This window comes from Janibacter melonis (assembly GCF_003721155.3).
Lineage (GTDB): Bacteria > Actinomycetota > Actinomycetes > Actinomycetales > Dermatophilaceae > Marihabitans > Marihabitans melonis.
On record NZ_CP044548.2, the window covers coordinates 2,422,116 to 2,478,878 of the forward strand.

56 protein-coding genes (2 of these 56 running past the window's edge) are annotated in these 56,763 nt (G+C 72.5%); 31 read left to right on the plus strand and 25 right to left on the minus strand.

Annotated elements, in window-relative coordinates; all coding sequences use genetic code 11:
- From EEW87_RS11550 to EEW87_RS11620, 15 genes are all read right to left on the minus strand, one after another.
- A protein-coding gene (locus EEW87_RS11550; protein WP_123093602.1) for a DUF58 domain-containing protein crosses the window boundary here: on the minus strand, nt 1-697 show its 5' portion. It extends 824 nt beyond the left edge of the window; only the first 697 of its 1,521 coding nucleotides appear in the window; its start codon is at nt 695-697; the stop codon falls past the left edge of the window.
- 4 nt (nt 698-701) lie between these two features.
- Nucleotides 702-1,670: an AAA family ATPase gene (locus tag EEW87_RS11555; RefSeq protein ID WP_068270808.1), complete on the minus strand. Its 969-nt coding sequence runs from the start codon at nt 1,668-1,670 to the stop codon at nt 702-704.
- A 2-nt stretch (nt 1,671-1,672) separates the two neighbouring features.
- Entirely contained in the window at nt 1,673-2,932 is a 1,260-nt protein-coding gene (locus tag EEW87_RS11560; RefSeq protein ID WP_123093603.1) for an NHL repeat-containing protein, read from the minus strand.
- 7 nt (nt 2,933-2,939) lie between these two features.
- Nucleotides 2,940-3,662 carry an FHA domain-containing protein gene (locus EEW87_RS11565; protein WP_372456509.1) on the minus strand — a complete coding sequence of 241 codons (723 nt, stop codon included), beginning with the start codon at nt 3,660-3,662 and terminating at the stop codon, nt 2,940-2,942.
- Nucleotides 3,659-4,207: a hypothetical protein gene (locus EEW87_RS11570; protein ID WP_123093604.1), complete on the minus strand. Its 549-nt coding sequence runs from the start codon at nt 4,205-4,207 to the stop codon at nt 3,659-3,661. The genes EEW87_RS11565 and EEW87_RS11570 overlap by 4 nt, the downstream gene beginning before the upstream one ends.
- A 1-nt stretch (nt 4,208) precedes the next feature.
- The gene (locus EEW87_RS11575) at nt 4,209-5,891 is read right to left on the minus strand and encodes a serine/threonine-protein kinase (protein WP_240341588.1); all 1,683 of its coding nucleotides are present in this window, start codon (nt 5,889-5,891) and stop codon (nt 4,209-4,211) included.
- Nucleotides 5,892-5,898: 7 nt separating this feature from the next.
- Nucleotides 5,899-8,049, minus strand: a complete 2,151-nt coding sequence (locus tag EEW87_RS11580; protein WP_123093605.1) for an FHA domain-containing protein — start codon at nt 8,047-8,049, stop codon at nt 5,899-5,901.
- A gap of 1 nt (nt 8,050) precedes the next feature.
- Nucleotides 8,051-8,881, minus strand: a complete 831-nt coding sequence (locus EEW87_RS11585; RefSeq protein WP_240341589.1) for a PP2C family protein-serine/threonine phosphatase — start codon at nt 8,879-8,881, stop codon at nt 8,051-8,053.
- Nucleotides 8,878-9,351 (minus strand): hypothetical protein, encoded by a 474-nt coding sequence (locus EEW87_RS11590; protein ID WP_068270822.1) that lies wholly within the window; start codon nt 9,349-9,351, stop codon nt 8,878-8,880. Before EEW87_RS11590 ends, EEW87_RS11585 begins: the two co-directional genes overlap by 4 nt.
- Before the next feature lie 82 nt (nt 9,352-9,433).
- Complete coding sequence (locus EEW87_RS11595) at nt 9,434-9,907, minus strand: hypothetical protein (protein ID WP_123093606.1); 474 nt, start codon at nt 9,905-9,907, stop codon at nt 9,434-9,436.
- Nucleotides 9,908-10,000: 93 nt separating this feature from the next.
- The gene (locus tag EEW87_RS11600) at nt 10,001-11,290 is read right to left on the minus strand and encodes a hypothetical protein (protein ID WP_163562440.1); all 1,290 of its coding nucleotides are present in this window, start codon (nt 11,288-11,290) and stop codon (nt 10,001-10,003) included.
- Between the two features lie 124 nt (nt 11,291-11,414).
- Nucleotides 11,415-12,857, minus strand: a complete 1,443-nt coding sequence (locus tag EEW87_RS11605; protein ID WP_420810350.1) for a CCA tRNA nucleotidyltransferase — start codon at nt 12,855-12,857, stop codon at nt 11,415-11,417.
- A 100-nt stretch (nt 12,858-12,957) separates the two neighbouring features.
- Nucleotides 12,958-14,523: a serine/threonine-protein kinase gene (locus tag EEW87_RS16835; protein WP_192826143.1), complete on the minus strand. Its 1,566-nt coding sequence runs from the start codon at nt 14,521-14,523 to the stop codon at nt 12,958-12,960.
- Nucleotides 14,524-14,623: 100 nt separating this feature from the next.
- Nucleotides 14,624-15,631: a CNNM domain-containing protein gene (locus EEW87_RS11615; RefSeq protein WP_123093609.1), complete on the minus strand. Its 1,008-nt coding sequence runs from the start codon at nt 15,629-15,631 to the stop codon at nt 14,624-14,626.
- On the minus strand, nt 15,628-17,040 hold the full coding sequence (locus EEW87_RS11620; protein ID WP_205473717.1) for a hemolysin family protein: 1,413 nt from the start codon (nt 17,038-17,040) through the stop codon (nt 15,628-15,630). Before EEW87_RS11620 ends, EEW87_RS11615 begins: the two co-directional genes overlap by 4 nt.
- Nucleotides 17,041-17,286: 246 nt before the next feature.
- Between EEW87_RS11620 and EEW87_RS11625 the strand changes: the two genes are divergently transcribed.
- The 8 genes from EEW87_RS11625 to trxA all read left to right on the plus strand — a co-directional run bounded on the left by EEW87_RS11625 (nt 17,287) and on the right by trxA (nt 26,393).
- Nucleotides 17,287-17,769, plus strand: a complete 483-nt coding sequence (locus EEW87_RS11625; RefSeq protein ID WP_123093611.1) for an NUDIX hydrolase — start codon at nt 17,287-17,289, stop codon at nt 17,767-17,769.
- On the plus strand, nt 17,742-19,766 hold the full coding sequence (locus EEW87_RS11630; protein WP_163562441.1) for a DUF6049 family protein: 2,025 nt from the start codon (nt 17,742-17,744) through the stop codon (nt 19,764-19,766). Before EEW87_RS11625 ends, EEW87_RS11630 begins: the two co-directional genes overlap by 28 nt.
- Entirely contained in the window at nt 19,763-21,409 is a 1,647-nt protein-coding gene (gene murJ, locus EEW87_RS11635; protein ID WP_123093612.1) for a murein biosynthesis integral membrane protein MurJ, read from the plus strand. Before EEW87_RS11630 ends, murJ begins: the two co-directional genes overlap by 4 nt.
- Before the next feature lie 66 nt (nt 21,410-21,475).
- The gene (locus EEW87_RS11640) at nt 21,476-23,410 is read left to right on the plus strand and encodes a protein kinase family protein (RefSeq protein WP_148041629.1); all 1,935 of its coding nucleotides are present in this window, start codon (nt 21,476-21,478) and stop codon (nt 23,408-23,410) included.
- 6 nt (nt 23,411-23,416) lie between these two features.
- Nucleotides 23,417-24,058 carry an RNA polymerase sigma factor SigM gene (gene sigM / locus EEW87_RS11645; protein ID WP_123093614.1) on the plus strand — a complete coding sequence of 214 codons (642 nt, stop codon included), beginning with the start codon at nt 23,417-23,419 and terminating at the stop codon, nt 24,056-24,058.
- Entirely contained in the window at nt 24,055-24,870 is an 816-nt protein-coding gene (locus tag EEW87_RS11650; protein ID WP_123093615.1) for a hypothetical protein, read from the plus strand. The genes sigM and EEW87_RS11650 overlap by 4 nt, the downstream gene beginning before the upstream one ends.
- Nucleotides 24,871-24,981: 111 nt before the next feature.
- Nucleotides 24,982-26,007 (plus strand): thioredoxin-disulfide reductase, encoded by a 1,026-nt coding sequence (gene trxB / locus EEW87_RS11655; RefSeq protein ID WP_068270864.1) that lies wholly within the window; start codon nt 24,982-24,984, stop codon nt 26,005-26,007.
- Between the two features lie 59 nt (nt 26,008-26,066).
- A complete protein-coding gene (gene trxA, locus EEW87_RS11660; protein ID WP_068270866.1) occupies nt 26,067-26,393 on the plus strand; it encodes a thioredoxin in 327 nt (108 codons plus the stop codon).
- 92 nt (nt 26,394-26,485) lie between these two features.
- Here the strand turns inward: trxA and EEW87_RS11665 are convergent, their stop codons facing one another.
- The 8 genes from EEW87_RS11665 to rpmH form a co-directional block, all read right to left on the minus strand.
- Complete coding sequence (locus tag EEW87_RS11665) at nt 26,486-27,592, minus strand: ParB/RepB/Spo0J family partition protein (RefSeq protein WP_123093616.1); 1,107 nt, start codon at nt 27,590-27,592, stop codon at nt 26,486-26,488.
- Nucleotides 27,589-28,509, minus strand: a complete 921-nt coding sequence (locus EEW87_RS11670; protein WP_307785250.1) for a ParA family protein — start codon at nt 28,507-28,509, stop codon at nt 27,589-27,591. Before EEW87_RS11670 ends, EEW87_RS11665 begins: the two co-directional genes overlap by 4 nt.
- A gap of 1,237 nt (nt 28,510-29,746) precedes the next feature.
- On the minus strand, nt 29,747-30,412 hold the full coding sequence (rsmG, locus tag EEW87_RS11675) for a 16S rRNA (guanine(527)-N(7))-methyltransferase RsmG (protein ID WP_123093618.1): 666 nt from the start codon (nt 30,410-30,412) through the stop codon (nt 29,747-29,749).
- A gap of 7 nt (nt 30,413-30,419) precedes the next feature.
- The gene (locus EEW87_RS11680; RefSeq protein WP_123093619.1) at nt 30,420-31,025 is read right to left on the minus strand and encodes a Jag family protein; all 606 of its coding nucleotides are present in this window, start codon (nt 31,023-31,025) and stop codon (nt 30,420-30,422) included.
- 56 nt (nt 31,026-31,081) lie between these two features.
- Nucleotides 31,082-32,131 (minus strand): membrane protein insertase YidC, encoded by a 1,050-nt coding sequence (gene yidC / locus EEW87_RS11685; RefSeq protein ID WP_068270880.1) that lies wholly within the window; start codon nt 32,129-32,131, stop codon nt 31,082-31,084.
- Entirely contained in the window at nt 32,128-32,490 is a 363-nt protein-coding gene (yidD, locus tag EEW87_RS11690) for a membrane protein insertion efficiency factor YidD (protein WP_123093620.1), read from the minus strand. Before yidD ends, yidC begins: the two co-directional genes overlap by 4 nt.
- On the minus strand, nt 32,487-32,864 hold the full coding sequence (gene rnpA / locus EEW87_RS11695) for a ribonuclease P protein component (protein ID WP_123093621.1): 378 nt from the start codon (nt 32,862-32,864) through the stop codon (nt 32,487-32,489). The genes yidD and rnpA overlap by 4 nt, the downstream gene beginning before the upstream one ends.
- Nucleotides 32,865-32,876: 12 nt before the next feature.
- Nucleotides 32,877-33,014, minus strand: coding sequence for a 50S ribosomal protein L34 (rpmH, locus tag EEW87_RS11700; RefSeq protein ID WP_068270888.1), 138 nt, complete (start codon nt 33,012-33,014; stop codon nt 32,877-32,879).
- A gap of 443 nt (nt 33,015-33,457) precedes the next feature.
- On the opposite strand from rpmH, the gene dnaA reads away from it, so the two are divergent.
- The 8 genes from dnaA to EEW87_RS11740 all read left to right on the plus strand — a co-directional run bounded on the left by dnaA (nt 33,458) and on the right by EEW87_RS11740 (nt 41,662).
- On the plus strand, nt 33,458-34,954 hold the full coding sequence (dnaA, locus tag EEW87_RS11705) for a chromosomal replication initiator protein DnaA (RefSeq protein ID WP_396326597.1): 1,497 nt from the start codon (nt 33,458-33,460) through the stop codon (nt 34,952-34,954).
- Between the two features lie 692 nt (nt 34,955-35,646).
- Nucleotides 35,647-36,780, plus strand: a complete 1,134-nt coding sequence (gene dnaN, locus EEW87_RS11710) for a DNA polymerase III subunit beta (protein ID WP_068270893.1) — start codon at nt 35,647-35,649, stop codon at nt 36,778-36,780.
- An 81-nt stretch (nt 36,781-36,861) separates the two neighbouring features.
- Nucleotides 36,862-37,962, plus strand: a complete 1,101-nt coding sequence (gene gnd, locus EEW87_RS11715) for a phosphogluconate dehydrogenase (NAD(+)-dependent, decarboxylating) (RefSeq protein WP_123093623.1) — start codon at nt 36,862-36,864, stop codon at nt 37,960-37,962.
- Nucleotide 37,963: 1 nt separating this feature from the next.
- Nucleotides 37,964-39,172 carry a DNA replication/repair protein RecF gene (gene recF, locus EEW87_RS11720; RefSeq protein ID WP_123093624.1) on the plus strand — a complete coding sequence of 403 codons (1,209 nt, stop codon included), beginning with the start codon at nt 37,964-37,966 and terminating at the stop codon, nt 39,170-39,172.
- Nucleotides 39,169-39,774, plus strand: a complete 606-nt coding sequence (locus tag EEW87_RS11725; protein ID WP_225985103.1) for a DciA family protein — start codon at nt 39,169-39,171, stop codon at nt 39,772-39,774. The genes recF and EEW87_RS11725 overlap by 4 nt, the downstream gene beginning before the upstream one ends.
- A gap of 152 nt (nt 39,775-39,926) precedes the next feature.
- The gene (locus EEW87_RS11730) at nt 39,927-40,295 is read left to right on the plus strand and encodes a 2Fe-2S iron-sulfur cluster-binding protein (RefSeq protein WP_123093625.1); all 369 of its coding nucleotides are present in this window, start codon (nt 39,927-39,929) and stop codon (nt 40,293-40,295) included.
- Between the two features lie 3 nt (nt 40,296-40,298).
- On the plus strand, nt 40,299-41,228 hold the full coding sequence (locus EEW87_RS11735) for a catechol 2,3-dioxygenase (protein WP_123093626.1): 930 nt from the start codon (nt 40,299-40,301) through the stop codon (nt 41,226-41,228).
- Entirely contained in the window at nt 41,225-41,662 is a 438-nt protein-coding gene (locus EEW87_RS11740; RefSeq protein ID WP_123093627.1) for a GlcG/HbpS family heme-binding protein, read from the plus strand. Before EEW87_RS11735 ends, EEW87_RS11740 begins: the two co-directional genes overlap by 4 nt.
- A 190-nt stretch (nt 41,663-41,852) precedes the next feature.
- On the opposite strand, the gene EEW87_RS11745 is transcribed toward EEW87_RS11740, so the two are convergent.
- Nucleotides 41,853-42,791 (minus strand): AraC family transcriptional regulator, encoded by a 939-nt coding sequence (locus EEW87_RS11745; RefSeq protein ID WP_123093628.1) that lies wholly within the window; start codon nt 42,789-42,791, stop codon nt 41,853-41,855.
- A gap of 345 nt (nt 42,792-43,136) precedes the next feature.
- Here EEW87_RS11745 and EEW87_RS11750 point away from each other — a divergent pair, with 345 nt between their 5' ends.
- From EEW87_RS11750 to EEW87_RS11780, 7 genes are read left to right on the plus strand one after another with little or no spacing between them, the layout of a single operon-like run.
- Nucleotides 43,137-43,538, plus strand: coding sequence for a hypothetical protein (locus tag EEW87_RS11750; protein WP_123093629.1), 402 nt, complete (start codon nt 43,137-43,139; stop codon nt 43,536-43,538).
- Between the two features lie 24 nt (nt 43,539-43,562).
- Nucleotides 43,563-44,570: a ferritin family protein gene (locus tag EEW87_RS11755; protein WP_123093630.1), complete on the plus strand. Its 1,008-nt coding sequence runs from the start codon at nt 43,563-43,565 to the stop codon at nt 44,568-44,570.
- Nucleotides 44,571-44,581: 11 nt separating this feature from the next.
- A complete protein-coding gene (locus tag EEW87_RS11760; RefSeq protein WP_068270921.1) occupies nt 44,582-44,872 on the plus strand; it encodes an MmoB/DmpM family protein in 291 nt (96 codons plus the stop codon).
- A gap of 14 nt (nt 44,873-44,886) precedes the next feature.
- Nucleotides 44,887-46,485: a YHS domain-containing protein gene (locus tag EEW87_RS11765; RefSeq protein WP_123093631.1), complete on the plus strand. Its 1,599-nt coding sequence runs from the start codon at nt 44,887-44,889 to the stop codon at nt 46,483-46,485.
- Between the two features lies 1 nt (nt 46,486).
- The gene (locus EEW87_RS11770; protein WP_123093632.1) at nt 46,487-46,825 is read left to right on the plus strand and encodes a phenol hydroxylase subunit P4; all 339 of its coding nucleotides are present in this window, start codon (nt 46,487-46,489) and stop codon (nt 46,823-46,825) included.
- A 42-nt stretch (nt 46,826-46,867) separates the two neighbouring features.
- A complete protein-coding gene (locus tag EEW87_RS11775) occupies nt 46,868-47,962 on the plus strand; it encodes an NADH:ubiquinone reductase (Na(+)-transporting) subunit F (RefSeq protein ID WP_123093633.1) in 1,095 nt (364 codons plus the stop codon).
- An 8-nt stretch (nt 47,963-47,970) separates the two neighbouring features.
- On the plus strand, nt 47,971-48,846 hold the full coding sequence (locus EEW87_RS11780; protein ID WP_163562442.1) for an alpha/beta fold hydrolase: 876 nt from the start codon (nt 47,971-47,973) through the stop codon (nt 48,844-48,846).
- Here EEW87_RS11780 and EEW87_RS11785 read toward each other — a convergent pair.
- Nucleotides 48,843-49,595: an IclR family transcriptional regulator gene (locus tag EEW87_RS11785; RefSeq protein WP_123093810.1), complete on the minus strand. Its 753-nt coding sequence runs from the start codon at nt 49,593-49,595 to the stop codon at nt 48,843-48,845. The two genes, EEW87_RS11780 and EEW87_RS11785, sit on opposite strands and share 4 nt — an antisense overlap.
- A 78-nt stretch (nt 49,596-49,673) precedes the next feature.
- Here EEW87_RS11785 and EEW87_RS11790 point away from each other — a divergent pair, with 78 nt between their 5' ends.
- The 8 genes from EEW87_RS11790 to EEW87_RS11825 form a co-directional block, all read left to right on the plus strand.
- Nucleotides 49,674-50,486 (plus strand): IclR family transcriptional regulator, encoded by an 813-nt coding sequence (locus EEW87_RS11790; RefSeq protein WP_163562443.1) that lies wholly within the window; start codon nt 49,674-49,676, stop codon nt 50,484-50,486.
- A gap of 503 nt (nt 50,487-50,989) precedes the next feature.
- Entirely contained in the window at nt 50,990-51,784 is a 795-nt protein-coding gene (locus tag EEW87_RS11795; RefSeq protein ID WP_123093237.1) for a 2-keto-4-pentenoate hydratase, read from the plus strand.
- Between the two features lie 14 nt (nt 51,785-51,798).
- Entirely contained in the window at nt 51,799-52,794 is a 996-nt protein-coding gene (locus EEW87_RS11800; RefSeq protein ID WP_123093236.1) for an acetaldehyde dehydrogenase (acetylating), read from the plus strand.
- Nucleotides 52,791-53,879, plus strand: coding sequence for a 4-hydroxy-2-oxovalerate aldolase (dmpG, locus tag EEW87_RS11805; RefSeq protein WP_205473719.1), 1,089 nt, complete (start codon nt 52,791-52,793; stop codon nt 53,877-53,879). Before EEW87_RS11800 ends, dmpG begins: the two co-directional genes overlap by 4 nt.
- Nucleotides 53,879-54,682, plus strand: coding sequence for a 2-keto-4-pentenoate hydratase (locus tag EEW87_RS11810; protein ID WP_068270942.1), 804 nt, complete (start codon nt 53,879-53,881; stop codon nt 54,680-54,682). Before dmpG ends, EEW87_RS11810 begins: the two co-directional genes overlap by 1 nt.
- The gene (locus tag EEW87_RS11815; RefSeq protein WP_123093235.1) at nt 54,682-54,906 is read left to right on the plus strand and encodes a tautomerase family protein; all 225 of its coding nucleotides are present in this window, start codon (nt 54,682-54,684) and stop codon (nt 54,904-54,906) included. The genes EEW87_RS11810 and EEW87_RS11815 overlap by 1 nt, the downstream gene beginning before the upstream one ends.
- A complete protein-coding gene (locus EEW87_RS11820) occupies nt 54,903-56,351 on the plus strand; it encodes an aldehyde dehydrogenase (RefSeq protein WP_123093234.1) in 1,449 nt (482 codons plus the stop codon). Before EEW87_RS11815 ends, EEW87_RS11820 begins: the two co-directional genes overlap by 4 nt.
- Before the next feature lie 124 nt (nt 56,352-56,475).
- A protein-coding gene (locus EEW87_RS11825; RefSeq protein ID WP_123093233.1) for a hypothetical protein crosses the window boundary here: on the plus strand, nt 56,476-56,763 show its start. The gene runs 660 nt beyond the window's last position; only the first 288 of its 948 coding nucleotides appear in the window; the start codon lies at nt 56,476-56,478; its stop codon lies off the right edge, out of view.

A 56,763-nucleotide genomic window follows, 5' to 3' on the forward strand; every position in this document is an offset into this window, starting at 1 on the left:
GCAGCGCGGGCAGGTCGATGGTGCGCACGTCCTCGCCGACGGCGATCTCGACGCGCGAGGGCAAGATCCGACGGTGCCCGGGGTTGTGCAGGACGACCTCGGCCGCCGCGCGCTCCCCGACCCGCACCCGTGAGGGACGGGCGGTGAGCTCGACGCGGGGGTGGGTGCGCCCGACGGCGAGCGCGAAGCACAGGGCGCAGGCGACGAGCAGGGCGACCCCGAGGGTGACGACCTCGACCCACGCGAGCAGGAGGCCGACGACGACGGCCGCCGTCCCGAGGGCGAGGACGGACCAGCCGAGCGGCGAGACCCACGACAGCAGCCCGCCGAACCACGTCGTGCGGACCCGCTCGCCCCCGCGGGCCGAGGCGCGCAGGGCGGCGGCCGCGCCCCCCTTCGTGCTCCGGACCGCCTGGACGGGCACCGGGAGGGTGACCGTGCGGCGCTGGCCGGTCGCGCGCAGCCGCTGACCCTCCGCCATCCGCTCCTGACGCACCTCCATCGGCGTCGGGGCGGCACGCTGCTCAGGACGGGCCGGGGCGGGGGCGGGCGGGACCTGGCCCGGCCCGCCCGACCGGTCGAGCTGCCCCGGGCGAAGGGTGGGCGCGTCCTCCTCGACGGGCTGCGGGCGCACCCGACCGCGGCCGCGCGACGGCTCGGGGCCGCGCCGGCTCGGACCGGACGGGGGCGTCGTCATCGGCTCAGCGGCTCCGCTCGGTCGGCGGGGCGACCTCGCCGAGGACCTGGCCGACGACGTCGCCGACCTGGACGCCGGCGAACTCCGCCTCGGAGGTGAGCAGGAGGCGGTGGGCCATGATCGGCTCCGCGATGATCTTGATGTCGTCCGGGACGACGTGGGTGCGGCCCTGGCTGACCGCCCAGGTCTTCGCGCAGCGCACGAAGGCCAGGCACCCGCGCACCGACAGCCCGAGCCGCACGTTGCGGTGACGCCGGGTCTCCTCGGCGATGCGGGCGACGTAGGCGAGGATCGCCGCGTCGACGTGCACCTGGTCGGCCAGCCCGGCCATGTCGGAGACGACCTGCGCGGCGAGGACCGGGCGCAGACCGGCGGTGCGGTCGCGGCGGGCCGCGTCGGCCAGGACCGCCACGGTGGCCTCGTGATCGGGGTAGCCCAACGACGTCTTCATGAGGAAGCGGTCGAGCTGGGCCTCGGGCAGGCGGTAGGTGCCGGCCTGCTCGATGGGGTTCTGCGTCGCGATGACCATGAAGGGGCGGCCGACCTCGTGGGTCGTGCCGTCGGCCGTGACCCGGCCCTCCTCCATGACCTCCAGCAGGGCGGACTGCGTCTTCGGCGAGGCGCGGTTGATCTCGTCGGCGAGGACGATCGTCGCGAAGACCGGGCCCTTGTGGAAGTCGAAGCGCTTCGTGCTCTGGTCGTAGATCGTCACGCCGGTGACGTCGCTCGGCAGCAGGTCGGGGGTGAACTGGATCCGGCTGTTGCTGCCCTGGACGGTGGCCGCGATGGCGCGGGCGAGCTGGGTCTTGCCCGTGCCCGGGTAGTCCTCGAGGAGCAGGTGGCCCTCGGAGAGCAGGCAGGTGAGCGCGAGCCGCACGACGTGCTGCTTGCCGAGCACGGCCCGGTCGACGTTGCCGACCATCTGCGCGAAGGTCTGGGCGAACCAGCCGGCCTGCTCCTGGGTCACGCTCATGGTCACGAACTCCTGCTCTTGAGGGTGGTCAGCTGATCGGCCGTGGGCCAGGTGTCGATGCGCAGCTCGCGGTCGAGCGAGAGGTCGAGAACGCGCCCCGTGTCGAGGTCGTTGACGAGGACCTGCCCGCGGTTGAGCCGCAGGACGACCGGGGTGGAGCGGGCGAGGTTGCCCGGGAGCACGACCTCGGTGGCGGGGAGGGTCTCGTCGCTGCAGACCACCTGGTAGCGCACCCGGGTGCCCTGCGAGCGCACGCCGAGCAGGCACGGGCCGTTGACGACCGGGCGGGCGACGAAGTGGCTGCGGATCGACACCGCCTGGGTGCTCTCGCCGAAGTCGATGCCGCGACGGCTCGTGCCCGAGCCCTGGGTGCCGACGAGGACCGTCTTGAGGTCGGTCGTCACCGCGACGGAGTCGGCCTCGACCCCCGGCACCTGGAGCGCGGCGTAGAGCGGCGGGCCGTCACCGCCGCTCGGCGCTCCGTCGACGTGCTGCGGGTCGTCCTGCCCCTCGACCCACACCCGGCCGTTCGTCGGGTCGAGGACGACCCACCGGTCGCCGACGGCGGTGATGTCGACGCCGTTGCCGCCGAGCTCGAGGGTCTCCCGCTCCGGCTCGCCGAAGCCGTCGCCCTCGGCCGGGATGTCGAGCACCGTCCCGGTGGTCGCCGAGACGACCTTGACGTTGCCGTCGACGTCGACCGCGACGGCGGCGTCGCCCTGGTCGACGGTTGCGAGCGGGGGCGACGAGGTCGTCATCGCGGAGAGGTCACCGACGCCGTCGGCGTCGAGGCGCTGCGCCCAGACCCGACCGGTACCGGGCTCGACCATCGCGATCGTCCGGCCGCGCAGGTCGACGAGCGGCGGGCGGTAGAGGCGGTCGCCGCTGCTGTAGGTGGCCTTCGGGAGCTGGCCGCGACCCTCTCCTGCCTGGCCCGTCGCCGCGTCGACGGGCACGAGCGCTCCGTCGGCGCTCACCCCGACGACGAGCCGGCCGTCCTGGAGCACGTCGGCGCGCCGGGTCGAGGACGTCTCCTGCGAGGCGCCGCCCGGCACGACGGTGCCGAGCTGGTTCGCGCCTCGGTCGACCCGCCCCCACATGCCGCTCTCGCCCGAGGTGACCCACACGCCGCCGTCGCCGAGCGCGATCTCGTGCACGGGCTCGCCGGTGCTGCGCGCGGCGAAGACGGCGCTCACCCCCACGGCGAGGGTGAAGAGGGTCCCCGAGACGACGGCGAGCCCACGACGGCGCGTGCGCGGCATGGTCAGGTCACTCGGTCGGGTGGTCGAGCAGCGCGAGGTCCTGGACGGTCACCAGACGCGTCGACAGCGCGTGCTCGACGAGCCGCGTCTTGCGGTTGCTCGCGAGCTTGCCCGGTCCGCCGTGCAGCCCCCGGGTGCCGGCGTCGGCGAGCTTCGAGCAGACGTTGTCGAGCTTGCGGTTGAACTTCGTCACGGTCCACCCGAGGCGTCGGGCGGCGTCGGCCGAGCTGGGGATCGAGCCGGTGCCCGCGGTGTCCCGGCGCAGGAAGTCCTCGCACAGCGCGATGACGAGGAGCTTCTGGTCCGGGGTGAAGGACACCCGCCCGACCGTCGTCTCGCCGGTCGCGTCGGGCTCGAGGGCCTCGTTGTCGACCATCTGGAAGGACGGGGTGTCGGCGACGACGTCGAAGTCGTAGGTCGTGGGGCCCGCGGTGAACCACACCGTGACGCGCTCGAAGGCGAGCGGGATCCGCGCGCCGGGGCTCAGCCAGGCCTGGAGCAGGCCCTTCTTGTCGGCCACCGTCGCCGTGAGCGTCGAGCCGACGTTGGTGAGCCACCAGAAGCCGCCCTCGTGGGTGATCTGGAGGAAGGAGCGGTGCAAGAAGGGGTTGTCGTCGATCTCGACGTCGCCCTCGCGCCCGATGGTCAACGGCCGCGTCGGGTCGGCCGGGTAGATCTCGCCGCAGAAGTCGACGCTCACGCCGCCTGCCGGCTGCCCCTGCTCGCTCACCTCTGCACCTCGCACTTCGTCGACGACCACGCGGACTCGGCGGCTCCCCGCACGACGCGTGCCTGAGCGCACAGCCGCACACCGGACGCGATGCTGACCCGGTACTGGGACACCCCTGGCGCGAGGGTAACGCCTCGGGAGAGGTCGAACTCCGTCGCGTCGGGGTCGCCCTGCGGCGCGCCGCTCATGACGACCACCCGGTACCGGTCGTCTTCTGCCGCACCGTCGTACGCGATCTCGACGGTCATCACGTGCCCAGACGAGGCGGGGGTGAGGGTCACCGTCGGGGCACCGGTGATCGCGTCGACGTCCGTCGCGGCCGAGGTGTACGTCGCCGCGGGCTCGGGCTCGTCACGCCCGGAGAGGTAGACGAGGAGCACGACGAGGCTGACGAGGACGAGCCCGAGCACGCCGAGCACGAAGGGGAGCAGACCGACGGTGAGCCCGCGGCGCGGGGCCTCGGGCTCGGCAGACGGGGCGGGGGCCGGCTGGTCGTCGCGACGGACGCGGCCACGGCTCGGCGGCGCGGGGGGCGGGGTGGTCACGTCACTCCACGTCCACGCACTCGGGCGCGCTCCACTGCGTCGTCTGCTCGCCACGGGCGACGCGCGCGATCGCGCAGACCCGGGTGCCCGGTGACGCGTTCGTCGGGAAGGTCGCCTTGCCCACCTCGGTGCTCGGGGCGCTCACCTCGACGGAGGACTCGAACTCCGAGGGCTGGGGGTCCTGCGACTCGGTCTGCACGGCCTTGACCTGGAAGGTGTCGCCCTCCTGGGCGCCGTCCATCGTCATGTCGATCGTCACCTTGTCGCCCTCGCCGTTGGCGATCGACGCGATGACGGGCGTGCCCGCGAGCTCGCCCCCGGCCTCGGTCGTCCCGGGCCCGGGCTCGTCGCCGCCACGACTCGAGAGGTAGATGCCGCCCCCGACGAGGAGCAGCAGGGCGAGGGCACCGGCGGCGATCGCCGGCACGAGGAGACGACGGTCGGGCCCGCCGCTGCCGTGCCGACCGGACGTCTGCCCCGGTCCGGACCCACCGGTCGTCGCAGGGCGCGGTCCGGAGGTGACCGGCGCGAAGGGGGACGGACCGGACGCGTGGTCCGGACGGGCACCGCTCGGACCCGACTGGTACCCGGGCTGGGGCCCGGTGACGGTGCTCGAGGCGGGGCCCTGGGCACCCGTGGTGAAGGAGACGGCCGGGCTGCCGGGGATCCCCCGGCCGCCGCTCAGCTCGCCGCCGATGACGGGCTGGCCGAGGGGCGGGGGCGGCAGGGTGCGCCCGGAGCCCGGAGCGGGGGTGGCGTGCCGCAGCCGGGTCGGGTCGGGTGCCTGGGCGGCCGGTCGGCTCGCCGTGTGGCCCTCCTCGTCGAGGACGACGATCGCGGTGCGCGAGAAGCGCTCCTGCTGCTCGATGTGCTGCAGCGATCGGGCGAGCTCGAGGGCCGTCGCGGGCCGCGCGAGGGGGTTCTTGCTCATCGCCTGGGCGAGGAGCCGCTCGAGCGAGGCCGGGACGTCGGCCCGCTCGGTCTCGGGCGGCGGGTTGGACCGGATGCGGGGCATGAGGGCGTACGCGGAGTTGTCGCCGCCCGGCACCTCGAAGGGGGACCGCCCGACGAGCAGCTGCCACAGGGTGGCCGCGAGCGCGTAGACGTCGGCTCGCGCGTCACCGTTGCTCTGCCCGTAGAGCACCTCGGGGGGTGCCCACGGCACGGAGACGCCGATGTCGTCGTCGAGGTCCTCGAGAGCCCCGCCGATGCCGGCGATGCCGAAGTCGGTCAGGCCCGGCGAGCCGTACTGGCTGACGAGGACGTTCGCCGGCTTGATGTCGCGGTGGATGACGCCGGCGCGGTGGGCGGTCTCGACGGCAGAGGCGAGCTGGATGCCGGTGCGCAGCACCTCCTCGACGGAGAAGCGCTCTCGCCGGGCCCGCTGCGCGAGATTCGGCGGCGGGTAGTACTTCATGACGAGGAAGGGTCGGCCGTCCTCGCTCGTGCCGGCCCGGAAGACCTGGACGATGTAGGGGTGGTCGGCGAGCTGGGCCATCGTGTTGGCCTCGTCGATGAACTGCTGCTTGATGCCGACCGTGAGGCCCTCGCTCTTGAGCACCTTGACAGCGACCTTCATCCGCGGCATCTGCTGCTCGTACAGGTACACGTCGGCATAGCCGCCGGAGCCCAGCGGCTGGATGTAGTCCAGCCCGTCGAGGACGGGGGGGACGGCCTGACTCACCGACGCATCACCCGGTCACCTCGAAGACCGCGCTCACCTGGTCGGCGAGGGTGATCGTCGTGCCGGGCTCGATGCTCTGCTGGTCGCCGGGGCGCAGCCGCACGGGGTGGTCCTGCGGCAGCGTGATGGTCGTGCCGTTCGTCGAGCCGAGGTCGCGCACGAGCACGTGCCAGCCGTCGAGGATGACCTCGACGTGGTTGCGCGAGATCTCGTTGTCCGGGCTCGGCACCCGCACGAGGTGCGGTGCCTGCGCGGCGGGCAGCTCGGGCGCCGACTTCGGCGCGCGGCCGATGAGCACCCCGCGGTCGAGGGTGACGACGTCGCCGGTCGACAGCCGCAGCAGACCCAGGGCCGGGCGGGGCGTCGGCTCGGGCTGCTGCGAGGGCAGCGCCGCACCGCACACGCGGCAGCTCACGGCGTGGGGGGCGCTCGCGTGGCCGCTCGGGCAGCGCACGGCGAGGACCATCGGGCCGGTCGACTCGGGCACGGCGTAGGGGTCGTGCTCCTGGGCCGGCTCGAGCGGACGCGGCCCGGACTCGGTGGGGGTGCCGAAGCTCGGCATGGCACTGGGCAGACCGATGCCGAAGGGAGCGACCGGGGGCGGCGGGACCGCTCCCGGGGCCACCGGCTCGGGTGCCTGGGCCGCGGGGGCCTCGTGCTCGGCGGGCGCCGACGGCTCGGGATCCACCGGCTCGGGCGCGGGCGGCTCCTGCCCGGCCGGCTCCGGCGTGGTGGGCTCGGGTGCGGTGGGCTGGGGTGCGGCGGGCGCGGCACCTGCTCCCCACGGGACCGCGGAGATCAGGCCGTCCTCGCCGGCAGGAGGCGGCGGGGGCGGCGTGCCCTCGGGGGTGGCCGGCGGCGGGTCGAAGGGGCTACCGACCGGCGCGGGAGGTGCCGGCGGCGCCGGCTCGGCGGGCGTCTCGACGACCGGCTCGGGCTCGTCGTGCTCCTCCTCCGGGGGAGCGAGCGTCGCGTGGGCGGCGTCCTCGGGGGCCTGGTAGCCACCGGCCGCGGCGACCGGACCGGAGTCGATCTGGTCCTCCTCCTCGGCCTGGGCGACGAGCGAGCTGCGGTGGTGGCTCGTCGCGCCGAAGAGGAAGTCGAAGGAGGGCAGCTCGTCCTCCTCCTCGTCGGTCGGGGCGGACCCGGCGGCCAGGGCCGCGTCCTGCTGCTGGTCCCCGGTCTGCGGTCGCGGCTCGTGCGCGGGCTCGGTGACGACCGGCTGCTCGGAGACGGGCTCGGGCTCCGGCTCGGGGACGACGGTGAGGGTGGGTCGGGCGACGTCGCCGTCCTGCGGGGGCACCGGCGACGGCGGGGCGGGCGGCGGCGGGCTCGCGGCGCCGAAGACCGACGGCATGGCCCAGCCGGACGGCGGGGGCGGGGGTGCGGCGGCCGACTCGGTCTCCGGGGCGGCGGCCGAGACGTCGGCCGGCGGACCGGAGGGCTCCTCGGTCGAGGGGTCAGCGGGCTCCTCGACGGGACCGTCGGGAGCCGGCTGGTCCTGCTCGACCTGCTGGTCCTGCTCCACGAGCTCGTCACCGGCGACGGGCTCGACGGGCTGGTCATCGGCGACGGGCTGCTCCTGGGCGAGCTGGTCGGCGACCGGCTCGTCCGGGGCCTGCACGAGCACGCTGTCGTCGTCTGCGCTGTCGTCGGTCGCGCCGGGCACGGGGGCGAGCTGGTCGGCGACCGGGGACCCTGCGGGCCCGTCCTGCTCGGGGCCAGCGGGCTCTGCGGGAGCAGGGCTCTCCTCGCCCGCCGGCGCGTCAGCACCCGACGCCTCGAGCGCCGGGGCGGCCTCGACGCCGACGACGGCGAGCGTGACCTCGCCCACCCCGTCGGGGGCGTCCTCGTCGCGCCACGGCATGCGAGGGCCGGCGACGACCGACCGGTCGTCGCCGAGCCGCACCTCGCCGGCACCCCGGGCGACGAGACGCCCGTCGGGGGTGGCGAGGGCGAAGTCGGGGGTGGAGCGGAAGCCGTCCGCGGTGAGCGTGTCGACGACGACGTCGACGACGTCCTCGCCGCGGCGCTCGTCGAGAGCGGCCGCGACCCGTGCGGTGATCTCGTCGGCCCCGCGCAGGAGCAGGCTCACCTCAGGGCGACGCAGGACGCTCCAGCCCGGCACGTCGTCCAGGGCCGCGATCCGCAGCTCCATGTCAGCTCCCTTCGTGGCTCGACCGGGGCGCCGTGTCGACGTGCGCCCGGGGCGAGGTGACTGTCTGGGACGAGTCTGCCCCGGCTTCGCCCAGATCGACGACAACGACGGTGACGTTGTCCCGACCGCCCGCCTCGACCGCCGCGCGTACGAGAGCCTCGGCCGCCAGCTGCGGGTCGGCGTGGCGCACGAGCAGGTCGCGGACCTGGTCGTCGGTGAGCTCTCCGGTAAGCCCGTCGGAGCACACGAGGAAGCGCTCGCCGGCGTGCGGAGGCACGACACGGACGTCGGGCGTCGCCGCGTAGGTCGTGCCGAGCGAGCGGGTCACGACGTTGCGCTTGGGGTGCGTGCGGGCCTCCTCGGCCGTGATGACACCGGCGTCGACGAGCTCTCGGACCTCGGAGTGGTCGACGGTCATCGCCATGAGCGCGCCGTCGATGAGCCGGTAGACACGGGAGTCGCCGACGTTGAAGACCGCCCAGTGGTCGGTCCCCCCGGTGACGACGAGAGCGATGCCGCTGACCGTCGTGCCCATGCCCTGCTTGTCGGGGTCGGCCGCCATCTCGTCGAGGATGCGGCGGTTGGCCAGCCCGATCTGCTCGCCCACCGCCTCCGCCGTGAGGTCGTGCCGACCGACGAGCTCGCGCATCGTGTCGACCGCGATGCCGCTGGCCACCTCGCCCGCGGCGTGCCCGCCCATGCCGTCGGCGACGAGGAAGAGCCCGCCCTCGGCCAGCCCGGAGTCCTCGTTGTGCGTGCGCACCCGCCCGACGTCGGTCGCCGCCCCGGCGGTGAGGACGAGGCGGCTCCCGGGCAGGTCGGAGGGGCTCACGCCGTGACCCGCACGGACTGCAGGATGCCCTGGACCTCTCCGTAGGAGCGCTCCATGTCGTCGCCGCCGACCGAGCCCGTGGCCTGGACGATGTCGACGATGCGCCCCCGACGGGACCCGGCGAAGAGGTGGATCTGCACGACGGTGCCGATCTCGTCGTCGGTCCACGAGACGTTGACCCCGAGGAAGGGCACGCCCCCCAGCTCGAGCTCGAAGGGCTCGTCGACCCTCCCTTCGCCACGCTCGGCGACGAAGGCCCGCAGCTCGGCCAGGGCCGCGCGGATCGTGAAGTCGGCGGTGCGCTGGAAGCCGCGGACGACGACGTTGGGCGCGAAGCCGTGGTCGCTGTCGATCTTGCGGCACGCCATGAGCGTGCCGCCGACGCGGACCGGCGCCCACGTCTGCGGCACGTCGAGGGTCACCCCCGGCGGCCCCGGGAAGGTGTCGCTCGGGTAGCTCAGCTGCGGCATCTCGTCTCTCCCCTGGTCCTCGTGATGTCGGGGGCCATCATGACCGACGCGCGGCCGGTCCGGGCCCTCGGGGTGATGGGTGTCAGGGGTTGACCCGGATCGAGTCGACGAGGGCGTCGAGGACGGGGTAGTCGCTCTCCTTGCGCGAGGCCGCGAAGGACGCGGTCGCCTGGAGCACGTCGACGACGTCGTTCTGCTGCTGCGCGGTGAACCAGTGCAGCTGCGCGATGGTGCCCGCCTGCTCGTCGACGAAGGCGACGTCGATGCCGATCCACTCGCGGCCGTTGATGGTCTGGCTCTTCACCGGGCCGACCTCGCCGTCGCGCTGGCGCCCGGCGTACTCGCGCATCTCGCGCTCGATGTCGTCGGGGCCGAAGGTGCCGACCCGCTGGAAGAAGCGCACGACGGCGTTGGGCGCGAAGTGGTCGGTGACCCCGGCCTCGCGGACCGCGACGAGGGTCTCGGGGGTCCACACCTGCTCCCAGCCCTCGGGGATCTCCAGGGCGATCCGCGGGGGACCGGGGACGACGTCGCTGGGGTAGGTCACGGTGGGCATCGGAGGTGCTCCTTCACGTCGCTGCTGCGGTGGTCTGGTGCCCACCCTGGCAGGTGCCGGGGCAGGTGGTGCTCGGGGCCGGTCGCGACCGGGTCAGTCGAAGGGGTTGAGCGAGCCGATGATCTCCTTCGGGGAGATCGAGACGTCGAAGTCGAGCGAGGCGCCCAGACCCAGGGTCAGCCCGACCTCGCCGCTGAAGCCGATGCGGTCCCAGGAGGCCTCGGCGTCGACGTTGGCCTCGGCGCCGATGCCGTACGAGACGGACCCGCCGACCCCGACCGAGCCGTAGTCGCCGATGTCCTGGCTGATGCCGGCCTCGGCCTTGCCGCCGACGAAGGCGTCGGCGCCGGCGCTGATCGACGCGCCGCCCGGCCCGATCTGGGCCTGGGCCTCGGCGTTGGCCTCACCGCCGAGGTAGGCGGAGACCTCGCCGGCGGTGCCGCTGTCGGTCGCGAAGTGGGCCTCGCCCTTGCCGAGATAGGCACCGGCGTGGGCGTTGGCCTCGGCGTACGCGCCCCGGGTGGCGTCGATGCCGGCCGCGGCGTCCGCGCCCGCCTCGGCGGACAGCAGCTCGCCGCTCGCGCCGAGGCTCTCGTCGCCCGCCTCGCCGCGCAGGACGGCAGCGCTCACCTCGGTCTCGGCCTTCGACTCGACGAAGGGCTCGCTCTGCACCTGGTCGAGGACGTCCTTGGCGCGCGAGCCGACGTTCTCGTCGAAGTCGCGCTCGGTGCTCCAGGACTCGCCGTACTCCCGACGCCCGCCGCCCTCGCCGCGGGTCGACTCGCGCTCGCTCTCCCAGCCGTTGCCCCGGTCGGTCGTCTCGGTCTCGGTGAAGGACGTGTGCCCGCGGCCGTCCGTCTCGTTAGTCCACCGGCCCTCGGCGTCCTCGACCCAGCGCTTGCCGGTGAGGGGGTCGTAGTGGTGGAGGTTGCCGTCCTCGTCCTTGTTCGTGCGGATGAAGGGCGAGTCCTGGTCCCGGTCGAAGGGGGACCACGTGCCCTTCATGTCACCCGGCTGGGAGCCGTCGCCGCCGCCCCCGGGTCCCTGGCCGCCGGGCCCCCCGCCCGGGCCGCCACCCGGGCCGCCGGCGCCGGGGCCGCTGCCGCCGCCCAGGCTGCTCGTGTCGTCCTGGTCGGTGGCCTGCTGGACCATGAGGTCCGCGGCCGCGCCGATCTGGGTGGCCGCGTCCATGAGCTGCTTGACGACGGGCCCGTCCCAGCGCTCGGTGAAGCCGGAGAGGTCGGCGCCGGCCCAGCTGTCGCGCAGGACCTTCGCGCTGGCGCTCCCGCTCTGGCGCACGCCCTCGATCTTCTCGCGCTGGCTGCGCAGCTGTTCGGCGATCTCGCGGATGCGAGCGGTGTCCATGCCCTGCTGGACGCTCATCGTCTCTCCCCTGCTCCGTCGGCTGTGGCGTCGGCCGACCCCAGGGGCCGGTGCTCGGAGTCGAACCTAGATGGCGCGCAGCCTCTGCGGAATGGGGAGGACTCCCCCCTTCGCCCCGGCTCCCTCAGCCCTCGTGCTCGGGCTGCTGGGCCCACCACTGCCGCAGCCGGTCGGCGGCGGCCTCCTTGCCGATCGGGCCCTCGTCGAGGCGCACGGAGAGCAGGTAGGAGTAGGCGCGGCCGAGGACCGGTCCCGGGCGGATGCCGAGCACCTCGCCGATCTCGTGACCGTCGAGCTCCGGGCGGACCTTGCCGAGCTCCTCGGCCTCGAGGAGGCGCTCGATGCGGACCTCGAGGTCGTCGTAGGCGTGCGAGAGGCGGCGGGCCTTGCGCTGGTTGCGCGTCGTGCAGTCGGCCCGGGTGAGCCGGTGCAGCCGGGCGAGGAGAGGGCCGGCGTCGGTGACGTAGCGGCGCACGGCCGAGTCGGTCCACTGGCCGTCGCCGTACCCGTGGAAGCGCAGGTGCAGCTCGACGAGCCGGGCGACCGCCTTCGTCGTGTCCTTGTCGAAGCGCAGAGCGCGCATCCGCTTCGCCGTGAGCTTGGCGCCGACGACGTCGTGGTGGTGGAAGGAGACGCCACCCCCGGTCTCGAAGCGCCGCGTCGGCGGCTTGCCGATGTCGTGGAGCAGCGCGGCCAGGCGCAGGACGAGGTCGGGCGCGGGCACGTCGCCGTCCGGGCCGGTCTCGAGGTCGATCGCCTGCTCGAGGACGGTGAGGGAGTGCTCGTAGACGTCCTTGTGGCGGTGGTGCTCGTCGATCTCGAGCTGCAGGGCGGGCAGCTCGGGCAGCACCTGCTCGGCGAGCCCGGTGTCGACGAGCAGCCGCAGGCCGGTGACGGGGTCCGGGGCGAGGAGGAGCTTGACGAGCTCGTCGCGCACCCGCTCGGCCGAGACGATCTGCAGGGTCGTCGCGGCCTGCTCCATCGCCGTGACGACCTCGGGGACCGGCACGAGACCGAGCTGGGCGACGAAGCGGGCCGCGCGCATCATCCGCAGCGGGTCGTCGGCGAAGGAGACCTCGGGAGCCGACGGCGTGCGCAGCCGGTAGGCGGCGAGGTCGACGAGACCGCCGTGCGGGTCGACGAGCTCGAGGTCGGGCAGGCGCAGGGCCATCGCGTTGACGGTGAAGTCGCGCCGCACGAGGTCGCCCTCGAGCGTGTCGCCGAAGGCGACGACGGGCTTGCGGGTCGTGCCGTCGTACTCGTCGGCGCGGTAGGTCGTCACCTCGACGACGTGCTCTCCTCGGCGGGCGCCGATGGTGCCGAAGTCCCGCCCCATGTCCCAGTGCGCATCGCCCCAGGCGGCGAGGATCTCCTCGGTGACGTCGGGGCCGGCGCTCGTCGTGAGGTCCAGGTCGAGGCTCTCGCGGCCGAGGAAGGCGTCGCGGACGGGACCGCCGACGAGGGCGAGGTCGTGCCCCTTCGCGCTGAACCGCTCGCCGAGCTCGCGCAGGAGGGGCAGGACGGGCGCGAGGTGGGCGACGGCGTCCTCGAGCACCTCGCGGGGGATCTGGGGCGGGGTCGACGGGGTGGGCACGGGGACCAAGGATAGGTGCGGCGGCGGGGGCGGTGCGCCTGCGTGCCGCCGGGCGACCTGCGCGGACCGCCGGTCAGCGACGCGTGAAGGTCGCGTCGAGCCCGGTCGCGGTCTGGGTGAAGGTGTCGCCCGAGCACGTGTACTGCACGTCGCCGGTGCCCGGGGGCAGGTCGCCGGACGGACCCGTGACGGTGAGCCCGTCGCGCACCAGCGCGAAGGACATCGTGCTGCCGGAGGTCGTCACGTCGTAGACGACCGTGCCGTCGAAGACCCAGCCCGCGCCGGCCCCCTTCGGCCGGGCGTCGTCGTAGGTCGTCGTGAGACGGCCGTCGGTGCCGAAGGTCATCGTCCGCTCGAGATCGGTGAGCGTGCCCAGCAGGGGGACGGTCTCCTCGTAGCTCGAGGTCTCCCACGTCCCGACGAGGCAGGGGTCGAGCGCCGCGTCCGTCTGCCCCGCGGTGCTCGAGCTCTGCGTGCTCGACCCCTCCGTGCCCGAGGAGGTGGCCGAGGTCGTGCCGGCGGTGCTCTGCTCGTCCTCGGGCAGCAGGAGGACCGCGCCACCGACCGCTCCCCCGACGAGGAGCACGGCGGCGGTCGCGGCGGCCGCGACCCACGGCCAGCGGGGTCGAGGAGACGGCGAGGGCCCAGGGGTCGAGGCGTTGGGGGTGGACCGCGGGTCCTGCGGGGTCGAGACCGGCGGCAGGTCCGGGGTGTCGGCGAGCACGGAGCGCACGCTCGTCGCGTCGCCGGTGACCGTGTGCAGCCCGTCGTCGTCGTGGTCGAGGACCACGGTCTCCGTGCGGGGGAGGCGCAGCTGCGCCTCGACCCGCTGGAGGTCCAGCGCGAGGGCGAGGGCGGAGCCGGGGCGGTGGGCGGGGTCCTTGGCCATGCCGTGCTGGAGGAGGCGCTCGAGCGCCTCGGGCACGTCCTCGCGCCCGGTACGGCGCGGCGGCTCCCGGGTGGTGCGCACGAGGAGCGCGTTGGCGGAGTTGTCGCCGCCCGGGTCCTCGAAGGGGGTGCGCCCGGTGAGCAGGTAGGACAGGGTCGCGCTCAGCGAGTAGACGTCGGCGGCGACGGAGCCGTTCGAGCGCCCGCGCAGCACCTCGGGCGGTGCCCACGCGACGGAGACGCCGACGTCGTCCTCGTCGTCGACCTCGGCGGTGCGCCCGGCGATGCCGAAGTCGGCGAGCACGGGGGTGCCGTAGGAGGTGAGCAGGACGTTGGCCGGCTTGATGTCGCGGTGGAGCACCCCGGCGCGGTGCGCGGTCTCCACGGCGGAGGCCAGCTGGACGCCGGCGCGCAGGGTCTCGGCGACGGACAGCGGCGAGCGACGGGCCCGGGCCGCCAGCGAGGTGCCCGGGTAGTAGGCCATGACGAGGTAGGGCCGGCCGTCGTCGGTGACGTCCGCGCGCAGCACCGTGACGATGTAGGGGTGCTCGGCGAGCTCGGCCATGGTGTTGGCCTCGGCGACGAGCTGCTCGCGCAGGTCACCGGCCGCGGTGCGCAGCACCTTGACCGCGACGAGCATGCGCGGCAGCTCCTGGCGGTAGAGGTGCACGTCGGCGAAGCCGCCGGCCCCCAGCCGGCGCACGTGCTCGAGCCCGGGGATCCGGGGAGCGGGCGGCGACGGGGTGCTCACGCGCCCGAGGCTAGCGGCGCGGACGTCCCGGACCCGGGCGCGGGGCCGAGGTCCGCTGCGGGCGAAGGGGGCGAGACGCCCCCTTCGCCCGATGTCGCCGTCAGGCGGCGCGCTCGACGGGGAAGAGGCGCTGGACGATGTCGGTGAGGGTGACGACCCCGACCGGCACGCCGTCGCGCTCGACGACCGCGAGGTGCGAGCGCGTGTCGCGCATCGTCGTCAGCGCCTCGTGCAGAGCGGTGCCCGCGTCGAGGTGCAGGACGGGGCGCATGACCTCGCCTGCCGGTCGGTCGTCCGGCTCGAGCATGGTGTCGCGCACGTGGACGACGCCGACGACCCGGCCGCCGGAGCGAACGAGCACCCGCAGGTGGCCCGACGTCACGGTCGCGGCGCGCACGGCGGCGACGTCCTGCTCGGTCGTCACGGCTGTCGCCCGGGCGCCCTCGCGCACGAGGTCGCCGACGGTGAGCGTCTCGAGCTCGAGCGCCGAGGTCAGCTGGCGCGAGCGGTCCTCGTCGAGGGTGCCGGCGCCCGCGGAGTGCTCGACGAGCTGACGCAGGTCGGCCGCGCTCTGACCGCTGTGGGGGCTGTCCTGCGGCTCGACGCCGACCCGGCGCAGGCACCAGTTGGCCGCCTCGTTGAGGGCGACGAGCAGCGGACGGGTGACGAACATGAAGCCGCGCATCGGCAGCGCGAGCGCGGTGGCCGCGGTCTCGGGGTGCGCGATCGCCCACGACTTCGGCGCCATCTCGCCGATGACGAGGTGGAGGAAGGTGACGACGAGCAGGGCGAGGACGAAGCCGAGGGTGCCGGCCAGCCAGGCCGGCAGGCCCCACGACTCGAAGACCGGCGTCAGCGCGTAGTCGAGCGCGGGCTTGGTCACCGCACCCAGGCCCAGGGCCGCGGCGGTGATGCCGAGCTGGCAGCCGGCGAGGAGCACGGTGAGCTCGTCGAAGCTGCGCAGCGCGGCGCGGGCGGACCGGCTCGAGCCGGCGTTGTCCTGCAGGCGGTGCCGCTTGACGGCGAGGAGGGCGAACTCCGCGGCGACGAAGAAGGCGCTGAGGACGATGAGCAGGACGGTGACGGCGACGACGACGAGCGGGCTCATCGGGGGTCCTCCTGCGTCGGGCTGGCGTGGTCATCGGTGTCGTGATCGGGATCGGGCTCGGGGGGTGGCCCCTGCTCGAGGCTGACCCGCACGACCGACGGCACGTGCCGCTCGACCTCGAGCACCTCGAGCCGGATGTGCTCCAGGCCCGGCTCGTCGTCCTCGAGGGCCGCGACGGGGTCCGGCGGGAGGGCGACGGCGACCGTCGTGCCCACCTCCGGCAGGGAGCCGTGGGCCTCGATGAGCAGACCGCCGACGGTCTCGGCCTCGCTCTGCGCGAGATCGCGCTCGACGAGCCGCTCGACCTCGTCGACGTGGAGGTCGCCGGGCACGGTCCAGCTGCCGGGCTCGCCCTCCGGCGTCGTCGGCGGCTCGGGGTCGTGCTCGTCCTCGATCTCGCCGACGATCTCCTCGGCGAGGTCCTCGGCCGTGACGACCCCGGCGAAGCCGCCGTACTCGTCGAGGACGCAGAGCAGCTGCGCGCGCTCCTGGGCCATCGTGCGCAGGGCGTCGGGCAGACGCATGAGCGTGGGCACCCGCACGGCGTCGCGCATGAGGTCGGCGGCGGTGCCGCCACCCCCGCGGCCCGCGCCGAGGACGTCCTGGAGGCGCACGACGCCGACGACCTCGTCGTGCTCGTCGAGCACCGGGTAGCGCGAGTGACCGGCGGCCATGAGGCCCCAGAGGGTGTCGACCGCGTCGTCGGGACGCACGACGTCGACGCGGGACCGCGGGATCATCGCGTGCTCGACGTCGTCGTCGGGGAAGTCGAGGACCCGGTCGAGGAGCACCGACAGCTCGGCCGGCAGGTCCCCGCTCTCGCGGGAGTCGGCGACGATGTGCTCGAGGTCGCGCGGCGTCGCCGCGTGCTCGACGTCGTGGACCGGCTCCATGCCGGCGGCGCGGAGCAGGGCGTTGGACGCCTTGTCGAAGATGGTGATGAGCCAGCCGAAGAGGCGCAGGTACAGCGTCGTCGACGTCGCGAGGCGCACCGCGAGCATCTCGGGGCGGGCGATCGCGAGGTTCTTCGGGAAGAGCTCGCCGAAGATCATCTGCACGAAGGTCGACAGCAGCAGGGCGAGCACGGTGCCGACGCCGACCCCGACCGCGGTGGGCACGCCGACCCCGCCGAGGGCCTCGCCGAGCGACTGCCCGATGAGGGGCTCGGCGACGTAGCCGACGAGCAGCGCGGTGACGGTGATGCCGAGCTGGGCGCCCGAGAGCATGAAGGACGTGCGCCGGGTGACCGCGAGGGCACGCTCGGCCGCGGCGTCACCGGCCTGGGCACGGGCCTTGAGCCGGGAGCGGTCCACCGACATGTAGGCGAACTCCTGGGCGACGAACCAGCCGGTGGCGGCGGTGATCGCCAGCACGACGAGGACGCCGAGGAGCAGGGAGAGGGCCCACATCAGCGCATCACCGCCCGCTGGGAGGTCACGACACGGGCGGACCCGGGTCGAGCGCGGTGGTCAGGGGCACAGGAACGGGGACTGTCGGTCTCCATCGGGTGCGGCTGGTCTCCTCGTGAGCGGGGCGTCTCCCCGGGGGAGCCCCAGTATGTCGGCGAAGCCTGGACGTGGGCTGGACGCGAGCAGGAGATCTGACCCCGTCGTCGCCCCAGGGCCCTCCCAGGACCCTCTGGCTACAGTGACCACATGGCACACCCGGCCCACGCCCCTCGATCCCCGCGGCGCCTGCCCGCGGTCGAGGAGCGCAGCGCCGGCGGGGTCGTCGTCGACGTCCACGAGGGCCAGGCGAGGATCGCCGTCATCGCGCGGCGCAACCGCGCCGGCCGCCTCGAGTGGTGCCTGCCGAAGGGCCACATCGAGGGCGAGGAGACCCTCGTCGAGACCGCGGCCCGCGAGGTCGCCGAGGAGACCGGCATCGAGGCACGGGTCCTCGTCGAGCTCGGGACGATCGACTACTGGTTCGCCACGAACGACCGCCGGATCCACAAGTTCGTCCACCACTACCTGCTCGAGGCCATCGGCGGGTACCTGACGATCGACAACGACCCCGACCACGAGGCCGTCGACGTCGCCTGGCTGCTCCTGCGCGACGCGCACCGGCACCTCACCTTCCCCAACGAGCGGCGCATCGCGAGGGAGGCGTGGCAGCGGCTCGCGGGCGACGCCTGAGGCCGCTGCGGGGCGCGTGCGTCGCCGCAGCCCTCGCCGGCCTGCTCGCCCCTGCCCTGCCCGCCCGAGCCTCCGCGTCCGACGCCTCCAGCAGCCTCACCCTCACCTCGATCACCCCGGTCGTCGACGCGACGGGTGCGAGCAGCGGGTCGGCGACGATCCGCGGGCGGCTCACCAACGACGGGTCGACGACCCTGGAGAACCCCGCGGTCTCCGTCCTCCTCGGCGAGGCGGAGATGACCCGCGAAGGCATCGACGACTGGGCGAAGGGGGATGCCCGGGTCACCGGGTCGGCGCTCGACCGTGAGATCGCGACGAGCCGGCTCGTCCCGGGCCAGAGCACGACCTTCGAGCTGGAGGTCGACGGGGCGGACCTGCTGCCCGGCCGGTCCTGGGGTGCCGCGCCGATCAGCGTCCAGTCCGGGCAGGACCAGGTGCACACCTTCCTCGGGATCCACCGGGCCAAGGAGTACGAGCCGCTGAAGATGCTGTGGGGCGTGCCCGTGACGCTCCCCTCGTCCAACCAGCTGTGGGCGGCGCCGGGCGACTCGCGCACGCGGGCCTGGCAGGCCGCCGCCGGGCCGGGGTCCGACCTCGCCCAGATCGCCTCGAGCGCCCCGCGCCCCGGTGACCTGTGGCTCCTCGACCCCCTCCTGCTCCCCGACGCCGTGCCCGCCGACGACACCGGGCTGTCCCGCGGCGAGCGCGAGGTGCGCGAGGACCTCGCGCGTGACCTCGCCGCCGAGCTCGACCCCGACCGCACGGCCGTGCTGCCCGAGGCCGACGCCGACGTCGCCGCCGCCGCGGAGTCCGACGCCGCCCGCACCCTCGTGCGACCCCGCGTCACCGGGGGTCAGGAGGCCGCCGAGGCGCTCGGGGCGCGCAGCGACATCGCCTGGCCCGCCGACGACCTGATCGCGGGCGACCGCTCGGCCGCGCTCGAGCGGGTCTACGGCAGCCAGCCCACGGTCCTCGTGCCGCGCACGGCGCTCACGGACACCGCCTTCACCCCCGACGCCTTCCAGACCAGCCGGGGCGGCACGCCGCTGCTCGTCAGCGACCCCGAGCTCTCGGCGGTCGTCGGCTCGCTGCGCGAGGACGACGACGCGGTCCTGGCCACCCAGCGCCTCGTCGCTGACTCCGCCTCGGTGCTCGGCGACCTGCCGGGCACCTCGCGGACCCTGCTCGTCGTGCCCCCGCGCTCGGCCCGCCCCGACCCGCAGGCCTACCGGGCGATGCGCGAGGCCGTCGCCGACATCCCGTGGACCGCGCGCGGCACGCTCGCGAGCCCCCGCGCGACGGCGCCGGAGTCGCCCGAGCAGGAGATCGACATCCCCGACACGCTCGAGGACCCGCCGGAGCCGGTCCTCACCGACGCCCGCGCGCGGCGGGTCGTGGCCGACATCGCCACCCGGCGCTCGGTGGCGACCGTGCGCGCCGACGGCCCGCAGTGGCAGCGCGCCGTCGCGGCGTCGCAGGTGCAGCTGACCTCGGCGCGCTGGCGCTCCTCTCAGTGGCACTTCCGCGTCCTCGCCTCGCGGCTGCACCGCGACGTCACGGCGACAGGGCGCCAGCTCGAGGTCGCCTCGGGCGAGGTGAACTTCTTCGCCGACACCGGGCGGCTGCAGATCACGGTGCGCAACACGAGCGACGTCGAGCTGCACGACCTGCAGGTCCGGCTCGACCCGGGCTCGCCGATCCTGCGCATCGACGGCGACCCCGAGCCCATCACGGTCGGCCCGCAGTCGCGGCGCACGGTGACGGTCCAGGCGAGCGCCCTGGCGCCCGGTCGGGTCCCGATCGAGGTCGAGGTGACCGACCCGAAGGGGCGTGCGCTCGCCGAGCCCGCCGAGCTGCGCGTCCGGGTGAGCCCCACCGGGGGCTGGATCTACTGGGGTGTCGCTCTCGTGGCGCTCGCTTCCGTCGCCTTCGGCACCTGGCGTACCGTGCGTCGTCGGCCCACCCCCGCAGCACCCGCAGACCCCGAGGACTCATGACCGAGCGCGCCCAGACCCCCGCGGCAGCACCGTCCGTCGCGCGGTCCAGCGCTCTCATGGCCTCCGGGACCCTCGTCAGCCGGGTGCTGGGGCTGCTGCGCCAGACGATGACGATCGGCGTCGTCGGCGCCGTCGGTCTGGCCGCCGACGCGTGGAACGCCGCGAACACGCTGCCCAACAACTTCCACCTGCTGCTCGCCGGCGGCGTGCTCAACGCCGTGATCGTGCCGCAGATCGTCAAGGCCAGCCGCCGCGCGGACGGCGACGAGTACGTCAACCGGCTGCTCACCCTCGCGATGACGATCATGGGCGCGGCGACGGTCCTGCTCACCCTGGCCGCCCCGGCCCTCGTCTGGCTCGTCGTCAGCAAGGACTGGGGAGACGACGCCCGGGGCCTGGCCGTCGCCTTCGCCCTCATCTGCCTGCCGCAGATGTTCTTCTACGGCCTCTACACCCTGCTCGGCCAGGTGCTCACGGCCAACAACCGCTTCGGGGCCTTCATGTGGGCCCCCGCGCTCGCCAACGTCGTCGCGATCGCCGGGCTGGGCTGGTTCATGCTCTCCGGGCGCCAGGACGTCCAGGACGTCGGGCTGTGGGACAGCACGATGATCTGGGTCCTCGCCGGCTCGGCGACGCTGTCGATCGTCGTCCAGGCGCTCGTGCTCATCCCCGCCCTGCGCCGGATCGGCTTCCGCTACCGCCCGGTGTGGGGCTTCCGTGGCTACGGCCTGGGCAGCGCCTCGAAGATGGCGACCTGGGCCTTCGGCGCCGTGGCCGTCGGTCAGGTCGCCTTCCTCCTCGTCACCACCCCGGTCCTCACCGGGGCGGCCTTCGACGCGGAGCGCGCCGGTGCCCCCGCCGCCGGGCTCACCTCGTACGGCTTCGCCTTCCTCATCTTCATGCTGCCGCACTCGATCATCACCGTCTCGCTCGTCACGGCGATCTTCACGCGGCTGAGCGGCAACGCCCAGGACGGCGACACTGAGGCCGTGGCCGCCGACCTGCGCCAGGGCATGCGGATGCCCGCCGTCGTCCTCTTCCCCGGGACCGCCGCGATGGTCCTGCTCGCCCCGTGGGCGCTGCAGGCCCTGCTCTTCTCCACCCCCGCCGCCGACGCCCGCGCCGCCACCGGCGTCCTCGTCGCGATGTGCCTCGGGCTCGTCCCCTACGGCTGGTTCTACCTCGTCCAGCGCGCCTGCTACGCCTACGAGGACGGGCGCACCCCCTTCGTCCTCCAGCTCGTCGTCACCGTGATCTCCGTCGCCTTCACCCTCGTCGGGGCGGCCAGAGGCTTCGAGCACACGGCGACCTGGGTCGGCGTCGGGCAGACCGTCGGCAACCTCGTCGGCGCGATCCTCGGCTTCGTCCTGCTGCGCCGCCGTCTGGGCTCCCTCGGGCTGGCCTCGGTCGTCCAGCAGAACGTGCGGCTCCTGCTCTCCACCCTCCTCGCGACCCTCGTCGCCGGTGCCCTCCTCCTCGGCATGACCCGCGTCCTCGACGAGGGCTGGCTGTCCGCCGTCCTCGTCACCGGCGTGTGCGGTGTCGTCCTGCTCGTCGTCGCCCTCCTCGTCGCGGCCCGGCTGCGGGTCACCGAGGTCACGGCGGTGCTCCAGCCGGTGACCCGCCGACTGCGGCGCGCGTAGCAGGAGGGCCCGGCCGGACCGCCTAGGATGGCGCGGCAACGACCTCGACACGGAAGGGGCCCTGACGTGCACGAAGTGCACCCGGGTACCACGCTCGGCAGGTACGCGATCGCTCGCCGTGCCCAGGAGCCCGTCACCGGCGACCCCTCGTCGGGGCAGCGGTGGGTGGCCCGCGACAGCGACCTCGAGCGCGACGTCGTGCTCCTCGTCCTGCCGCTCGACGACCCGCACACCGACGCCGCCCTCGACGCGGCCCGACGCGCCAGCGGGGTCGGTCACCCCGGTCTCACCCGCATCCTCGACGTCGACCACGACGACGAGCGCGCCTGGGTCACCGAGTCCTTCCGCAGCGACGACCGCTCCCTCGCCGAGCTCGCGACGCACGGGCTGCCCGCCGAGGAGGTCCGCCGGATCACCGGTGAGGTCGCCCTCGTGCTCGAGGCCGCGCGCAGCCGTGGGCTGCACCACCTCGCGATCAGCCCCGACAGCGTCTTCGTCGGCCCGGACGGGTCCGTGCGCGTGCGCGGCCTCGCCGTCGACGCCGCCCTGGCGGGCGTCGACGAGGAGGGTGACGAGGCCGCTGCGCTGGACGGCGCCGGTGTCGTCGCCCTGGCCTACGCCGGGCTCACCGGCAGCTGGCCGCTCCAGACCTCCACCTCTCTGCCGGCGGCGCCGCGCGACGCCACCGGCGTGCTGCCCCCGTCGCACCTCGCGGTCGGCGTGCCGAGCGATCTCGACACGATCTGCCGCGAGACCCTCGCCGACGACGCCGGCCCCTCCTCGCCCGGCGACTACGCCGCCTCGGTCTCCCCGTGGTCGCGCACGCCCGTCGACGACGGCGCGGCTCAGCCCCTCGACGAGGCCGCGGCGGACGACGGGGCCGACGCCCCCTTCGCCGATGCCCCCGGGCCGGACGACACGCAGGTCATCGGGGTCACCCCGGCCGCCGGTGCCGCCGCCCAGGAGCACCGGAGCACCGCCGTCGACTCCGACGACGACGAGCCCACGCAGGCGATCTCGCGCGGCGCCACGGCTCCCTCGGACGAGCCCACCCAGGTGGTCTCGGCGGAGGGCTCCGACGAGCCCGGCGCCGCCCGGACCGGCCGCGGTGCCGCGGCGGGTGCCGCCGCCGTCTCGGTCGCCGGCGCTCTCGCCGGCGGTGGGAAGATCCTCGGCGAGCGCGTCGGACGGGCCGCCCAGCGCACCCGCGAGCGCGCCGGGGAGGCTGCCGCCGACCGACGGGCCCAGCGCGAGGCGATCCGCAGCTCCGAGAGCCGCGACCGCGTGAGCCTGGGCAGCGCGGGCAGCCAGGACGACCTCGAGCCCCCGGCGCCGCTGCTGCCCGCCGACGCGAGCGAGCCGCCGAGCCGTGAGCAGTCACGGGTCGTCGTCGCGATCATGGCCCTCTTCGTCGTCGTCGCCCTCGTCGTCGGTGCGGTCGGGGTCTCGAAGATCGGCGACAACACCGACCTCAGCGCGATCTTCGGCTCGGACGCCCAGGGCGCCGACCCGGTGCGCCCCACGCAGTCCTCGAGCACCTCACGACCCTCGGGCGGTGGCAACGGCGCCCGCACCAGCGAGCCCATCCCGGTCATCGGTGCCATCGGCTACGACCCGAACGGCGACGGCGCGGAGCACAACTCCGAGGCCCAGCGCGTCTACGACGACGACCTGTCGACCTCGTGGACCACGGAGGGCTACGAGTCCCCGAACTTCGGCAACAAGGGCGGGGTCGGCATCGTCCTCGATCTCGGCCAGGCCCGCCAGGTCCGCAGCGCGACCCTCCAGCTGCCGCAGGCGACGACCGTCCAGGTCTTCGTCGGCGACGAGGCGGGCATCGCCGGCACGGAGCTGGGTCGCAGCGAGGGCAAGAACGGCTCGGTGACGATCACCGGCCGCTCCGCAGCCCGCGGGCAGTACGTGACGATCTGGTTCACGACGACGGTCCAGAGCGACGACGGCCGGCACCGTGCGTCGCTGGCCGAGGTCGTCCTGCGCTAGGCCGACGTGCGGGGGGCGCTGGACGAGATCGACGACCGCGAGCTCGTGCGGCGGCACGTCGCCGGTGACCCGGACGCCTTCGGCGAGCTCTTCGCCCGTCACCGGGACCGCATGTGGGGCGTCGCCCTCTCGGTGTGCCGCGACCCCGAGCTGGCGGCCGACGCCGTCCAGGACGGCTTCCTCGCCGCCTTCCGCCGCGCGGAGGGATATCGCGGCGACGCAGCCGTGACGACCTGGCTGCACCGCGTCGTCGTCAACGCGTGCCTGGACCGTCTGCGCCGAGCCCGGCCGACGGACTCCCTCGACGAGCTCGACGAGCGGGCGTCGACGCGCCTGCCCTCGCGTCCCGACGGGACCGCGCAGGTCGACACCCGGCTGCTCGTCCAGGACGCCCTCGCCGCGCTGCCCGAGCCGCAGCGCCTCGTCCTCGTGCTCGTCGACATGCACGGCGTGCCGGTCGCCGAGGCCGCGCGCATGCTCGGTGTCGCCGAGGGCACGGTGAAGTCGCGGGGCAGTCGTGGCCGCGCCGCCCTGGCCGCCGTCCTGCGTGCGGGAACCCCAGACGGTGCCCGCACGTCAGATGACGAAGGGGGCATCGCGCCCCCGGGCCGCACGGGCCCCGCAGCGAGCGCAGGAGGTGAGGCATGACGCAGGACCCGCAGCGCCCCGACGAGGAGCGCGACGACGAGCACGTCCGCGCCCTGCTCGCCGACCTGCCGTCCGGTGACGAGCACCCGGCGATGCCGCCCGAGCTCGTCGCCCGCATCGAGGCGTCGCTGCACGAGGAGCGCCGACGACGACGTGCCGGCGCCACCGTCACGCCGCTCGCGACCCACCGGCGTCGGGCCGGGTCGTGGCTCCTCGGGGCTGCGGCCGCCGTCGTCCTCGTCACCGGCACCGGGTACGTCGCGAGCACGACGCTGCGCGGCGGAGCGGACAGCTCGGCAGGCTCCGGCGCGGGCGGGAGCGCCGGCGACGAGTCGGGCCCCGCGTCGACCCGCTCCGAGGACGGTGGTCTGACGGACGGGGACGAAGGGGTCGAGGACGCGCCCTCGCAGTCCGCGGAGAGCTCGACCAAGGCCTTCTCGGGGAACTCCGGTCGCTCCCCCTTCCAGAGCTCGTCCCCCTTCGTGCTGACGATGACGGAGCGGCGCTACACCGAGGCGACGCTCGAGGAGGGCGCCGCCCGGACGACGTCCGTGTGGACGCGGAAGCACCGTGGTGCCGTGCCGCTCTCGGCGAGCTCGCCCACGCTCGGCCCGCTGACGACCGAGCGCGGGGCGCGCGACTGCCTGCGTCAGATCGGGGCGGGCGAGGTGCACCCCGTCCAGGCCGACGTCGGGACCTTCGACGGGCGGGCCGGCTTCCTCCTCGTCGCGGTTGGTGACGACGGCACCCGCGCATGGGCCGTCGCCGCGGGCTGCGAGCCGATCTACGACACGAGCGTGCCGGTGCGCTGAGCGCCCCCTGGACATGCTGGCAGGCGGTCGGGAATCGCTCGCCTACGATGGGTGTTGAGCACGACAGACCCCAAGATCTACCCCTGCACCCACCATCCGAGGACTACATCTGTGACTGCCGACGTCCGTAACGTCATCATCATCGGGTCCGGTCCGGCCGGCTACACCGCGGCCGTGTACGCCGCCCGAGCCAACCTCGCACCCCTGCTCTTCGAGGGTGCGGTCACGGCTGGTGGCGCGCTGATGAACACCACCGAGGTCGAGAACTTCCCCGGCTTCACCGACGGGATCATGGGCCCCGACCTCATGATGTCGATGCGCGGCCAGGCCGAGCGCTTCGGGACCGAGATCGTCACCGACGACGTCGCCTCCGTGCGTCTCGACGGCGACGTCAAGGTCGTCACCGACTCCGAGGGCACCGAGCACCGCGCCCACGCGGTGATCCTCGCGATGGGCTCGGCCTACCGCGAGCTCGGCCTGCCCGACGAGAAGCGCCTGTCCGGCCACGGCGTCAGCTGGTGCGCCACGTGCGACGGCTTCTTCTTCCGCGACCAGGACATCGCCGTCGTCGGTGGTGGCGACTCCGCGATCGAGGAGGCCACCTTCCTCACGAAGTTCGCCCGCTCGGTGACGATCGTCCACCGCCGCGAGGAGCTGCGCGCGAGCAAGATCATGGCCGACCGCGCCCTGGGCAACGACAAGATCCGTTTCGCGTGGAACTCCGAGGTCTCGGCGATCCACGGCCAGGACAAGGTCTCCTCGATCACCCTTCGCGACACCCGGACCGGGGCGGAGCGCGACCTCGAGGTCACCGGCCTCTTCGTCGCCATCGGTCACGACCCCCGCAACGAGCTGCTCACGCAGACCACCGACGCGGCGAAGGTCGCCCTCGACGCCGAGGGCTACGTCCTCGCCGAGGGCCGCTCGACCCGCACGAACCTCGACGGGGTCTTCGCCTGCGGCGACCTCGTCGACCACACCTACCGCCAGGCCATCACGGCCGCCGGGTCCGGCTGCTCCGCGGCTCTGGACGCCGAGCGGTGGCTCGCCGAGCGCGAGGAGGCCGGGGCACCGGCCGCCGACCAGTCGCTCATCTCCCAGGAGGACCCGGTCGAGGGCACTGTCGGCGTCCGCTGACATCCTCGACTCCCTCCCCCTTCGTCACCCCGACGCACACCCCGACCGGAAGGATCACCATGGCTGGCACCAAGCCCACCACCGACGCGACGTTCGAGCAGGACGTCCTGGGCAGCGAGACCCCCGTCCTCGTCGACTTCTGGGCGCCCTGGTGCGGCCCGTGCCGCGCGGTCGCGCCGGTGCTCGAGGAGCTCGCCGGGCAGTACGACGGCAAGCTGTCGATCGTCAAGCTCAACACCGACGAGAACCCCGAGATCACCTCGCGCTACGGGATCACCTCGATCCCCACGATGCACGTGTACAAGAACGGCGAGATCGTCAAGACCCTCGTCGGCGCGATGCCGAAGCCGAAGCTCATCAAGGAGCTCGAGCCCTTCATCGGCTGACCTCAGGACCACCTGGCGAAGGGGGACCCACCGACTGGTGGGTCCCCCTTCGTCATGCCGAAAACCGTTGCGCTGCAACGGATCTCGCGTCGTCAGACGATGTGCGTGCTGTCCATGCCGATCCGCTCGAGGATGCGGGTGAGGTCGTCCATCGAGGCGAACTCGATGGTCATCCGGCCCTTCTTGGCGCCCATCGAGATCTTCGCGCGGGTGTCGAGGTGGTCGCTCACCGCGGCGCCGAGGTCGTCGAGCTCGGGGGCGGGCAGGCGCGGGGAGGAGCGGCGCGCCTCGCGCTCGGGTTCCATGCCGAGCGCGACGATCTCCTCGACGGTGCGCACGGACAGGCCCTCGGCGACGATGCGCTGCGCCAGGCGCTCCATGCTCGCGCCGTCGGGCAGGGAGAGCAGAGCGCGGGCGTGCCCGGCCGAGAGCACGCCGGCGGCGACGCGGCGGGCGACGAGCGGGGGCAGGCGCAGCAGGCGCAGCGTGTTGCTGATCTGCGGGCGGGAGCGGCCGATGCGGGTGGCCAGCTCGTCCTGGGTGCAGCCGAAGTCGTCGAGCAGCTGCTGGTAGGCGGCCGCCTCCTCGAGCGCGTTGAGCTCGGAGCGGTGGAGGTTCTCCAGCAGCGCGTCGCGCAGGAGGTCGTCGTCCTCGGTGGCCTTGACGATCGCGGGGATGCTCTCGCGGTCCGCAGCGCGGGTCGCCCGCCAGCGACGCTCGCCCATGATGAGCTCGAAGCGCACGCCGTCCTGCGCGTCCGCGCCCTCGGGGAGGGGACGCACGACGACCGGCTGCAGGACACCGATCTCGCGGATCGAGTGCACCAGCTCGGCCATGTCGTCCTCGTCGAAGACGGTGCGCGGCTGACGCGGGTTGGGCCGGATGGCGTCGACGGGGATCTCGGCGTAGTGGGCACCGGGGACGGGCGCGAGACCGTCCTGCGTCGGGGCCGGCTCGGGGTGCTCCACGTGGTGCGGGGCGTCGTGCGCCGCGGTGGGCTCGCCCGTCGGGGCCTTCTGCGCGGCGGCGAGCATGCCCGCAGCGGTGTTCGGGGTGCTCGAGCCGTCCGTGGGTGCGCCTGCGGCGGGACTCGCGTCCCGCTCGGCGAAGAAGACGTCGACCGGCCGGCTGCGCGCCGTGCTGGCGTCGGGGATGAGGGCGCCGAGCCCACGTCCGAGTCCGCGTCGCTTCTCGCTCATGCCTGGCCGTCCTGTCCGTCGGTGCCGACCCCGCGGTCGGCGATCTCAGCTGCGGCCTCGAGGTAGGCCAGGGCCCCAGAGCTCTGGGGGTCGTACGTGATGACCGTCTGCCCGAAGCTCGGGGCCTCGGAGACCCGGACGGAGCGCGGGATCGTCGCCCCGATCACCTCGTCGGGGAAGTGGGTGCGGACCTCCTCGGCGACCTGGCGCGAGAGGTTCGTGCGGCCGTCGTACATCGTCAGCAGGATCGTCGAGACGTGCAGCTCGGGGTTGAGGTGCGTCTGGATGAGGTCGATGTTCTTGAGCAGCTGCGAGAGGCCTTCGAGCGCGTAGTACTCGCACTGGATGGGGATGAGCACCTCCTGCGCGGCGACGAAGGCGTTGACCGTCAGCAGGCCGAGGCTCGGCGGGCAGTCGACGACGACGTAGTCGATGCGTCGCTCACCACGTTCGGCCCGGGTGCGGGCGAGCTGGTCGAGGGCGCCGCGCATCCGCGACTCACGGGCCACGAGGGAGACGAGCTCGATCTCGGCCCCCGCGAGGTCGATCGTCGCGGGCACGCACCACAGACCGTCGACGTCGGGGCAGGGCTGCATGACGTCGGCCATCGGCGTGCCCTCGATGAGCACGTCGTAGATGCTCGGGACCTCGGCGTGGTGGTCGATGTTGAGCGCCGTGCTCGCGTTGCCCTGCGGGTCGGTGTCGACGAGCAGGACCGTCAGGCCGTTCTGCGCGAGGGCGGCGGCGAGGTTGACGGCGGTCGTCGTCTTGCCGACCCCGCCCTTCTGGTTCGAGACGGTGATGACGCGGGTGCGGTCCGGCGTGGGGAAGGTCTTCGACGCCAGGCGGGCGCGGGCGCGCTTGTCGGCGTTGACCGCGGCGAGGACTGGTGACTCGTCCTCTGCTGCGTCGTCCACGGCCGCTCCCTTGGGCGCGTCCTCGGCGCCCACGTCGTCGCTCGGCATCGACGTTTCACGTGAAACGGGACTCGCGGCGGCCTGCTCGGGCGACGCGCCGCTCGGTGCAGCCGATGTGTCCGGCGTGCGCGGCGTCACCCGCTCTCCCTGCCAGCCGATGGGCTCGGACTCCGAGGGGGCCGGCAGTGCGGGCCACCCCATCCCTGGGACGACCTGACGACCGGTGGGTCGATCAGTGGGTGCGGCGTCGTGCACGCTCTCTCCGTTCCTCGATGAAGCCGTTCCATTCAACGTCACCGGGCGACGACACGCCAAAGCGGGTAGATGGGCTCGTGGGGCAGGCCGGTGTGCGTGTGTTTCACGTGAAACACGACGCCTGGCGTACAACCCATCTCGCGCGGTGCGGTCCGGGCTTACGAGGTAGGCGCATCATGTTTCACGTGAAACATCAGCGTGCCAGAGCTCTCCTGGCGTCTCCCGGGCCTGGATCTTCTCGCTGGCATCGCACAGAGCACGACACGCCCCAACCTCGATCACGAAGACGGTTGCTGGTCGAGGTGCGAAGGGCGCCCCGCGCCCGAGCCTCGAGACCACCGGCTGGGCCGTTCGGTCGGGGACTTCGAGGCCTCTCGGCCCGCACCTCGACCACCAGCACCGTTGCTGGTCGAGGTGCGAAGGGCGCCCCGCGCCCTAGCCTCGAGACCACCGGACCACAGGCGTCGTGTTGACCATCCGTCGCGGCTTCGGAGCTCAGCACGTCGACCGTGAGCCCATCGCGACCGTCCCGGGTGGTTTCGAGGCTCCTTCGTCGCACCTCAACCACCACCGGGTTGCTCTTCGCGCCCCACCCGCCATCACGCGCAGGGTGTGGTTTCGAGCCTCCTTCGTCGCACCTCGACCACCAACACCGTTGCTGGTCGAGGTGCGAAGGGCGCCCCGCGCCCAGGCCTCGAGACCACCGGGCCGGCCCTTCGAGCCGTGACTTCGAGACCCTTCGGTGCACCTCGACCATCGCCATCTTCGGGCTGACGTCAGGCACCATCGCAAGGATCACGGGCGAGACCGTGACGACCGTAAGCCGTCGCGACTGGGTCGGGTGGTTTCGAGGCTCCTTCGTCGCACCTCAACCACCACGGACGTCTTCCGAGCACCTCAATCAGCACCAGCCCTCACCCCGCCCCAGACGCAGGACGGCCCGTGTTTCACGTGAAACACGGGCCGTCGGTGCGGAGGGGGGTCAGCGACGGCGGGGGCGCTTCGTCCCGGGCTTGCGCGGGGTGACGGTGCAGTCGACCGTCATCGTGGGCTCGGGGAGCACCTCGCCACCGTGCTCGCTCACCGCGGCGGCGGTCATGCCGAGCTTGCGCAGGGTCGGCGTCACGGCGTCGAGCTCCTCCTGCGCGGAGCGTCCCTTCATCGCGACGAGCTGCCCGCCATCGTCGAGCAGCGGGAAGCACCAGCGGGCCAGCTTGTCGAGCCGGGCCACCGCGCGCGCGGTGACGAAGGGGGCGCTGAGCACCCCGTGCATCTCCTCGGCCCGCGCACGGTGGACCGTGACGTTCTCCAGAGCTAGATCGCTGACGACAGCGTCGAGCCACTCGGTGCGCCGCATCATCGGCTCGACGAGATGGATCTCGAGATCGGGACGGGCGATCGCCGTCGCGACGCCGGGCAGACCAGCACCGCTGCCGACGTCGACGACCCGGGCCCCGCTGGGGAAGGCGTCCTCGATCACCGCGCAGTTGAGGATGTGCCGCTCCCACAGGATCGGCACCTCGCGCGGACCGATGAGCCCGTGGCTCACCCCGGTGTCGGCGAGGATGTCGGCGAAGGCCGTGGCGCGCGGAAGGCGCTCACCGAAGAACCGGTGAGCGCCTTCCGTGGCCTCAGGGGCGTGGTCCACGAGCAGCTCAGGCGTCGGCGTCGGCCGACGCGTCCTGCTCGTCGTCGGCCTCGGCCTGGGTGCCGGCCTCGGGGATGACGACGACGTAGCGTCGCGGCTCGGTGCCCGAGGACTCCGAGCTCAGGCCGGAGGCGAGGACCTCGTCGTGGACGACCTTGCGCTCGAAGGCCGACATCGGCTCGAGCGAGATCTCCTCGCCGGACTCGCGCGAGCGGCGCACGGCGTCACGGGCGATCTCGACGAGCTCGGCGCGACGGCCGGCGCGGTGACCGGCGATGTCGAGCATGAGCCGGCTGCGCTCACCGGTGGCCGACTGCACGGCGAGGCGCGTCAGCTCCTGGAGCGAGTCGAGGACCTTGCCGTCGCTGCCGATGAGGCGACGCGGCACGCGGCCGTCCTCGGAGTCGACGATGGCCACCGCGGCCCGGTCGCCGTCGATGTCGAGGTCGATGTCGCCGTCGAGGTCGCAGATGTCGAGCAGCGTCTCGAGGAAGTCGGCGGCGACCTCCCCTTCGCGCACCAGTGCGGACTGACGCGTGCCCGCAGGCGCCTGGGTCGAGGCCTCCTCGGGCGTCGCCTCGGTGCTCGTCTCGGGGGTCGTGGTCTCGGTCATGGGTGGTGCTCCTGTCGCAGGCAAGTCGGGCGCAGCGCCCGGGGGACGAAGGGGGATCAGCTGTCGTTGCGTGGGTTCTTCGTGGCGGTCGCCGTCGACGACGAGCCGGGGGGCGGGCCGGGCTTCTTCTTCGTCCCGTCCTTCTTCGAGCGCTTCTTGCTCTTGGGCTGCACCCGCTGCCCGGAGATGACGCCCTTCTCGCGGAGCTCCTCGGCCATCTCGGCGTCGTGCTCCCGCTCGCGCTCCTCCTCGGGGGTGTCCAGCGGCTTGCCGGCCTTGCGCCGACGCTCGTGCATCGCCTTCTCGGCGGCCGAACCCGGCGCGGGCATGCGGCGGATGACGTAGAACTGCTGGAGCATCGTCCACAGGTTCGTCGTGAACCAGTAGATGAGGACACCGATCGGGAAGTTGATGCCGGAGACGGCGAAGATGATCGGGAAGAGGTAGAGCATGATCTTCTGCTGCTGGGCGAAGGGGCCCTCGAGCGCAGCGGTCGGCATGTTCTTGCGCATCAGCTGGTGCTGGGTGGTGAAGGTCGTCGCCGACATGAGGATGATGAGCACGACGGTGACGATCTGGACGTTGAGCGTGTTCGCGCCCAGGAAGATGTCGGAGAGCTGGGCCCCGAAGATCGTCGACTTCTCGGCCTCGGCAGCCAGGGCCTTGGTCAGCGGTCCGATGGGCTGACGCTCGCCGCTGGCGATCTCGTCGAGGCCGTTGAGGACGCGGAAGAGGCCGAAGAAGAAGGGCGATTGCACGAGGATCGGCAAGCATGACGCGAGCGGGTTGGTGCCTGTCTCCCGGTAGAGAGACATCATCTCCTGCTGCATCTTCTGCTGGGACTCAGGGTCCTTCTTGCCCTTGTACTTCTTCTGGATCTTCTGCATCTCGGGCTGGATGAGCTGCATCTTGCGCGAGGCGTGGATCTGCTTGACGAAGAGCGGGATGAGCGCCGCACGCATGACGAGCACGAGACCGACGATGGACAGCGTCCACGTCCAGCCGTTGTCGCTCGGCAGACCGATGACGACGAGCAGCTTGTGCCACAGGACGATGATCCAGGCGACCAGCCACTCGAAGGGATACATGATGTCGCTGAAGCTCACGGGGAGGTGATCCTTCGCTGTCGGGGTGCGCCGAGGCGGCGCCGGGAGGTCTGGAGATCGGCCTCGCTGAGGGCCGGGGTGTCGTCACCCAGCCGCGGCCGGGTCAGCTCGGGCGAGCCGCGCTGGGCCCACGTGTCGGGCACGAAGTCGACACCTCCGTGCGACCACGGGTGGCAGCGTCCGATCCGGTGCACCGCGAGGTACCCACCACGCACCGGCCCGAAGCGGCGCAGCGCGGTGACGGCGTACGCCGAGCACGTCGGGTAGTACCGGCACCGGGCCGGCAGGAGCGGGGAGAGGTAGCGCTGGTAGCCCCGGACGAGCAGGACGAAGGGGGCCGCAGCCCGGCTCCCGCTCATGGCGTGGGCTCCGCGGGCGAGGGCTCGGTCACGCCCAAGGAGGCCAGGGCCGAGCCGAGGGTGCGGCCGATCTGCGCGGAGGTGGCGCTCGCGGAGGCGGGGTTGGCCCGCAGCACGAGGTCGGTCCCGCTCGGCACGGCCGGCAGGAGGGGCGCCACCTGGGCGCGCAGCCGACGCTTGACCCGGTTGCGCACGACCGCGTTGCCCACGGCCTTGGACACGACGACACCGACGCGCGGTGGCAGTGCCGACCGCGCGTCGGTGTGACGGGCGTGGACCACGAGCAGCCGCGAGCCCTGGCGTCGAGCGCCGGAGCCACGGACCGTCGCCGTGAACTCCCCGCGCTCCGTCAGCCGGTGCTGCGCGGGCAACACGGGAGGGTCTGCTCAGGCGGAGAGCTTGGCGCGCCCCTTGGCGCGGCGGTTGGCCAGGATGGCGCGGCCGGCGCGGGTGCGCATGCGCAGACGGAAGCCGTGCGTCTTGGCGCGGCGACGGTTGTTCGGCTGGAAGGTGCGCTTGCTCATCGCGGTACTCCATGTGTCGTCGGACGATCGGGCACGTCCGGGTGGGGTTCGTGGATCAGCCGCGATCGGAGGCCCACGTGGCTCGTCCGCGAGGGACGCGCGATCATGGGCATGCGAAAGCGGCCGATCAGGCCGTCTGCCAGGTTACGGCAGCCCGCTCGACCCGGTCAAACCACGCGAGGGAGCACGCGCGGGAGCGACAAACACCCCAGGGTGCCAGCACCGGCTTCGGCCGCACCCGCGACACGCCGACGACATCTCGCAGTTGTGCCGACCGGCTTGCCGGGGGGACGTCGAGTTGTTAGCGTCGGCCCTCATCCCCCTCGGTACCCACAGCCTGTGGACAAGCGTGTGGACACCGGTCTGCCGTGGACGCGAGGATGACGACGACATGTCCGTCGCCCCCGCGGCGAGACCGGCCGGACCGACCGAGGTGGTAGAGCGTGGCTGACGCCGACATGGACTTCGCACAGGTCTGGCGCTCCACCCTCGACTCCCTCGACGCCGACGGCGTGCCCGTGGGTCGCCGCGCCTTCCTCACCCACGCCCAGCTCGTCGGTCTCCTCGACAGCACCGCCCTCATCGCCGTGCCCGACGACTTCAGCAAGGAGTTCGTCGAGCAGCGCCTGCGGATGCAGCTGACCCAGGCCCTGTCGGCCCAGCTGGGGCAGGAGGTGCGGATCGCGGTGACCGTCGACCCGGACCTGCACCAGGACGGCGAGGACCACCTGCCCGAGTCCTCTGCCGACGGGTCGCCGCGCGACGAGGCGGACGTCCTCCCCCTTCGCCAGGGTCTGGCCACGCAGGACCCGCTGCCGGTCGGCGACCCGATGACGACGCGCGAGACGGCGGCCGCCAACGCGGGCCGCGCCGGGCGCGGGACGACCCAGCCCGAGAGCGTCGAGCTGACCCGGCTCAACCCGAAGTACCTCTTCGACACCTTCGTCATCGGATCGAGCAACCGCTTCGCCCACGCCGCCGCCGTCGCGGTCGCCGAGGCGCCGGCCAAGGCGTACAACCCGCTCTTCATCTACGGCGAGTCCGGGCTGGGCAAGACCCACCTGCTCCACGCGATCGGTCACTACGCGCGCAACCTCTACCCGCACGTCAAAGTGCGCTACGTGAACTCCGAGGAGTTCACCAACGACTTCATCAACAGCATCCGCGACGACAAGGCGGCCGCCTTCCAGGCCCGCTACCGCGACGTCGACGTGCTGCTCATCGACGACATCCAGTTCTTGTCGGGGAAGATGCAGACGCAGGAGGAGTTCTTCCACACCTTCAACACGCTGCACAACGCCAACAAGCAGGTCGTCATCACCAGCGACGTCAAGCCCAAGCTGCTCCAGGGCTTCGAGGAGCGCATGCGCAGCCGCTTCGAGTGGGGGCTGCTCACCGACGTCCAGCCGCCCGACCTCGAGACGCGGATCGCGATCCTGCGCAAGAAGGCCATCCAGGAGCGCCTGTCGGTGCCCGACGAGGTCCTCGAGTTCATCGCCAGCCGGATCTCGACGAACATCCGCGAGCTCGAGGGCGCGCTCATCCGCGTCACCGCCTTCGCCAGCCTCAACCGGCAGCCGGTCGACCTCGGCCTGGCCCAGATCGTGCTCAAGGACCTCATCCCCCACGAGGCGCCCAACGAGATCGATGCCGCGACGATCATGGCGCAGACCGCGGCCTACTTCGGCCTGACGATCGAGGACCTCCAGGGCGCCTCGCGCAGCCGCGTGCTCGTGACCGCCCGGCAGATCGCGATGTACCTGTGCCGCGAGCTGACCGACGCCTCGCTGCCCCAGATCGGCAAGCTCTTCGGCGGGCGTGACCACACGACGGTCATGCACGCGAACCGCAAGATCGGCGAGCTCATGGCCGAGCGGCGCGCGATCTACAACCAGGTCACCGAGCTGACCAACCGCATCAAGCAGCAGGCGAACAGCTAGTCCGCCGTGCCGGCGCCGCCGCGAGACCCGACGACGGGTCGCGGCCGTCCGGGCGACCCTGTCCACAGCAGTTGTCCACACCTGTGTGAAGAGTGCCCCTCCTCTGCCGTCCCCACCGTAGGCGACCGGGTCGAGGCACGTTGTCCCCCGAGTTGTCCACAGATCCACAGGCTGTGGACAACTCTGTGCACCCAGTGATCGCGGCGCGGACACGGGCAACACGCCCGGTCCCGTCCACAACCTCCCCACGAGCCGCAATTGTCCACACACCTGTGGACAGCGGTCACCACGGTCACGCACCCCGGACACCACGAGATCGGTGCACATCCCTGCGGACGAGCCTGTGGACAGATGTGGACGGACCGGGAGGGCATGAGGACGCCCGTTCGTCGTCCACATCCCCCACCCGGTCGTGCACAGCTGCGTCGACAGGTCGTCCACACCCCACCGCGGACGCAGATCGGCCCCACGAGCGGGCTGCAGGCCCCTCGCAGCGGGTTGTCCCCACTGTCCACACGACCTATGACAACGATGAGTCCTCTCCACCTCATCTCCCGTCCCCACGCATGGCGGACCGACCTGCTGTGGATCTAGGGTTGGGCTCCCGTGCGGTGATCATGCGAGCCGAGACGGGTGACACACTTGTCATCGCACACGCGCGGAGGCTCCGCGCGGGAAATGGGTAGGTACTCGTGAAGTTCCGCGTCGAGCGTGACGTCCTCGCCGAGGCGGTCACCTGGGTTGCTCGTGGTCTGCCGGCCCGCCCGCCGGTCCCCGTCCTCGCCGGTGTCCTCGTCTCCGCCGACGAAGGGGGGACGGTCACCCTCTCGGCCTTCGACTACGAGGTCTCCGCCCGGATCACCGTCGCCGCCGACGTCGAGGAGTCCGGCACCGTCCTCGTCCTCGGCCGACTGCTCGCGGACATCTCTCGCAACCTCCCGGGCCGTCCCGTCGACGTCTCCACCGAGGGCACGAAGGTCCAGGTGACGTGCGGCAGCTCGCGCTTCGCCCTCCTGCAGATGCCGGCCGACGAGTACCCCACGCTGCCCACCGCGCCCGAGGGCTCGGGCTCGATCGACGGCAGCGTCTTCACCCAGGCCGTCGCCCAGGTCTCCATCGCCGCCGACCGCGGCGACTCGCTGCCGATCCTCACCGGTGTGCGCGTCGAGGTCGACCGCGACCGGATGACCCTGCTCGCCACCGACCGCTACCGCCTCGCGATGCGCGAGATCACGTGGTCGCCGCGGACCTCTGACGCCAGCCACGTCGCCCTCATCCCGGCACGGACCCTCTCCGAGACCGCCCGCTCGCTCGGTGCCGTCGGCACGATCGACGTCGCCCTCGGCAGCGCGGCAGGCGGTGACGGGCTCGTCGGCTTCGAGGCCGGGCAGCGCCGCACGACCTCCCGTCTGCTAGACGGCGAGTACCCGAAGGTCGCCAAGATCTTCCCGACGAGCAGCGAGACCGAGGCCGTCATCGCGACCGCGGATCTCATCGAGGCGGTCAAGCGCGTCGCCCTCGTCGCCGAGCGCACGACCCCGGTGCGCCTGCGCTTCTCCGAGGGCCAGCTGGCCATCGAGGCCGGCACCGGCGAGGACGCCCAGGCCTCCGAGGCGCTCGAGGCGAGCGTCACCGGCCCGGACATCGCCGTGGCCTTCAACCCCGGCTACCTCCTCGACGGGCTCGGGGTGCTCGGCACCGAGTGGACCCGGATGTCCTTCACCGGCGCGCTCAAGGCCGCGATGATCACGGGTCAGACAAGCCAGGACGGCGAGCTCGACACGACCTACCGCTACGTCCTGCAGCCCGTGCGACTCGCCGGCTGAACCCCCTTCGCCCGGCCCGCCGCGCGCGGGCGGGGCACCCCGCACCCCCGACCCGAACGTCGACACACCAAGGAGCACCTCATGCAGCTGGGACTCATCGGCCTGGGCAAGATGGGCGGCAACATGCGCGAGCGCATCCGCCGCGCCGGTCACGAGGTCGTCGGGTACGACCGCGACCAGTCCATCTCGGACAGCACGAGCGTCCAGGACATGATCGACCAGCTCGAGGCGCCCCGGGTCGTGTGGGTCATGGTGCCGGCCGGTGAGATCACCCGCTCCGTCGTCGCCGATCTCGCCGAGCGCCTCGACGAGGGCGACCTCGTCATCGACGGCGGCAACTCCCGCTTCAGCGACGACGCCGTGCACGCCGAGATGCTCAAGGCGCAGGGCGTCGGGTACCTCGACTGCGGGGTGTCCGGCGGCATCTGGGGTCTCGAGAACGGCTACGGCCTCATGGTCGGCGGGCTGAAGAAGCACGTCACCCGGGCGATGCCGATCTTCGACGCGCTGCGCCCCGAGGGCCCGCGCGACGAGGGCTTCGTGCACGCCGGTGCCGTCGGCGCCGGCCACTACGTGAAGATGGTCCACAACGGCATCGAGTACGGCCTCATGCACGCCTACGCCGAGGGCTACGAGCTGCTCGAGAAGAAGGACATCGTCACCGACGTGCCCGGTGCCTTCAAGGCGTGGAGCCGTGGCACCGTCGTGCGCTCCTGGCTGCTCGACCTCATGGTCAAGGCGCTCGAGGAGAACCCCACGCTCGACGACGTCTCCGACTACACCGCCGACTCGGGCGAGGGCCGGTGGACCGTCGAGGAGGCGATCGCCAACTCCGTGCCGATGCCGGTCATCTCGGCCTCGCTCTTCGCCCGCTTCGCCTCGCGCCAGGACTCGAGCCCGACGATGCAGGCCGTCGCCGCGCTGCGTGGGCAGTTCGGCGGGCACCAGGTGATGACGACCGCCGAGGGCGAGCAGCTGCGCGCCGAGGCCGCGACCGGTCCGAAGGACGCGAAGAGCACCCAGCGCAAGGCTGCGAAGAAGGAGAAGCCGACGAAGGACGCCGGCACCGCCCAGGCGAAGGGGCGCAAGGCCGCCTCGGCGGGCCCCTCCTCGGGCAGCGGCAGCACCGGCGGCTCGAAGGGCCCGACGTCGGGCACCCGCTCCACCCGCAGCTCCAGCTGAGGTGCACGTCCGGCACCTCACGGTCGGGGACTTCCGCAGCTACGCGGCGGCCGATCTCGCCCTGGAGCCGGGCATCACGACCCTCGTCGGGCTCAACGGCCAGGGCAAGACCAACCTCGTCGAGGCGATCGGGTACCTCGCGACCCTCTCGAGCCACCGGGTGAGCACCGACCAGCCGCTCGTGCGGGTCGGTGCCGAGCGGGCGATCATCCGTGCCGCGGTGGTGCGCGACGGTCGTGAGCAGGTCGTCGAGCTCGAGATCAACCCGGGCCGGGCCAACCGGGCCAAGCTCGGGCGCTCGCCGCTCCCCCGCACCCGGGACGTCCTGGGCACCGTGCGCTCCGTGCTCTTCGCCCCCGAGGACCTCGCCCTCGTCAAGGGCGACCCCGACCAGCGCCGCCGCTTCCTCGACGACCTGCTCGTCCAGCGCCAGCCGCGCTGGGCGGGGGTCCGGGGCGACTACGACAAGGTCGTGCGCCAGCGCTCGGCCCTGCTCAAGCAGGCCGGTGCCGACAAGCGCGGCCGGGGCCGTCGGGCCCGGGTGCCGGAGGGTATCGACCCGGGCGCCGCCCGTGAGGAGGCGATGCGCACCCTCGACATCTGGGACGACCGGCTCGCCACCGTCGGGGCACAGCTGCTCTACGCCCGGCTGCGCCTGCTCACCGACCTCGTCCCCCACCTCACCCAGACCTACGGCGAGGTGAGCGCCAGCGTCAGCGAGGCGACCGCCCGCTACCGCTCCTCGATCCCCGGCCCGGTCGGCGAGGCGCTCGCCGAGGGCTTCGAGAGCGCGCAGGACGTGCCGCCGGTCGAGCGGCTGCGCGAGGAGCTGCTCGAGGGGATGGCCCAGGTCCGTGACCAGGAGCTCGACCGCGGCGTGAGCCTCGTCGGGCCGCACCGCGACGACATCACCCTGGCGCTGGGCGAGATGCCGGCGAAGGGGTACGCCAGCCACGGCGAGTCGTGGTCCTTCGCACTCGGGCTGCGCCTCGCCGCCTACCGCCTGCTCCAGCACGACCTCGACGACGACCCCGTCCTCGTCCTCGACGACGTCTTCGCCGAGCTCGACTCGGGCCGCCGGACCCGCCTCGCGGGTCTCGTTGCCGGCTCCGAGCAGGTGCTCATCACCGCCGCCGTGGGGGCCGACGTGCCGGAGGAGCTCAGCGGTGCCCGCTTCGCGGTGACGAAGGGCGAGGTCAGCCCGGCATGAGCGGGTCGAGCGAGGAGCCCGGGACCGGGATGGACGGAGGGTCCGGCGCCGATCACGACGACGCCGCGCTGCACGAGGGTGGCGCGCAGGACGAGGCGCTCGACGAGGTCGAGGACGCCGCGGCGACGGCCCTGTCGCGGGCCCGGGCGGTCGCCGCGGGCCGGGGGCTGCGCCCGGGGATGAAGCCGCGCCGGCGCCGGGTGCGCCGCGGCATGGAGCCCGAGGGGTCGGCGATCCCCACCGGGCGCGACCCCGAGCTGCTCGGCGACCAGATCGAGCGGATGATCGCCGACCGCGGGTGGCGCACCGACGTCGCGGCCGGGTCGGTGATGTCGCGCTGGCCGGATCTCGTCGGGTCGCAGGTCGCCGAGCACAGCGCGCCGGTGTCCTTCGAGGACGGCGTGCTCACGGTGCGCGCCGACTCGACGGCGTGGGCCACCCAGCTGCGGTTGCTCACCTCGAGCATCCTCGGCCGGCTCGCCGAGGAGGTCGGCCCCGAGACGGTGGTCGAGCTGCGGGTGGTCGGGCCGAGCGCACCGTCGTGGAAGAAGGGCCCGCGCCGCGCCCCGGGCATGCGCGGCCCGCGCGACACCTACGGCTGAGCCGGGCGAGCCGCCGGTCGCCGCCCACGGAGGCGGTCCTGGCCCGACGTTCCGCACGCGCGAACGCGCGTGGAGGCTCCCCCCTTCGCCCGGGCACTCTCACGGGGAGAGCGGCGCTGGTGCCGCCGTCGACCGACCGCGAAGGAGCGCCGGTGCCCCACGTGTCCATCCCCGCGCTGGACGAGGTCGTGTACCTCGAGCCGGATGAGACGGTGCTGTCCGGCCTGTACAAGGCCGGGTACGCCTACACCGTGGGGTGCAAGCGCGGGGGCTGCGGCATCTGCAAGCTCGACGTCCTCGAGGGCGACTTCACCTACAACCGGCCGGTCGCCGACTCCGTCGTGAGCGCGGACGAGCGCACCGACGGGACCTGCCTGAGCTGCCGAGCCGTCCCGGACTCGGACATCACCATCCAGATGCGCACGAGCGAGCTGCGCCTGGTCAACCCGATCCTCCGCCAGATCAACGCCAAGGCGCGCGAGCGCGCCCAGGCGCTGGCGGCCGGCACCGAGAAGGAGTAACCCATGGGAATCATGCGTCTGGGGTACGCGCACGTGCGCGTCACCGACATGGCCGAGGCCAAGGACCACTACGCGAGCACGCTCGGCCTGTACGAGACCCACTCGGACACGGCCGCCGACGGTGCCAAGCGCACCTTCTACAAGGGCTGGGACGAGTGGGACCACCACTCCCTCGTCCTCGAGGAGGGTGGCGTCGGCGTCGTCAAGTACGGCTGGAAGGTCGAGCACGAGTCCGACATCGACGACATCGAGTCCAAGGCGAAGGCCTTCGGCCTGACCGTCGAGCGGATGGCGAAGGGGGAGAACCCCGAGATCGGCGACGGCATCCGCTTCACCACCCCGAGCGAGCACGTCTTCGAGGTCTACCACCAGGCCACGGCGTACGGCACCGAGGTCGGCTCGCACAACCCCGACGCCTTCCCCCGTCACCTCGTCGGTATCGGCGCCCCCGCGCTCGACCACTCGCTCATCACGACCGAGGACCCGAAGCTCATGGAGCGCATGCTCAAGGACGTCTTCGGCTTCTACGCGACCGAGCGGGTGCAGACCAGCCTCGACGAGGACCACGACCTCGTCGGCACGTGGATGACGTCGAACAACCAGATCCACCAGCTGGCGGTCATCGGCGGACCGCAGGGCAAGCTGCACCACTTCGCCTTCCGCCTCGACAGCTGGAACGACGTCGGCCGTGCGGCGGACCTCATGACGATGGACGACGTGCCGATCGACGTCACCCCGACCCGCCACGGGATCACCCGCGGCCAGACGGTCTACTTCTTCGACCCGTCGGGCAACCGCAACGAGGTCTTCTCCGGCGGCTACCTCGCCTTCCCGGACCGCCCGACGACGGTGTGGACGGTCGACCAGATCGGCAGGGGGATCTTCTACCACTCCCGCGAGCTCAACGAGCGCTTCACCACCGTCCTGACGTGAGCGGGGCGCACGACGCGCACACCCGGACGTCGGCGACGCTCACGCTCGCCGGCGCCCGGGCCGCGGTCGACGCCGCGCTGACGCAGGCCGCCGCGATCGGGGCGTCGATGAACGTCGCGGTCGTCGACCCCGGCGGCGCCCTGCTCGCCTTCGCCCGGATGGACGGGGCCTTCGCCGGATCCGGCGACATCGCGAGGGACAAGGCGCGCACCGTCGTCTGCTTCGGCGGGGCCCCGACCGACGAGCTGTACGCGGCGATCGAGGGCGAGCCCGCGGTCCGCGACGGCATCGCCGGTCGTGAGGGCGTCGCGGCCTTCGGCGGCGGCGTCCCGGTGGTCGTCGACGGCGAGCTCGTCGGCGCCGTCGGTGCCTCGGGCGGGAGCGCAGCGCAGGACAAGCAGGTCGCCCAGGCCGGCGCCGACGCCGTGCGCTGACCCCCTTCGCCCCCGCGCTACGGCGCAGGACTGGTCGCGATCACGACCAGTACTGCGTGGTAGCCCGCGGCAGAGCGGGGGGCGTCGCGACCCAGGACGTACGAAGGGGGACCCACCAGGTGGTGGGTCCCCTTCGGCATGCCCGGGGTGGGCTGCGTGAAGGGGTGGGGCGGGCGAAGGGGTGAAGGGGTCAGGCGGCGCGGGCGGCGGTCTGGCTCGGCAGCTCGCCGAAGCGGCGCTTGTAGTCGGCGGCGAAGCGGCCCATGTGGTGCAGGCCCCAGCGCATCGCGACATCGGTGACGGGCCCCGCGCCCGCGGCGAGGTCGACCCGCACCCGGTCGAGGCGCAGGTCGTGCAGGTAGGCCAGCGGCGAGGTCCCGACGTGCTCTCGGAAGGCCTGCTGCAGCCGGCGTACGCTGCAGCCGGCGATCTCGGACAGGTCCGCGGGGGACCACGGCCGCGCGGGGTCGGCCTCCATCGCCTCGACGGCGCGGTGCACCGGGCGCGGCCGGGTGCTCGTCAGCGAGTCCTCGGGCACCGCCGCGAGGAGCAGCCCGGTGACGAGCATGCTCGAGACCGACTCGGCGACGCGGGGGTCGCGGTAGAGGACGCCGCCGCAGTCGCGCGCGTTGCGCAGGGTCGTGCGGGCCATCGCCACCCAGGCGCGCCCCTCCGGCCCGCTGAGGTCCACGACCCGGGGCAGGACGAGGCCCTTGCGGGCGAGCACCCGCTCGCTCTCTCGGGCGAGGTAGTCCTCGTCGACGCGGAGCCCGAGCACGTCGCTGTCGGGGGTCCACGCCGGCAACCGGGCCGGGGTGTCCGCGGGGAAGATCGCGGCCTGGCCGGGCTCGGTCGTCACCGACGTGCCGCCGAGGACGGACTCCATCGAGCCGCGCAGCTGGAGGTTGATCGCGACGGCACCGGCGTGGTCGGTCGAGATGTCGACGGTCGCGCCGAAGCGGATGTGCGCGACGCGGACGAGGGAGAGGTCGACGACCTCGAGCTCGGAGCGGGCGGCAGAGCCCTCGGAGCGCGGCCGCAGGGCATGCGGGAAGTATGCGTCGGCGACCGCGTCGTGCACGCCCTCCCAGTCGGAGAAGGTGGGCGTGCTCTCATGGAGGTGCCGCATCGCACCTCACCTCCTTCGTCTCGTGAGTATGCGCACCCGGGGGGCCGTCGGGAAGCCGCCGACGAGAAGCGTTCCGCAGCGCGGAACGCCGTGGACCCCCCTTCGCCGGGCCCAGATCCCCGGCGCGAAGGGGGCGGCGAGCCCACCCGAGAGGGTGGGTGCGCTCCCCGGATAGCCGCTGCGCTCAGCGGATCGTGCCCGCGCCGACGCGCTCATAACGTCCCTCCCACGCCGTGCAACGACGCCGGCGACGTGCCCTCCCCTCGCCGGGAGCCACGCAACGCAACGGACCGAGGAGTCAGCACGATGACCCCCTTCATGCTCCGAGTGGCAGACGTGGTCGGTGTGGACGCCGACGACCAGCCCGACGTGGGCGCGATCGCGCCGATGCCGACCACCCGCATCAGCCAGCGGATCTCCACGGGCACCGGCGCCGACCGGCACGTCGCCATCCGCTCCCTCGCCGAGCAGCTGCTGTGCGAGGCCAACGCGGTGCTCGGCCCGCAGCGCCACCACCTCTCCCTCGTCGACGAGACGCTGCCCAGCGAGCTCGCCTTCGAGGTGCGCATGGACGAGCGGGCCGCCCGCATCTCCACCACCTTCGAGGACGGCATCGCCTACGGGCGCCTCGTCGGCCAGGGCTTCGACAGCGAGCTCCCCCAGGAGCTCGACAGCGCGGATGCCCTGCCCGACCTGCTCGTCCGACTCATCGTCGAGGCAGGGGCGCAGCGCCCCGTCGCCTCCTGACCCACGCCCACCCAGGAGGACACCGTGCAGTACGAGCTGAAGACGCAGGTCATCGAGACCCAGCGCCACACCTTCGACCACATCGCCGCGATCTTCGGCGACCGGCCGGCCACCCGGTACCAGGAGGGCTCGGTCGACATCCAGCCCAAGGAGAACTTCCACTACGCCCCGATGTGGGCGCCGCAGGCCCAGCTGTACGGCGACGACTTCAGCGCCTTCGTCCTCAGCGACCCCAACGCCTTCCTCGACCCGCGGCAGTACTACTACGCGCCGTACGTCGCCAACCGCGCCGAGGCCTACGACAGCTTCAAGACCTCGCTGGACTACATCGAGGACCGCGACCTGCTCGGCCGGCTGCCCCAGGACTGGAAGGACGTCGTCTCCGAGGTCGTCATCCCGATGCGCCACTACGAGAGCGGCGCGCAGCTGATCCTCACGGCGGCGGCCCGCTTCAGCAACGGCTCGGCCCTGGCCCAGTGCCTCAGCTACGCCGGCTTCGACCGCACCGGCAACGCCCAGGTCATCTCCCGGATCGGCATCGCACTGGGCGGCGGCACGGCCGACCAGCTCGCGACGGCGAAGACGACGTGGCTCGAGGACGACGCGCTGCAGCCGCTGCGCGAGCACATGGAGAAGACGATCTGCGTCGACGACTGGGGTGTCGGGCTCGTCACCCTCTACGTCCTCGACGAGATGCTCTACGACCTGCTCTACGTGCACCTCGAGGACAAGGCCGTCACCGGCGGGGCCCCGGCGTACTCGCTCGCGATGCAGCACCTCGCCGGCTGGCTGGCCGAGCAGCGCACGTGGATCGAGAAGCTCTTCGCCACGTGGCGCGAGGACCCGCAGACCGGTGAGAAGAACACCGAGCTGCTCGCCTCGACCGTCGAGGAGGCCCTCGCGAAGGCCGAGATCGCCCTTCGCCCGGTCGCCGAGAAGATCGACCGCCTGCTCGACGCCGGCGCCGGCGAGGCTCTCGACGCCAAGGCCGAGCAGCTGCGCGCCGCCCACGTCGTCCCCACGACCGCCTGAGGAGGCACCCCATGAGCGAGACCACCCAGACGCGCAAGGTCGGCGTCGACATCCAGGAGTCGGAGAACAACCGCGGGGTCATCGAGGCGATCGAGGCCGACAACCCCGAGGCCGAGCTCACCCACTCGCCCGGCCTCGTGCGCATCGCCGCCCCCGGCCGCCTCGTCATCCAGCAGGCCACGGTCGAGGAGAAGCTCGGCCGCCCGTGGGAGACCCACGAGTTCCAGATGGCCATCGTCAGCTACTTCGGACACATCCAGGAATGGGATGACGACGAGATCGTCATCGCCTGGGACCACTGAGAGGACCGATCACCATGACCATCGCACCGAAGAAGACCCGCAAGCTCTCGATGAAGTCCCGCTACCAGGCGCTCACCCGTGACCTGGACTGGGAGCCGAGCTACGTCGAGAAGGACGAGATGTTCCCCTACCTCGAGTTCGAGGGGATCAAGATCCACGACTGGGCGGCCTGGGAGGACCCCTTCCGCCTGACGATCGACGCGTACTGCAAGTACCAGGCCGAGAAGGACAAGCGCCTCTACGCCGTCCTCGACGGCTTCGCCCAGGGGCAGGGCCACCTCTCCCTCACCGACGCGAACTACCTCAACGCGATGAAGCTCTTCATCCAGGGGGTCGCGCCGCTGGAGTACGCGGCCCACCGCCACTTCTCCTTCCTCGCGCGTCACCTCGCCGGTCCCGGGCCGCGCTTCGCGGCCATGTGCCAGTCGATCGACGAGATGCGTCACTTCCAGACCGAGACGCACACGCTGAGCAACTACAACAAGTACTACGGCGGCTTCCACAACTACGTACAGATGCACGACCGCGTCTGGTACCTCTCCGTCCCGAAGTCCTTCTTCGACGACGCCCTCACCGCCGGCCCCTTCGAGTTCCTCATCGCCGTCGGCTTCTCCTTCGAGTACCTGCTGACCAACCTGCTCTTCGTGCCCTTCATGTCGGGGGCGTCCTTCAACGGCGACCTGCCGACGATGACCTTCGGCTTCTCGGCGCAGTCCGACGAGTCGCGGCACATGACGCTCGGCCTCGAGGCGATCAAGTTCATCCTCGAGCAGGACGAGGACAACGTCCCGATCGTCCAGGCGTGGGTCGACAAGTGGTTCTGGCGGGGCTACCGCGTCACGGCGCTCATCGCCCAGATGCTCGACTACATGCTCCCGCGCAAGGTCATGAGCTGGAAGGAGAGCTTCGAGCTCTACTTCGAGGAGCAGATGCTGGGCGGTCTCTTCAAGGACCTCGAGTTCTACGGGATCCGCCCGCCGAAGCACGTCGACGACGCGATCGCCGAGAAGGACATCCTCAGCCACGAGGTCTACTGGACGCTCTACCAGTTCGCCTTCGCCGCGTCCTTCACGACGACCGTCCCCGACGACGAGCACCTGCAGTGGCTCTCCGACAACTACGGCGAGGCCTTCACCAAGGACTTCCTCCCGCTGTGGGAGAAGGAGAAGAAGATCGTCGCCGAGGGCGGGCGCACCTTCTACCGCGGGCTGCCCCAGCTGTGCCAGGTCTGCCAGGTGCCGATGCTCTTCCGCGCCACCGACGGCTCGGACGAGATCGTCCAGCGCGAGTCCGAGCACGAGGGCGAGCTGTACAACACCTGCTCCGACGGCTGCCAGTGGATCTTCGAGCGCGAGCCCGAGAAGTACGTCCAGGCCTGGCTGCCCGTGCACCAGATCTTCCAGGGCGCGTGCGGCGGTCCGAGCGTGCCCGAGGTCCTCGACTGGTACGGCCTGCAGGAGGGCGACGGCGGCGAGTACATCGGCTCCGTCGACCACCAGAACTGGGAGAAGTGGCACGGCCGCGGCACCGCCGCCGACGACGGCACCGCCGCCGACGCCACAGCTGCCGCCAACGACGACGCGGCCGCCGTGGCCGCCGAGGGGAGGAGCTGAGATGGCTCTGAAGACGATCGGTGCGTACGACTTCCCGTCGCGCTCGCGCCAGGAGCTCTACGGCGAGGACCAGATGGTCCACGTGTGGTGGCGCGACAACCCGTGGCTGTGCTCCGCGGTGACGCAGCGGGCCCCGCGCTCGATGACCTTCGGCGACTTCTGGTCGCAGCTCATCGTGCCGTGGGCGGGCACCGACCCGGAGCTCGCCGAGGGCAAGGACTGGAGCGACTTCGAGTGGACCCTCGGGGGCGAGCCCTTCGCCCCCGACCCGCAGAAGTCGCTCGCCGACCTCGGCATCGCCCACAAGGCCACGCTGTCCATGCGGGGCGCGGCCGCCTGAGCGCGGCCGCCCCGGCGGTACCCACGAAGAGCGAGGACTGTCATGACGCGGTACACCATCACCGTCGAGCCGCTCGGTCGCGAGATCGAGTGCGACGAGGACCAGACCATCCTCGAGGCCTGCCTGCGCAACGGCGTGTGGCTGCCTCACTCCTGTACGCACGGCACCTGTGCCACGTGCAAGAGCGAGTGGCTCGACGGTGAGGTGGACCACGGCCAGGCCAGCTCCTTCGCGCTCATGGACTTCGAGCGCGAGGAGAAGCTGCTCACCTGCTGCGCCAAGCCTCGCTCCGACGTGACGATCGAGGCCGACCTCGACGTCGACGAGGACCTCGAGGTCTTCCCCGTCGACGACTACACGGGCACGGTCACCGTGCTCGAGGACATCGCGACCGACACCCGACGGCTCGTCGTCGAGCTCGACCGCGAGATGGGCTTCAACGCCGGGCAGTACATGAAGCTGCTCGTCCCCGCGTGCGCGGACGGCCCCGAGGTCGACCGTACGTACTCGATGGCCAACCCGCCCACGCAGACGAGGACCCTCGAGTTCCACATCCGCAAGGTCGAGGGCGGGCGCGGGTCCGACGGCTGGGTCTTCAAGGACCTTGCCGTGGGCCATCAGATCCGCCTCTCCGGGCCGTACGGGCGCTTCGTGCTCAAGACCGGCGACGACCGTCACGGGATCATGGTCGGCGGCGGCACGGGCCTGGCCCCGATGAAGTCGATGGTGCGCCACGCCCTGGAGAACGGCGAGTACGAGGGCGAGCTGACCCTCTACGCCGGCGGGCGCTCGCGCGCCTGGCTCTACGACGTCGACGTCTTCCGGGCGCTCGAGGAGGAGCACGAGGGCTTCACCTTCCGCCCGTGCCTGTCCGACGAGACCCCGGAGGAGGTCGCCGCCTCGGGGGACGACCCCGACCGCTACGGATACGGGCTGGTGACCGACGTCATCGCCGCCGATCACGACAAGCTCTCCGGCTGCGCCGGCTACCTGTGCGGCCCGCCGCTCATGGTCGAGTCGGCGCTCAAGGTCCTCATGTCCAAGCGGCTCTTCCCCCGCGACATCTACCGCGAGGACTTCTTCAACGAGGCCGACAAGGTCGACGGCGGTCTCAAGTCCCCCCTGATCAAGAGGTGATCCGAGCAGTGACGAGCACGACGACCCCGACTGCCGCCCCGACGAACCCCGAGATCGGTCGGTCCGTCCAGACCGGGCAGCTACGCACGAACTACCACGACAGCGGTCCCCCGTCGGGGGGCGAAGGGGGGACCGTCCTCCTCCTTCACGGGTCCGGACCGGGGGTGAGCGCCTTCGCGAACTGGCGCCTGCAGATCCCCGCGCTCGGCGCGCGGCACCGCGTCATCGCGCCCGATCTCGCCGGCTTCGGCTTCACCGACGTGCCGGAGGGGCAGGAGTACAGCCGCGAGGTGTGGCTGCGCCAGGTCGTCGACCTCCTCGACGCCCTCGAGGTCGACCGGGTCGACGTCGTCGGCAACTCCTTCGGCGGGTCGATGGCGCTCGCGCTCGCGATCCACCACCCGGAGCGGGTGCGCTCCGTCATCCTCATGGGCAGCGTCGGGGTCCCCTTCGCCATCACCGAGGGGCTCGACGCGGTGTGGGGCTACGAGCCCGACGTCGAGACGATGGGCCGCCTCATGCGGGAGACCTTCGCGTACGACAGCTCGCTCATCACCGACGAGCTCGTCGCGAGCCGGTACGCCGCCTCGACGCGCAGCGAGACGATGGAGGCCTTCTCCTCGATGTTCCCCGCCCCCCGCCAGCGGTGGGTCGACGCGATGGCCCACCCGGAGGGCTCGATCCGTGGGATCGAGGCCCCGGTGCTGCTCGTCCACGGGCGTGACGACAAGGTCATCCCGCTGTCGACCTCGCTGACGATGCTCGAGTGGATCGACGACGCGCGGCTGCACGTCTTCGGCCGGTGCGGGCACTGGACGCAGATCGAGCACGCCGCCGCCTTCAACGAGCTGGTCCTGGACTTCCTCGACCAGCAGCCGGGCTAGAGCCCCGAGTCGCGCAGGGTCCGGCTGAGGGTGAAGGCCGCGGTGCGCACGGCGATGCCCAGATGAGCCGGGTCGATCGAGCGGGTCGGCCCGGTCACCGACAGGCCCGCGCGGATCTTGCGGTCGGAGCCGAAGACCGGCGCTGCCACGCACGAGACGCCGACCGTCGACTCCTCGAGGTCGAGCGCCATGCCGACGCTGCGGATCTTGCGCAGCTCCTGGGTGAGCTGGCCCGGCGTCGTGATCGTGCGGGGGGTGAAGCGCGGCAGCCCGGCCTCGACGCGGGCCCGCACGGTCGCCATCGGGGAGTACGCGAGCATCACCTTGCCCACCCCCGTCGCGTGGGCGGGCAGACGGCCGCCGAGCCGGGAGTCCAGGCCGAGGTTCGGGCCGAGGATCTTGAGGTAGACGACGTCGACGCCGTCGAGCATCGCGAGGTGCACGCGGTGGTGGGTCGCCGCCCGCAGGTCCTCCATGACGGGGTCGGCGGCGTCGCGCAGGTCGCGGTGCGCCGGCACCTGGGTGCCGAGCTCGAAGAGCTTGGGCCCCAGGCGGATGCGGTCGTCGAGGCGCTCGAGCACCTGGACCTCGACGAGCTGGGCGACGAGCCGGTGCACAGAGCTCACCGGGAGATCGGTCGCCCGGGCGACCGCCCGGACCCCCGACGCCCCCTTCGCCACGGCGTCGAGGATCGCGCTGGCACGGGCGATGACGCCGTCGTCAGCGGTGTTCCGCTCATCGGGACGCATTCCTTGATCATGCCGCAGACGCAGCGGGATCGTCGACACAACAGACCTCACGACACCGTCGTTGCCGAGGAGAGCACCATGTCAGCACAGCCCGTCGTCCAGCCCGTCGAGACCGCCTGGTGCGCGTCGACCCCGTTGCGCCGCAAGCCGTCCGACGGCGGTGGTCTGCGCTCGGTGTCGACGGCTCTCGACGTGCTCGAGTGCTTCGCCGCCGACGGCGAGCTCGGCGTCTCCGACATCGCCCGCCGGCTCGGCATCGCCAAGAGCACCGTGCACCGCGTCCTCACGACGCTCGCCGGGCGCGGCTTCATCGAGCAGGACCCCGAGACCGGCCTCTACCGTCTCGGGCTGCACCTCTACGAGCTCGGCGAGCTGACCATCGGGCGCCACGAGCTGCGCCACCGGGCGCTGCCCACCCTTCGCCAGGTGGCCACCCAGACCGGGCTCACCGTGAACTTCGGGGTCCCCGACGGCGCCGATGTCGTCTTCCTCGAGCGCATCGCGCTCGGTGCCGGCGAGCACATCCTCGGTCACGCCGGACGACGCTTCCCCGCCCACGTGACGAGCTCCGGCAAGGCGATCGCCGCCTTCAGCCTCACCGTCGACCGGGCCCGCCGCGAGGCGGGCTTCCCGCCGCGCGTGCGCGGCACCGTGCGCACCGAGCAGGACTGGGCGCACGAGCTCGCCGGGGTGCGCTCGAAGGGGTACGCCATGGCCGTCGACGAGTCCTTCGACGGGGTGGGCTCGATCGCCGTGCCCGTCCTGCGCGGCGAGCTCGCCGTCGCCTCGATCTCGGTCTTCGGGCCGAGCGAGTCCGTCGTCGCCCGCGAGGACCGCATCGTCCCCCTGCTGCGAGCCGCCGCCCGCCGGATCGGCCGCCAGACCCACTGACCCCGCCACCCCCCGGACCCCCGTCACCTCGCGAGGTGGCGGGGGTCTGCCCTGTCGTGGCCTGCTCCTCGGGCGACGGTTCTTCGCGGGTCGAGGTATCTGGGTGCGCTGGGGGTCGCGGGTTTACCTCGACCCGGGCGAAGGTGGACCCCACCCCTCCGAGATGTTGGCGCGTGCGCGGGTTGCAACCCGCGCACGCGCCAGCTGCTCGAGCAGGGGGGGGGGGGGTGGTTTCGAGGCTCTTTCGTCGCACCTCGACCAGCAAACGGCTGGGTCGGGCCTGGCGGGTCTCGCACCTCGACCAGCAGGGGCCTCGACCAGCCGCAGACGGGGGTGTCCCGCTGATCGGGACGTTTTCGTAGCCCTGGTCGGGGTGGGTGCGGGAGCCTCGTGGGGTCGCTGCGGGACGCACCCGGCGCACGTTCCACCGAAGGGAACGAGCCGACCACCGCGCCCCCGACATCCCTAGTTTTGATCGAAGTCCGCACCGTCGAAGGAGACCCATGGGCGAGCCGAGCCAGGTCCAGCAGGAGGCAGCGCAGCGCCTGCTGCGGGCCTACGAGACCCACACCCCGATCCCGCCGCTCACCGCGGACTACCCCGAGCTCACGGTCGAGGACGCCTACGGCATCCAGCTCGAGCAGGTGCGCCGCTGGACCGAGGACGGGCGCACGGTCGTCGGGCACAAGGTCGGGCTGACCTCCGCCGCGATGCAGAAGCAGCTCGGGGTCACCGAGCCCGACTTCGGCCACCTCTTCGCCGACTTCGTCTACGCCGAGCACGAGCCGATCCCCGCCGACCGCTTCCTGCAGCCGCGGGTCGAGCCGGAGATCGCCTTCGTCCTCAAGTCTCCGCTGGCCGGCCCGGGCGTCACCGTGACCCAGGCGATCGCCGCGGTCGACTACGTGCTCCCGGCCCTCGAGGTCGTCGACAGCCGCGTCGCGGACTGGAAGATCACCCTCGCCGACACCATCGCCGACAATGCGAGCTCGGGCGGCTACGTCCTCGGCTCGACGCCGACCCCCCTGCACGAGGTCGACCTGCGCCTCGTCGGCTGCGTCTTCCACCGCAACGCCCAGGTCATCGGGACCGGGGCCGGCGGCGCCGTCCTCGGCTCGCCGATCACCTCGCTCGTCTGGCTCGCCAACACCCTCGGCGCGCTCGGGACGACCCTCGAGGCGGGCGAGGTCATCCTCCCCGGCTCCGTCACCGCCATGAGCCCGGTCGCCCCGGGCGACACCTTCACCGCCACCTTCGCCGGGCTCGGCAGCGTCACGGCCCGCTTCGCCCACAGCTGAGAGACGAGACAGACATGACTGCACGCACGAAGGGGACCGCCGCGATCGTCGGCCCCGGCAACATCGGCACCGACCTGATGTTCAAGCTCATGCGCCGCTCCGAGATCATCGAGCCGCGCTACATGATCGGCGTCGACCCGGCGAGCGACGGCCTGCGCCGCGCGAAGACCCTGGGTCTCGAGGCCAGCCACGAAGGGGTCGACTGGCTCCTCGCGCAGGACGAGCTGCCCGACGTCGTCTTCGAGTGCACCTCGGCCAAGGCGCACCAGGCCAACGCCCCGCGTTACGCCGAAGCCGGCATCCTCGCCGTCGACCTCACCCCGGCCGCCGTCGGCCCCTACCTCTGCCCGCCGGTCAACCTCGACTTCAACCTCGACGCGACGAACGTCAACATGATCACCTGCGGTGGTCAGGCGACGACGCCGATCGTCGCGGCCGTCTCCTCCGTCGTCCCGGTCCCCTACGCCGAGATCGTCGCCTCGATCTCGAGCAAGTCCGCCGGCCCCGGCACCCGCGCCAACATCGACGAGTTCACCGAGACCACCTCAGAGGCCCTCGAGGTCGTCGGCGGCGCGTCGAAGGGCAAGGCGATCATCATCCTCAACCCGGTCGAGCCCCCGTTGATGATGCGCAACACCGTCTTCTGCGCCATCCCCGAGGAGGCCGCCGAGGCCGGCGAGCTCAACGACCGGGTCCGCGAGTCCATCGCCGCCATGGTCGAGCGCGTCCAGGAGTACGTCCCCGGCTACCACCTGCGTGCCGAGCCGCAGTTCGACCACGCCCGTGACCTGTGGAACGGCATGGCGCGGGTCACCGTCCCCGTCGAGGTCAAGGGTCGCGGCGACTACCTGCCCGACTACGCCGGCAACCTCGACATCATCACCTCGGCCGCGGCCCGGGTCGGCGACATGATGGTCGCCCACCGCCTCGGCGTCGAGACCGGCTGGGTCTCCGAGGACCCGGCCACCACCCCTTCGCCCGACACGAAGCAGCAGGAGGTCTCGGCATGAGCGAGATGACCCACCCCATCCCGGAGTTCTCCGGCGGCGTCGACGTGCGCCTCACCGACACGACGCTGCGCGACGGCTCGCACGCGATGTCGCACCAGTTCACGGAGGAGCAGGTCCGCACGACGGTCCGTGCCCTCGACCAGGCCGGCGTCCAGGTCATCGAGGTGACCCACGGCGACGGGCTCGGCGGCTCGAGCTTCAACTACGGCTTCTCCGCCGTCGACGAGATGTCCCTCATCAAGGCCGCCCGGGCCGAGGCCGAGCGGGCCAAGATCGCCGTCCTCCTCCTGCCCGGTCTCGGCCGTGTCCACGACCTGCACCAGGCCCGCGACAACGGCGCCGACATCGCTCGCATCGCCACGCACTGCACCGAGGCCGACGTCTCGATCCAGCACTTCGGCGCAGCCCGCGACCTCGGCATGGAGACCGTCGGCTTCCTCATGCTCAGCCACATGGTCACGCCCGAGGAGCTCGCCAAGCAGGCGCGCATCATGGTCGACGCCGGCTGCCAGTGCGTCTACGTCGTCGACAGCGCCGGCGCCCTCATCCTCGAGGACGTCTCCGAGCGCGTGAGCGCCCTCGTCTCCGAGATCGGCTCGCAGGCCCAGGTCGGCTACCACGGCCACCAGAACATGTCCTTCGGCGTCGCGAACTCCGTGCTCGCCTACCGCGCCGGAGCCCGTCAGATCGACGGCTCGCTGTGCGCGCTCGGCGCCGGGGCGGGCAACTCCCCCACCGAGGTCCTCGCCGTCGCCTTCGAGCGCCTCGGCATCTCCACCGGCGTCGACATGGACGGCATCCTCGGCGCGGCCCAGGACGTCGTGCGGCCCTACATCCGCCGGCTGCCGTGGATGGACCGCTCCTCGATCACCCAGGGCTACGCGGGCGTCTACAGCTCCTTCCTCATCCACGCGGAGCGGGCCTCGGAGCGCTACGGCGTGCCGGCCCACGCGATCTTGTCGAAGGTCGGCGAGTACGGCTACGTCGGCGGCCAGGAGGACATGATCATCGACGTGGCGCTGGAGCTGCAGAAGCAGCACGAGATCGACATGGGCGACCTCCAGGCGCTCGGGGCGACCTCCTGATGGCCGCCCAGCAGTGGGACGTCGAGTCCGTCGCCGCCGAGCTGCTCGCCTGCGAGGACGAGCGTCGTGACCGGGTGAAGTTCACCGACGAGTGGCCCGAGCTCGACGTCGCGACCGGCTACGAGATCCAGGACCTCACCCTCGCCAAGCGCCTCGAGCGCGGCGAGAAGCTCATCGGGGTCAAGCTCGGCCTCACCTCGCGCGCCAAGCAGCAGCGGATGGGGGTCGACACCCCCTTCGTCGCCTGGCTCACCGACGCGATGATCCTGCCCGCCGGCGACCCCGTGCCCCAGGACGCGCTCATCCACCCCCGCATCGAGCCCGAGCTCGTCTTCGTCATGGGCGAGCGGCTCGAGGGCCCCGGTGTCACGGGCGCGCAGGCCATGGCGGCCGTCGCCGCCGTGCACGGCGGCGCCGAGGTCATCGACAGCCGGTACAAGGACTTCAAGTTCGCCGCCGGCGACGTCATCGCCGACAACGCGAGCTCGGGCGCCTTCGTCACCGGTGGGCTCGGGCTCGCCCCGAGCGAGGTCGACCTCTCCCTCGAGGCCGTCCTCGTCGAGGTCGACGGCGAGGTCGTCGACTCGGCGACCGGCGCCGCGGTCCAGGGTCACCCCGGCGAGGCGCTCGCGCTCGCCGCGAACGACCTCGCGACCCGCGGCCACGCCATCGAGGCCGGCTGGGTCGTGCTCACCGGCGGCATGACCGACGCGGTCTTCGCGCCGCCCGGGTCGAGCGTGGCCTGCCACTTCAGCAACCTCGGCTCGGTCTTCATCAGCGGTGGGACGAAGGGGGACGCCTGATGCCCGTCGTCCAGATCACCCTCACCCAGGGCCGCTCGCCGCAGGCGATCCGCTCGATGATCTCGAAGGTCACCGACGCGATCGTCGAGGCCGAGGTCGCCCCCAAGTCCAACATCCGCGTGCTCGTCACCGAGATCCCCCGCGAGCACTTCGCGGCGGGCGACGTGACGATCGCCGAGCGGCTGGCGTCGCAGGACGCCTCCGCAGAGAGGAGCTCGTCATGAGCGACACCTTTTTCGGTCACATCATCGACGGCGTCGAGGTCGAGTCGCTCGACGGCGGCCGTTTCGACGTCTACAACCCGTGGACGCAGGAGGTCTGGGCCCAGGCCGCCGAGGGCGGCGAGGCCGACGCCGACCGCGCGATCGCGAGCGCCCGCACGGCCTTCGACGAGGGCCCGTGGCCCCGCATGGGCCGCGTCGAGCGCGCAAGGCTCATCCACCGCCTCGCCGACCTCATGGAGGAGCGCACCGACGAGCTGGCGACCCTCGACAGCACGAACATGGGCAAGCCCCTCGCCCAGGCCAAGCACGACGTCGCCCGCTCCGCCGACAACTTCCGCTTCTTCGCCGACCACCAGCGCGACCACGTCGGCTCGGTCTTCCCCATGGACAGCGGCCACCACACGTACAGCGAGTTCGGCCCCGTCGGGGTCGTCGCGGCGATCTCGCCGTGGAACTTCCCGCTGATGATGGCGACGTGGAAGATCGCGCCCGCCATCGCGTGGGGCAACACGTGCATCATCAAGCCGAGCGAGGACACCCCCGCCTCGGTGACCCTCCTCGGTCGGCTCGCGGTCGAGGCCGGCTTCCCGCCCGGTGTCCTCAACGTGCTCAACGGCCACGGGGCGCCCGCCGGCGCCGCCCTCACCGGTGACGACCGCGTCGACCGCGTGACCTTCACCGGCTCCTCGACGACCGGCAAGGCGGTCATGGCCTCGGCCTCGACCCACCTCGCCCCGGTCTCCCTCGAGCTCGGCGGCAAGGGCGCGAACGTCGTCTTCGACGACGCCGATCTCGACAACGCGGTCCACTGGGCGGTCGAGGCGATCTTCCGCAACTCCGGGCAGATCTGCCTGGCCGGCTCGCGCCTCTTCGTCCAGGACGGCATCTACGACGAGTTCATGGAGCGCTTCCAGGCCGCGGCCGAGGCGCTGCCGATCGGCGACCCCTTCGACCCCGAGACGAAGTTCTCCGTCCTGGCTTCCAAGCGCCACTACGACAAGGTCGTCGGCTACGTCGAAGGGGTCGAGGCCACGGGCGGCACGATCCGCACCGGCGGCGTCGACGGCGAGGGCCGCTGGCTCGTGCGACCGACGATCATCGAGGACCTGCCCCTCGACGCCCCCGCGTACTGCGAGGAGATCTTCGGGCCGGTGTGCGTCGTCAACCGCTTCTCGACCGAGGACGAGGTCGTCCACCTCGCCAACGACACGCGCTACGGGCTCAACGCGATGCTCTTCACCGAGGGCCTCTCGCGGGCCCACCGGGTCTCCTCCCGGCTCAAGGCGGGCACCGTGTGGGTCAACTGCTTCTTCATCCGCGACCTGCGCACCCCCTTCGGCGGTGTCGGCGACTCCGGCGTCGGCCGCGAGGGCGGGGACTTCAGCCGTGAGTTCTTCACCGAGCCCAAGGCCGTCGTCATGCAGATCGACCGCACGAGCGCCTGACCGCAGCACCCTCCTCAGGGGTCGTCCCGGGCACACGTCACGCGTGCCCGGGACGTCTGCGTTGTGACAACTCCGGCGATCCTTGGCAGGCTGGACGACTGCCCGAGACGAGAGGAGGGCGACGATGAGCCGCGACGGCGAGGAGCCCACACCCCTGGACGACGTCCTCTTCGGCGACCCCGAGCGCGCCCAGGACGGCGCGGACGCGACGACCGAGCTGCCGCGCGTCGAGGACGGCGAGGACACCCCGACGCAGGTCATGGCCCGCCCCCCGCAGGCGACCTCCGACGCGGTCCCGACGCACTGGTGGACCGAGGACGAAGGGGGGTCCGAGACCCCCGCCGGCCGGTCGGCGGCCACCCCGCAGACCCCTGAGCAGACCCCGCAGCAGTGGGCGGCCTACCGCCCCGGC

What these genes read in the sequence shown, in the direction of transcription:
- EEW87_RS11555 (WP_068270808.1), bottom strand. Translation starts at nt 1,670, where the DNA reads ATGAGCGTGACCCAGGAGCAGGCCGGCTGGTTCGCCCAGACCTTCGCG.
- EEW87_RS11560 (WP_123093603.1), bottom strand. Translation starts at nt 2,932, where the DNA reads ATGCCGCGCACGCGCCGTCGTGGGCTCGCCGTCGTCTCGGGGACCCTC.
- EEW87_RS11580 (WP_123093605.1), bottom strand. Translation starts at nt 8,049, where the DNA reads ATGGAGCTGCGGATCGCGGCCCTGGACGACGTGCCGGGCTGGAGCGTC.
- EEW87_RS11590 (WP_068270822.1), bottom strand. Translation starts at nt 9,351, where the DNA reads ATGCCGCAGCTGAGCTACCCGAGCGACACCTTCCCGGGGCCGCCGGGG.
- EEW87_RS11595 (WP_123093606.1), bottom strand. Translation starts at nt 9,907, where the DNA reads ATGCCCACCGTGACCTACCCCAGCGACGTCGTCCCCGGTCCCCCGCGG.
- EEW87_RS11600 (WP_163562440.1), bottom strand. Translation starts at nt 11,290, where the DNA reads ATGAGCGTCCAGCAGGGCATGGACACCGCTCGCATCCGCGAGATCGCC.
- EEW87_RS11615 (WP_123093609.1), bottom strand. Translation starts at nt 15,631, where the DNA reads ATGAGCCCGCTCGTCGTCGTCGCCGTCACCGTCCTGCTCATCGTCCTC.
- EEW87_RS11620 (WP_205473717.1), bottom strand. Translation starts at nt 17,040, where the DNA reads ATGTGGGCCCTCTCCCTGCTCCTCGGCGTCCTCGTCGTGCTGGCGATC.
- EEW87_RS11625 (WP_123093611.1), top strand. Translation starts at nt 17,287, where the DNA reads ATGGCACACCCGGCCCACGCCCCTCGATCCCCGCGGCGCCTGCCCGCG.
- murJ (WP_123093612.1), top strand. Translation starts at nt 19,763, where the DNA reads ATGACCGAGCGCGCCCAGACCCCCGCGGCAGCACCGTCCGTCGCGCGG.
- EEW87_RS11650 (WP_123093615.1), top strand. Translation starts at nt 24,055, where the DNA reads ATGACGCAGGACCCGCAGCGCCCCGACGAGGAGCGCGACGACGAGCAC.
- trxA (WP_068270866.1), top strand. Translation starts at nt 26,067, where the DNA reads ATGGCTGGCACCAAGCCCACCACCGACGCGACGTTCGAGCAGGACGTC.
- EEW87_RS11665 (WP_123093616.1), bottom strand. Translation starts at nt 27,592, where the DNA reads ATGAGCGAGAAGCGACGCGGACTCGGACGTGGGCTCGGCGCCCTCATC.
- EEW87_RS11680 (WP_123093619.1), bottom strand. Translation starts at nt 31,025, where the DNA reads ATGACCGAGACCACGACCCCCGAGACGAGCACCGAGGCGACGCCCGAG.
- yidD (WP_123093620.1), bottom strand. Translation starts at nt 32,490, where the DNA reads ATGAGCGGGAGCCGGGCTGCGGCCCCCTTCGTCCTGCTCGTCCGGGGC.
- rpmH (WP_068270888.1), bottom strand. Translation starts at nt 33,014, where the DNA reads ATGAGCAAGCGCACCTTCCAGCCGAACAACCGTCGCCGCGCCAAGACG.
- gnd (WP_123093623.1), top strand. Translation starts at nt 36,862, where the DNA reads ATGCAGCTGGGACTCATCGGCCTGGGCAAGATGGGCGGCAACATGCGC.
- EEW87_RS11725 (WP_225985103.1), top strand. Translation starts at nt 39,169, where the DNA reads ATGAGCGGGTCGAGCGAGGAGCCCGGGACCGGGATGGACGGAGGGTCC.
- EEW87_RS11735 (WP_123093626.1), top strand. Translation starts at nt 40,299, where the DNA reads ATGGGAATCATGCGTCTGGGGTACGCGCACGTGCGCGTCACCGACATG.
- EEW87_RS11745 (WP_123093628.1), bottom strand. Translation starts at nt 42,791, where the DNA reads ATGCGGCACCTCCATGAGAGCACGCCCACCTTCTCCGACTGGGAGGGC.
- EEW87_RS11760 (WP_068270921.1), top strand. Translation starts at nt 44,582, where the DNA reads ATGAGCGAGACCACCCAGACGCGCAAGGTCGGCGTCGACATCCAGGAG.
- EEW87_RS11765 (WP_123093631.1), top strand. Translation starts at nt 44,887, where the DNA reads ATGACCATCGCACCGAAGAAGACCCGCAAGCTCTCGATGAAGTCCCGC.
- EEW87_RS11770 (WP_123093632.1), top strand. Translation starts at nt 46,487, where the DNA reads ATGGCTCTGAAGACGATCGGTGCGTACGACTTCCCGTCGCGCTCGCGC.
- EEW87_RS11775 (WP_123093633.1), top strand. Translation starts at nt 46,868, where the DNA reads ATGACGCGGTACACCATCACCGTCGAGCCGCTCGGTCGCGAGATCGAG.
- EEW87_RS11785 (WP_123093810.1), bottom strand. Translation starts at nt 49,595, where the DNA reads ATGCGTCCCGATGAGCGGAACACCGCTGACGACGGCGTCATCGCCCGT.
- EEW87_RS11790 (WP_163562443.1), top strand. Translation starts at nt 49,674, where the DNA reads ATGTCAGCACAGCCCGTCGTCCAGCCCGTCGAGACCGCCTGGTGCGCG.
- EEW87_RS11795 (WP_123093237.1), top strand. Translation starts at nt 50,990, where the DNA reads ATGGGCGAGCCGAGCCAGGTCCAGCAGGAGGCAGCGCAGCGCCTGCTG.
- EEW87_RS11800 (WP_123093236.1), top strand. Translation starts at nt 51,799, where the DNA reads ATGACTGCACGCACGAAGGGGACCGCCGCGATCGTCGGCCCCGGCAAC.
- dmpG (WP_205473719.1), top strand. Translation starts at nt 52,791, where the DNA reads ATGAGCGAGATGACCCACCCCATCCCGGAGTTCTCCGGCGGCGTCGAC.
- EEW87_RS11810 (WP_068270942.1), top strand. Translation starts at nt 53,879, where the DNA reads ATGGCCGCCCAGCAGTGGGACGTCGAGTCCGTCGCCGCCGAGCTGCTC.
- EEW87_RS11815 (WP_123093235.1), top strand. Translation starts at nt 54,682, where the DNA reads ATGCCCGTCGTCCAGATCACCCTCACCCAGGGCCGCTCGCCGCAGGCG.
- EEW87_RS11820 (WP_123093234.1), top strand. Translation starts at nt 54,903, where the DNA reads ATGAGCGACACCTTTTTCGGTCACATCATCGACGGCGTCGAGGTCGAG.